Source organism: Streptomyces sp. NBC_00005 (assembly GCF_045160215.1).
Classification (GTDB): domain Bacteria; phylum Actinomycetota; class Actinomycetes; order Streptomycetales; family Streptomycetaceae; genus Streptomyces.
The window spans coordinates 7,182,160-7,239,830 of sequence record NZ_CP108316.1; the positions used below are offsets into that span (position 1 = coordinate 7,182,160).

A 57,671-nucleotide genomic window follows, 5' to 3' on the forward strand; every position below is an offset into this window, starting at 1 on the left:
CCCCGCAATCATGGCGAACCGCCAGCAGCCCAGCACCATGCCGATCCACAAGTACGGCCAGTACGAGCAGGTCGACATCCCGGACCGCACCTGGCCGGAGCAGCGGATCACCGCCGCTCCCCGCTGGCTCTCCACCGACCTGCGTGACGGCAACCAGGCCCTGATCGACCCGATGTCGCCCGAGCGCAAGCGCCGGATGTTCGACCAGCTGGTCAAGATGGGCTACAAGGAGATCGAGGTCGGCTTCCCGGCATCGGGACAGACGGACTTCGACTTCGTACGGTCGATCGTCGAAGAGCCCGGCGCCATCCCCGACGACGTCACCATCTCCGTACTGACCCAGGCCCGCGAGGACCTGATCGAGCGCACCGTGGAGTCCGTGAAGGGCGCCAAGCGCGCCACCGTCCACCTCTACAACGCCACGGCCCCGGTCTTCCGCCGGGTCGTCTTCCGCGGCTCCAAGGACGACATCAAGCAGATCGCCGTCGACGGTACGCGGCTGGTCATGGAGTACGCCGAGAAACTGCTGGGCCCCGAGACGGAGTTCGGCTACCAGTACAGCCCCGAGATCTTCACCGACACCGAGCTGGACTTCGCGCTGGAGGTCTGCGAGGCGGTCATGGACGTCTGGCAGCCCGGCCCGGGCCGCGAGATCATCCTCAACCTGCCTGCCACGGTGGAGCGTTCGACCCCGTCGACCCACGCGGACCGCTTCGAGTGGATGGGCCGCAACCTGACCCGCCGCGAGCACGTCTGCATCTCCATCCACCCGCACAACGACCGGGGTACGGCCGTCGCCGCCGCCGAGCTGGCCCTGATGGCCGGCGCCGACCGCGTCGAGGGCTGTCTGTTCGGACAGGGCGAGCGCACCGGCAACGTCGACCTGGTCACCCTGGGCATGAACCTCTTCTCCCAGGGCGTCGACCCGCAGATCGACTTCTCCGACATCGACGAGATCCGTCGTACGTGGGAGTACTGCAACCAGATGGAGGTCCACCCGCGCCACCCGTACGTGGGCGACCTGGTCTACACGTCCTTCTCCGGCTCCCACCAGGACGCCATCAAGAAGGGCTTCGACGCCATGGAGGCCGACGCGGCCGCGAAGGGCGTCACCGTCGACGACATCGAGTGGGCGGTCCCGTACCTGCCGATCGACCCGAAGGACGTCGGCCGTTCCTACGAGGCCGTCATCCGCGTCAACTCGCAGTCCGGCAAGGGCGGTATCGCGTACGTCCTGAAGAACGACCACAAGCTGGACCTGCCCCGCCGGATGCAGATCGAGTTCTCGAAGCTGATCCAGGCCAAGACGGACGCCGAGGGCGGCGAGGTCACCGGCTCCGACATCTGGGCCGTCTTCCAGGACGAGTACCTGCCGAACCCCGAGAACCCGTGGGGCCGTATCCAGGTCCGCAACGGCCAGTCGACGACCGACACCGACGGCGTGGACACGCTGAAGGTGGAGGCCACGGTCGACGGCGTCGACACCGTCCTGACCGGCTCCGGCAACGGTCCGATCTCGGCCTTCTTCGACGCCCTGCAGTCCGTCGGCATCGACGTACGCCTGCTGGACTACCAGGAGCACACGATGAGCGAGGGCGCCTCCGCGCAGGCCGCCTCGTACATCGAATGCGCGATCGACGACAAGGTTCTGTGGGGGATCGGCATCGACGCGAACACGACGCGTGCGTCGCTGAAGGCGGTCGTCTCCGCGGTGAACCGCGCGACCCGCTGACCTCTCTGACCGGGCTTTTCGGCGCCCCGACCGCTGTGTACGGCGGTCGGGGCGCCGTCGTTTTTCGGCCACCCGTCCGTGGAGGTCACGGAAAGGTCTCGTCCAGGGTGCTGACTACGCCTCACCGATGTGGCTAACATCACGGACACCGCAGCGATGTTGCCGCGGTGTTACGGAGGTGCGACGTGCTGCCAGTAAGGGGACGAAACGGCCGAGCCGCCAGGCCTGCGCGCCTCCTGGGCACCCGCACCGCGTGGACGCCCGTAGGAGACGGCGAGTTCTTCTGCCCCGGCTGCGGAGGCGACCGCAACTACCAGCGCCTGACCGGCCACCGTCGCTTCATCCTCCTCGGCGTGCCCGTGCTGCCGCGCGGCGAGACCGCGCCGGTCGTCGAATGCGCCGCCTGCCGCCGCCACTTCGGCACCGACGCCCTCGACCACCCCACCACCACCCGCTTCTCCGCGATGCTCCGCGACGCCGTCCACACCGTCGCCCTGGCGGTGCTGGCAGCGGGCGGCACCTGCTCCCGTACGTCCCTGGAAGCCGCCGCCGGCACGGTCCGCGCGGCCGGCTTCGACGACTGCACCGAGGACCAGCTGAACGCGCTCGTCGAGGCGCTGGCCGCGGACACCGGCCGGGTCTACGAGCAGTCCTGCGGGGCCGGACTCGCCATAGAGCTGCACGAGGCGCTGGACCCGCTGGCCCCGCACCTGGCCCCCGTCGGCCGCGAGTCGATCCTGCTCCAGGGTGCCCGCATCGCCCTCGCCGACGGCCCCTACACGCCCGCCGAGCGCGACGTCCTGAGCACCGTGGGCGCCGCCCTCACCATCTGCGCGGACGACGTGACCCGGCTGCTGGCCGCGGCGCGCACACCGTCCTGACGCTCCCGCTGCCCTCCCGCTTACTCCCACGGGAGTAACGCCGCCGCCGGACCACCCCCGGCAGTACCCCCCAACTCGCTCTCACGCCCGACGAAGCGGCCCCCGCGCGACGGAAGTCTGGAACCGACCCAGACATCCCGACCGGAGGGAGGCCCGTCCATGGGGGCCGCAAGGACACGAACACGGGGACGGCGCGCCGTGCCCTGGGTGGTGCTCGGCCTGTGGCTGGCAGCGCTCGTGCTCGCCGGACCGTTCGCCGGCAAGTTCGGCGACGCACAGCAGAACCGGTCCGTCGACTACCTCCCCGACAGCGCCGACTCCACCCAAGTGGCCCGTATCCAGGACCGGTTGCCCGGCGGCGAGGCCACCGACCTGGTGCTCGTCTACCACCGCGACGGCGGCCTCACCGCGGCCGACAAGGAGAAGGCGGGTGCGCAGGTCGCCGAGATCGGGGCGAAGTACGAGCTCACCGGTACTCCGAAGGCGGTCCCGTCCCGTGACGGCTCCACCGTCATGTACCCGGTCTCCAGCACCCGGCCCGGCCAGGACGACAAGGCACGCGACGCCTTCGTCGACGGCGTGCGCGACCTCGCGAACGGCGGGGCCGGGCTCAAGTCCGAGGTCGGCGGGCCCGGTGCCCTCAACACCGACATGAGCAAGGTGTTCGGCACGATCGACGGCACCCTCCTCTACGCCACCCTCGGCGTCGTCACCGCCCTGCTGATCCTCATCTACCGCAGCCCGTTCCTGTGGCTGGTGCCGCTCGCCACCGCCGGGGTCGCGGCCGGCATGGCGATGGCCGCCGCGTACGGCCTGCACGAGGCCTTCGACGTCACCATCACCGGCCAGAGCGGCGGAGTGATGACGGTCCTCGTGCTGGGCGCCGGCACCGACTACGCGCTGCTGCTCATCTCCCGCTACCGCGAGGAGCTACGGCGCCATGAGCGGCCGTACGACGCCATGCGTGCGGCCCTGCGCGGCTGCGGACCGGCGATCCTCGCCTCCTCCGGCACCGTGGCCGCCGGGCTGCTGTGCCTGCTGGCCGCCGACCTCAACAGCAGCAGCGGCATGGGACCGGTCGGCATGGTGGGCGTGCTCGCCGCGCTCGCCGCGATGATCACGCTGCTGCCCGCCCTGCTGGTCCTCCTCGGCCGCCGTGTCTTCTGGCCGCTGATCCCGGCGCTCGGCAGCGAACCCAAGGTGCGCCGTTCGCTGTTCGCGGCGATGGGCAGCTCGGCCACACGCCGGCCGGTCACCGTGCTCGTCGGCGGGGCGGTGCTGCTCGGTGGCCTCGCCCTCGGCGCGCTCAACCTGCCCGGCACGCTCAAGCAGGAGGACTCCTTCACCGAGAAGCCCGAGTCGATCGCCGCCACGCAGACGCTGGCCCGTGCCTTCCCCGGGCGCAGCAGCCAGCCCATCACGGTCATCGCGCCCACCGGCAAGGCCGACGCCGTCCTGGCCAAGGCCCGTACTACTGACGGCGTCGCCCAGGCGGCGACCGGCCGCACCGGCTCGGGCTGGACGGAGATCTCCGTCTACGCCACCGCGGCCCCCGAATCACCGGCGGAGACGAAGACCATCGAGGCCCTGCGCGCCGGGCTCGACGACACCTACGGCACCTATGTGGGCGGCCCCAGCGCCCAGCAGCTCGACCTGGCCGACAGCCAGGCCCGGGACCGCGGGGTCGTCGTGCCGCTCGTCCTCGCCGCCGTGTTCGTGATCCTCGTAGGCCTGCTACGGAGCCTCGTGGCGCCGCTGATGCTGCTCGTCGCGGTGGTCGCGGTGTGGGGAGCGGCGCTCGGGATCGGCGGGTTGGTGTTCGGGCCGGTGCTCGGCTTCGGGGGCACGGACTCCGGGCTCGGCCTGCTGTCCTTCGTCTTCCTGGTGGCACTCGGCGTCGACTACGGCATCTTTCTCATGCACCGCATGCGCGAGGAATCGGTCGCCGGCGCCGAACCCCAGGCGGCGGCGCTCACCGCGCTGCGCACCACGGGCGGGGTCATCGCGTCCGCGGGCGTCGTACTCGCCGCGACCTTCGCCGTGCTGACCACGCTGCCGCTGGTGGGGCTGGTCGAGTTGGGGTTCGTCATCGCGGTCGGCGTCCTGCTGGACACCTTCCTCGTGCGGACATACCTGGTGACGACGGCCAGCGTGCTGCTGAAACGCCGGGTGTGGTGGCCGGGGCGGCTGTCGCGGGCGCCGGAACCGGTACGGCCCGAACGCCAGCCGGAACCCGTGTGAAGCACGGAAGATGAACCCTGTGCAGGCGACGACGACAGTGACACGACCCCGCCGCGGCGAGCGGATCATGGCGGTGATCAACCGCGATCCGCGGACCGCCCCGCACGGCACCCGCAACGACGCGGTGCTGGCCGCCGTGCTCGCCGTGGTGGCGGTCTGCCTCGCGATGATCACCGACGAGTCCCGCCGACCGGACGCGCTGGGCTGGACGCTGCTGCTCGCCGCCCACGTGCCGATCGTGTGGCGACGGCGCCGTCCGCTGCTCGTGCTGGCCGCGATGGTGGCGCTGGTCGCGCCGTACCACGCCCTCGACAACAACCACCTCGCGCCCCTCCCGGCCTCGTACGTCGCGCTCTACACGGTCGCCGTGACCAGCCGCCCCCTGCGCACGATCCTCACAGGCGTCGCCGTCCTCGGCATCGCCACCGGCGTGATGCTCACCGTCAGCACCCATCAGGCCGTCGAGCTGCTGCGTGTCTCCGGCTGGGTGATCGCCGTGCTCTTCTTCGGCGTCGACGTCCGCTTCTACCGCCAGTACGTCGCCGCGATCGTCGAACGCGCCGAGCGCGCCGAACGCACCCGCGAGGAGGAGGCCCGCCGCCGGGTCGCCGAGGAACGCCTGCGCATCGCCCGCGACCTGCACGACCTGCTCGCCCACACCATCACCCTCATCGGCGTCCAGACGTCCGTCGCCGCGCACGTCCTCGCCGCCGACCCCGAACGCCTCGACCGCGAGACGGTCGCCAAGGCGCTGGACGACATCGCCGGCACCTGCCGCACCGCACGCGGCGAACTCCGCACCACCCTGGAGGTGCTGCGCGCCTCCGAACTCGGCGGAGGCCGCGGCCCGCTCCCCGGCCTCGACGGCCTGCCCGACCTGGTGGAGACGGCCCGGCTCGCGGGCGCACGCGTCGAGCAGACCGTACGGATACGGCAGGCCCCGCCAGCCGTGGGCGCCGCCGCGTACCGGATCGTGCAGGAGGCGCTGACCAACGTGGTACGGCACGCGGGCCCCGAACCGGCCGTGAGCGTCGACCTGTACGAGAGGGAGGGCGCCCTGCGCCTGTCCGTCACCGACGACGGCACCGGCCCCGACCCCGGCGGCACACCCGGCTTCGGGCTCGTCGGCATGCGGGAGAGGGCCCGCAGCGTGGGTGGCACACTCGACGCCGGGCCGCGCGCGGAGGGCGGTTTCGAGGTGACGGCCGTACTGCCGCTGACGACCGCTCTGGAGGGGACCGGATGACGATCCGCGTGCTGCTCGCCGACGACCAGACCCTCGTACGGGCCGCGTTCGCCATGCTCGTCGAGTCGGCGCGGGACATGGAGGTCGTCGGACAGGCGGGCACCGGCCGGGAGGCCGTGGAGCTGACCCGCGGCGAACGCCCCGACCTGGTGGTGATGGACATCCGCATGCCCGATCTCGACGGCATCGAGGCGACCCGCCTGATCGCCGCGGACGAGGCCCTGAAGGCGGTGAAGGTCCTGGTCCTCACCACCTACGACACCGACGAGAACATCGCGGAGGCACTGCGGGCGGGCGCCTCCGGCTTCCTCGTGAAGGACACCCGGCCGGCCGAACTCCTCGACGCCATCCGCACGGTGTCCGCGGGGGAGTCGCTGCTGTCGCCGGGCCCGACGGCACGGCTGATCGAGCGTTTCTTGCGCAGCCCGTCGATGCCCGCGACGGGCGGCCCGGAATGCCTCTCGGACCGTGAGCGGGAGGTACTGACCCTGCTCGCGCGCGGGCTCAACAACACCGAGATCGGCGATGCGTTGGGGCTGAGCCCGCTGACGGCGAAGACCCACGTCAGCCGGATCATGGGGAAGCTGGGGGCGCGGGACCGGGCGCAGTTGGTCATCGTGGCGTATGAATCGGGGCTGGTGACTCCGGGAACCGTCTGACGGTGACCCTCCTGAGCCGCACCCTCCTCGCCGTCACCGTGCTCCTCACCCCGCTCACCGCGCTCACCGCGCTGACCCCGGCGGCAGCCTCCACGGGCTGCACGTCCTCCGTCCCGTACGTCTCGGGCGAGGGCGGCTACGACACCTACCGCATCCCGGCGACGGTCACGACCCCGCGGGGCACGGTCCTCGCCTTCGCCGAGGGCCGCCACAACGGCGCCGGCGACACCGGCCACATCGACGTCGTCCTCAGACGCTCCGACGACGGGGGCTGCAGCTGGGGGCCGCTGCAGGTGGTGGCCGCGGGGGACGGGAACACCCGGGGCAACCCGGCACCGGTGGTGGATCCGCGCACCGGCGCGGTGGTCCTGCTGACCTCCTGCAACAGCGGTGCCGTCACCGAGGCGCAGATCATGCGGGGCGAGGTCACGCCGGAGGAGAGCCGGCGGGTGTTCGTGCAGCGCAGCCAGGACGACGGGCGGCACTTCACGCCGCCGCGGGACGTCACGGCCGAGGTGAAGCCGGAGGGCTGGCGCTGGTACGCGACGGGGCCGGGCCACGCGGTCGCGCTGACGCGTGGCCCGCACGCCGGCCGCCTGGTCGTCCCGGCCAACCACTCGGCGGCCCCGCCCGCCGGGTCGCCCGACACCGGGCAGGAGGCCAAGTACTACGGCGCCCACGCCCTCTACAGCGACGACGGGGGCCGCAACTGGCGGCTGGGGTTCGTCGACGACTCCTACGACGGCGTGAACAACGCCAACGAGTCCGCTGCCGCCCAACTCCCCGACGGGAGGCTGTACTTCAGCTCTCGCGACCAGAACGGGACGAGTGCCGGCAACCGGCTCGACACGTACTCCGGCGACGGTGCCGAGTCCCTCGACCGGCCGTACGCCGTGCAGGCCACGCTGAACGACGTTCCGGTGGTGCAGGGCGGCGTCCTGCAACTCCGGGGGCTCGACGCGCCGTTGCTCTTCTCCGGGCCGTCCGTGCCGACGGCTCGGCGGGTGATGGCGATCTGGCGCAGTGGGGACGGTGGGGGCGGCTTCACCAAGGCGGTGACGCTTTCGCAGCAGCCGGCTGCGTACTCCGACCTTGTCCAGGTGGGGCGGCGGGTGGTGGGGGTGCTGTACGAGACGGGGGTGTCGGGGCCGTACGAGACGATCGAGTTCCGGCGGGTGCCGGTGGGGGACCTGGGTTAGTTTTCGCCGGGCTGAAGGAAACCGTCAGAGCAGGCCCGCCGCCGCGAGGAACTTGCCCACCTGCTCCACCTCGTCCCCCGACAACGGCACTTGAGGCTCCGCCGTAGCCGGACAGTCGATCACCCCCCGCAGATGCAACGCCGCCTTGAACGCCCCGAGCGCCGACGAGCTACCCCCCATCCGCCCCGGATCCCCGACCCCCACCAGACCGAACAGCGCACACAACCGCTCCTGTTCCGCCCGGGCCCGCTCGAAGTCCCCACCCCGGCACAGCCGATCGAGCCGCACGTACCCGTGCGGATCGACGTTGGCGAGTCCCGGCACCGCCCCGTCGGCCCCCAACGCCAGCGCCGAGTCGACGACCAGTTCCGACCCGGTCAGTACGCTGAAACCGGTGATGTCGGACCGGGTACGCGCACCGGTCACGACCTCGCGGAAGGCGCCCAGATCACCGCTGGAGTCCTTCAGGCCGGCGAGCACGCCGTCCGCGGCCAGCCCCAGCACCACGTCCACGGGCAGCTTCGTGTGCACGGCGACCGGAATGTCGTACGCGACCACCGGCACCGGCGACGCGGCGGCGATCAGCCGGAAGTGGCGGGCGATCTCTGCAGGGTGCGTGCGCGTGTAGAAAGGGGCTGTCACGACGACCGCGTCCGCGCCCGCCGCCGTCACGGCCGCCACATGGTCCAGCACCCTCGGCGTCGTCATGTCGATCGCCCCGGCCAGGACCGGGAGTTGACCTCCCACATGGGCGGCCACCGACTCCACCACCAGCTTCCGCTGCGCGTCCCGCAGATGCGCCGCCTCCGACGAGGAGCCCAGCACGAACAGCCCGTGCACCCCGCCCGCCATCAGATGGTCGACCAGCCTGAGCAGGGAGGGGACGTCCACCTCGCGGTCCGGTGTCAGGGGCGTGCAGACGGGTGGGACGACACCGGTCAGCGGGGCGGGAAGGATCATCAAGGCTCCCTGGGATGACTGGGGTGGTTCTGTCGTACGAGGTCGCGGGTCGACTCGTCCTCCTCCACAGGATGGTGGCAGCGGAAACGGTGCCCGGCACTCGACGCGGCCGATGCGGCCGAGAAGTCGGGCATTCGGGCCGCGCACACCTCGTCCGCCTTCCAGCAGCGCGTACGGAACGGGCAGCCGCTCGGCGGGTGCGTCGCCGAGGGGACGGGACCGGTGAGCGGGATGGGGTCGATCGGGTCCAGCAGGCCGGGGGTCGCCGAGAACAGGGCGCGGGTGTACGGGTGCCGGGCGCGGTCCGTGACGTCCGCGGCCGGTGACTCCTCGACGATGCGGCCGAGGTACATGGTGATCACGCGGTCGCTCATCCGCCGGACCGTCTGGATGTCGTGCGAGACGAAGACCAGCGCCAGACCGAGGCGTTCCTTCAGATCCAGCAGGAGGTTGAGGATCTGGGCGCGGACCGACACGTCCAGCGCGCTCGTCGGCTCGTCCGCCACCACCAGGTCGGGGTCGAGCGCCAACGCCCGTGCGATCGCGACCCGTTGGCGTTGGCCGCCCGACAGCTGGCCGGGCAGCGCGTCGGCCAGGGCTCGGGGCAGGCCCACCAGGGACATCAACTCCCGTACCCGGTCCTCGCGTTGCGTCCTCGTCCCCCGGTCGTGCACGTCCAGCGGATCCCGCAGGATCTGGCGTACCGGCAGCCTTCGGTTCAGGGCCGTCGACGGGTCCTGGAAGATCATGCCGGTGCTGCCGCCGACGGCCGCCCTGCGTTCGCCGGGCGGCATCGACCACAGGTCGCGGCCCTGGAACGACACCGTGCCGGACGTCGGGCGCACCACGCCCACCAGCACCTTCGCCAGCGTCGACTTGCCGCACCCGGACTCGCCGACGACGCCGACCGTCTCGCCGGGTGCCACCGTGAGATCGGCGCCGGTCAGGGCGTACACCTTGTCGCGGGTGAACAGGCCGCCGCTGCGGGCCTTGTGCACGACGTGGGTGCCCGACAGCTCGACGATCGCGTTCACTTCACGGCCTCCGACTCCGACGTCACGAGTTCGACCGCCGGATGGTGACAGGCCGCCGTGTGCGTCGGCGTGCCCAGCAGGTCGGGGGGTGTGGTGCGGCAGATGTCGGTCGCCAGCGGACAGCGGTCGGCGAAGCGGCAGCCCGCCGGGAAGTCCGCGGGGGAGGGCACAACGCCCTTGATCTGCGTCATCCGCTCGGCCGCCGACTCCAGGGACAGCACGCTGCCGAGCAGGCCGCGGGTGTAGTGGTGGGCCGGCGCCTCCACCAGGTCGGCGGTCACGCCCGTCTCCACGATCTGTCCGCCGTACATCACCACCACCCGGTCGGTGACGTCCGCGACGAGCGCCAGGTCGTGCGAGACGAGGATCAGGGCGAAGCCCAACTCCTCGCGCAGACGCAGGAGTAGCTCTATGACCTGCGCCTGCACCGTCACGTCCAGTGCCGTCGTCGGCTCGTCGGCGACGATCAGCTTCGGGTCGCGGGACAGGGCCATGGCGATCAGCACACGCTGGCGCTGGCCGCCGGACAGCTCGTGCGGATAGCTGCGCAGGGTGCGGTCGGGGTCCAGGCCGACCATGGTGAGGAGTTCGGTGGGGGTGCGACGGCCACCTCGCCGTACGACCTGTTTGAGCTGGGCGCGGATCGTCATCGCGGGGTTGAGGGACGACAGCGCGTCCTGGTAGATCATCGCCATCTCGTGGCCGAGCAGCCGACGTCGTACGCGCATCGGTTCGGCCAGCAACTCCCGCTGGTTGAAGCGGACTTGGCCGCGGATCCGGGCGCCCTTCGGTTCCAGGCCCATGATCGCCAGCGCGGTCAGCGACTTGCCGCAGCCCGACTCGCCGACCAGGCCCAGGACTTCACCGGGGTGCACCTCGAAGCTGATGCCGTCGACGATGTCCACTCCGCCGTGCCGGGCCTCGAAGCCGATGGCGAGGTTCTCGACGGCGAGCACCGGTTGCCCGCCATGAGGGAGGGGGCGGGCCCGGGAGCGCAGTCGTGCGGCCGCCGCCGTCAGGCCGGGCAGCTGCAGCACCTCGCCGCTGCCGGGCTCCGGGGCCTCCAGCCGGTCGTCGTCCTCGCGTACGTCGACGTCCCGTGCCGGCGGGGCCGCCCACGCGTCCGACACCCCCTCCGACAGGATGTTCAGCGCCAGGACGGTCACCAGGATCAGCAGGCCCGGGAAGAGCGTCGCCCACCAACCCCCGGTCAGCACCATGTCCTTGCCGTCCGCGATGACACTGCCCCAGGACGGGTCGGGCGGCCGTACGCCCGCGCCGATGAACGACAGCGACGCCTCGAAGACGATGGCCTCGGCGACCTGCACCGTGCAGAACACCAGCACCGGAGCAGCACAGTTGACGGCGACGTGCCGCAGCACGATGTGCGGTGTCCGGGCGCCGATCACCCGTTCCGCGGTCACATAGTCCTCGCCGTACTGGTCGAGGACGTTCGCCCGTACGACCCTTGCCACCGGCGGCATGAACAGGAACGCGATCGCGCAGATCAGCACCGTGATCCCGCCGCCGAAGACCGCGACCAGGACGGCCGCGAGCGCGATGCCGGGGAACGCCATCACCACGTCCAGGCAGCGCATCAGCGTCTCGTCGACGCCCTTGCGTGAGGTGGCCGCGACCGCGCCGATCAGCGCTCCCACGACCAGCGCGAGAGCCGTCGCGCCGAGGCCGATGGCCAGCGACCAACGGGCGCCGTACATCAGCCGGCTGAGGATGTCCCGGCCGAGACTGTCCTGGCCCATCCAGTGCCCCCCGGACGGGTGCCCGGTGCCGTCGACCGGCGTCTGCTGGTCGAGGGGATCGTGCGGCGCGAGCAGGGGTGCCAGCAGGGCCATCAGGACCACGAAGGCCAGGAAGCAGACGGCGGCCTTCGACGGCAGCGGCAGCCGGCGCCAGCCGCGCAGGCGGACGCCGGGCCGGGACAGCGCCTCGCCGAGGCCCTTGCGCGTGAACTGCGTGAACCGGCTGTTCATGCGGTCGCATCCCTCAGTCGCGGGTTGACCAGCAGGTAGAGGAGGTCGATGACCAGGTTCACCACGACGAAGCCGGTCGCGGTCGTCAGGACGACGCCCTGGACGACGGCCGGGTCGCCGTTCTTCACCGCGTCGATCATCAGCTTGCCCATGCCGGGGAGCGAGAAGATCGTCTCGATGACGACCGCACCGCCGAGGAGGTAGCCGACGCGCAGGCCCAGCACGGTCAGTGGGTTGATCAGGGCGTTGCGCAGCACGTTCCGGCCGACCACCACCCGCGGCGGCAGCCCGCTCCCGATCGCCGTGCGGACGTAGTCCTTGTCCAGCTCCTCGACCACCGACGTCCTGACGATCCGCGTCAGTTGGGCCGCGACGGGCAGCGACAGCGCGAGGGCGGGCAGGGTCATGGTCTTCAGCCAGCCGGTGAAGGAGTCGGCCGGGTTGATGTAGCCGCCGGTCGGGAACCAGCCCAGGTCGACCGCCAGGTACTGGATCATCAGCAGCGCCAGCCAGAAGCCGGGCGCGGCCACACCGGTCAGGGAGACCACCCGGATGATCTGGTCGGGCAGCCGGTCGCGGTAGATCGCCGCGGTCACCCCGCCGAGGAGCGACAGCACCACCGCGACGCCGAGGCCCAGGAAGGTGAGTTGGAGGGTGAGGGGCAGCGCGGTGGTGACCTGGTCGATGACGGGTGCGCGGGTCAGCGCGCTGGTGCCCATGTCGCCGTGGAGCAGGTTGCCGACGAAGTGGACGTAGCGGACGGGCAGCGGGTCCAACAGGCCGTTCTGCGCGCGGAAGTCGTGCAGTTGCTGCGGTGTCGGGTTGGCGCCCTGGAAGAACGCGGACGCCGGGTCGACGTCCGAGAACCGCATCACCAGGAACACGAACAGCACGATGCCGAGCATCAGCGGCACGAGCAGGGCGACCCGGCGGAGCAGGATCCTGACGACGGCGATCACTGAGCGAACTCCCTTGCCCTTGAGCCCACTTGCCCTGGATCCATCTGCCCCGGATCCATCTGCCCCGGATCCCTCTGCTCCGGACCCACCTGACCTGGACCCATTCGACCCAGACCCATTCGACCTAGACCCACTTGGCCTGGAGGACGTTGATGCCGGGGTACGGCTGTGCTCTTATGCCGCTGAGCCGGCCCGGGTCCCAGGCCGTCATCAGCTCGTTGTGGACGACCGGGTACAGGACGGCCTGCTCGGCGACGACGTCGATGTAGTCCTGGACCATCGCCTTCTTCTTCGCCGTGTCGGACTCCTGGGTGGCCCGGTCCATGTCCTTGAAGAGCTGCTTGGCGACGGAGTTGTCCGCCCAACGCGTGTACTGCATCCACAGGTTGGTGGGCCCGTAGTTGTAGTGCATGATCAGGTCGGCGTCGAGGCCGAACTGGTTGGGGTTCGAGGCCGCGGCGACCACCTGGTAGTCCTGCTTCTGGTCCATCTTGGTGAACACGGCCGTGGTCTCCTGCGGGGACAGGGTCGTCTGCACACCGATCGCGTCCCAGGACGCCTTGATGGTCGGCAGGCAGTCGACGATCCAACTCACGTTCACCGCAAGGATGTTGATCTTCAGTCCGCCGACCCCGGCGGCCTTCAGCAGCGCCTTCGCCTTCTCGGGGTCGTAGTCGTAGACGGTCTTCGCCCGCCGGTAGCTGGGGTTGCCCTCGTTCAGGAACGAGGACGACGGCTTCCCGTGCCCCTTGAGCGCGACCTGCACCATCTTCTCGGTGTCGATGGCGTAGTGCAGCGCCTGCCGCACGCGTACGTCGTCGAAGGGCTTGTGCTTGGTGTTGAACATCAGGAACAGGTTGTTCATGCCGGCCCCGCCCGCGACCGTCAGCCCACCGCTCTGAAGCTGCTTGATGTTGGCGTACGGGATGTTGTCGGCGATCTGCGCGCCCGCGCTGGAGCCGGAGATCTTGGCGACGCGCGGGGCGGCGTCCACGATCGTCAGCCAGTTCATCTTCTTGAAGGTGGCCGGGCGCGGGCCGTTGTAGTCGGCGAACGCCGCGAAGGTGGTGTTCGACTTCGGGTGGTGCGCGGTCTGCCGGTACGGCCCCGAGCCGATCGCGAGACCCGTGATGGCCTTGTCCCAGGCGCCCGGCTTCGAGAACACGTGCTTCGGCATGATCTTCGCGAGGGTGAGCCGCGAAAGTCCGTCCGGGAAGGGGAACTTGAGCACCAGCTCGACGTTCTGCGCGTCGATCTTCCGGACCTCCTTCAGCCAGCTCGCGAAGAAGCCCTTGGCGAGCGTCTGCGTCTTCGGGTCGAGGATCCGGTCGAAGACGAACACCACGTCGTCGGCGGTGACGGGCTTCCCGTCGTGGAACGTGGCGCCCGCCCGCAGCGTGAACTTCCAGGACGTGGCGTTCGGATCCTTCGGCACCTCGGTCGCGAGCGCGGCGTACGGCTTGCGGGAGATCGGGTCGGTGTCGAGCAGACCCTCGTAGATGTGGTTGTTGGCCGCCATGCAGAAGGCGGACGCGGTCTGCGTGGGGTCCCAGGTGCCGTCGTTGCCGTAGCCGATGACCGCCGTCAGCGTGCGGTCCTTGCCGCCCCCGCCGCCGGTGTCGTTCGTCGACTGGGGCCCGGACGAACAGGCCGACAGCGACGCGGAGACGGCGGTGGCCGCACCCAGCGCGCCGGTGTACTTCAGGAAGGTCCGGCGATGCACGGTTCCTCCAGCGGAGAGTGAGGAGAAGCGAGGAGATACGACGTCCTACGTCCTGCGTCAGCCGCGACCATAGGAGGGCCCCGGGGGGCGGTCAAGGGGTCGCACACGAATGGCGTAGCTGCCACAGGTCGAGCCAATGGCAGAAGGAAATGGCGGGAGTTGGCGCACGTCGGTGCCGGACATGGGACGTGGGACGTCCGGTGCGCGTACGATGCGGCGCATGTCCGCGGAGCCGAGGAACCGGGAGCACAGGAACCCCAGGAGCACGGAGTCCGGGAACAGCCGGATACGGCGCGAGGTCGTGCAGCTGATCCTCGACCGCAGACTCCGGCCCGGCGCGCCGCTGCCCACCGAGGCCGAGCTGATGGAGGACCTCGGCGTCAGCCGCAACTCCGTGCGCGAGGCCCTCAAAGCCCTCCAGGCGCTCGACATCGTGGAGATCAGACACGGCTACGGCACCTATGTCGGCCAGGCGTCACTGACCCCGCTCGTCGACGGTCTCACCTTCCGCACCCTCGCCCGGCACGACGACGACACCGGTGCCCTCGCCGAGATCCTCCAGGTGCGCGAGGTACTGGAGGAGGGGCTGGTCAGCCGGATCGCGGGGACGGTCACCGAGGCGGAACTGGACGCGCTGGAAGCGGTCGTGGCCCGGATGGAGGCGGCGGTCCGGGCGGGCCGCCCGTTCCCCGAACTCGACCGGGAATTCCACGAGTTGCTCTACGCCTCCCTGGGCAACGCGCTGGTGCCGCAGCTGCTGGGCGCCTTCTGGACGGTGTTCCGCAGGGTCGCCGGCGCCCGCGGCTGGACGGACGACCCGGCGCCGGAGGTGACGGTCCGCCGCCACCGGGACATCGTGACCGCCCTGCGGGCGCGGGACGCCGAGAGCGCCCAGCGCGCGATGGCACACCACTTCCGGGGGATCGAGGCACGTACGCTGACCCGGTGACGGACACCCCGCATCCCACGGACCCCCGGCGCCCCCAGGACCCTTGGCATCCCACGGATCCCGGTGTGCTGCGACTGCCCTCGGGGCGGCTGGTCCGGGGCCGCGGCCTGCGGCACCCCCTCCCGCCCGGAGCGCCCACCCCCTCGTACGCCCTCTACCTCCTCGGCCGCCAACCCCCGCCCGTCGCCTGGGAGTTCCGGTGGATCCGCTGGCCTGACTTCCGGCTCCCCGCCGACCGCGCGGACGCGCGTGTGGCGCTGACCGAGGCCTGGGAGCGGGCCGCCCGGGAGCGGGTCGAGATCGCCTGCGGTGGCGGACGAGGACGGACCGGGACGGCGCTGGCGTGTCTGGCGGTCCTGGACGGCGTACCGGCCGAGGAGGCGGTGGCGTATGTGCGCGCGCACTACGACCGACGGGCTGTGGAGACGCCGTGGCAGAGGCGGTATGTGCGGGGCTTCTGAGCGCCGTTACGCCAAGGCGTCCGCGACGACCGCCGCCGCCCCGGCGATCAAGGCGTCGTCCCAGGCGGCGTCCTGCTCCGGCTTCGTCGAGAGGACCGCCAGCACGACCGGTGCGCCGGCCGCGGTCCATGCGACGCCCACGTCGTTGGTGGTGCCGTACGAACCGGAGCCCGTCTTGTCGCCGACCGTCCACGTTCTGGGCACTCCGGCGCGGATGCGCTTGTCGCCGGTCGTGTTGTTGAGCAGCCAGTGTGTGAGCAGTTCGCGGTCCGGGCGGTTCAGGGCCTGCCCGACGACCAGACGGGCGTAGGTGCGGCCGATCGCGCGGGGACTCGTCGTGTCTGTGACGCGCCCCGGTTCGGCCGAGTTGAGGTCCGGCTCCCAGCGGTCCAGCCGGGTCACCGGGTCGCCGAGCGAGCGGGCGAAGCGGGTGATCGCGGTGGGGCCGCCCAGCTCGCGCAGCAGGAAGTTGGCCGCCGAGTTGTCGCTGTAACGGATGGCCGCGTCGCAGAGCTCGGCGACCGTCATGCCGTTGGCCAGATGCTCCTCCGTGCCCGTGATCGGCGCGCCGTCCACCAGGTCCTCGCGCGTGTAGTGGATACGGCGGGCGAGGACCTCGCCGTGCCGGTCCAGGTCGCGCAGGACGGCTCCGGCGGTCAGGGTCTTGAAGACCGAGCAGATGGGAAACCGCTCGTCGGCCCGGTGGGCCACGGTCTGCTTCGTACGGACGTTGTGTGCCAACACGCCCAGGCGGGCGCCGTGTTGCTGCTCCAGTTCGCGAAGGCGGTCGCTGGTGACGGCATGGGCCTGGGCGCCGGTGAGGAGCGCGGCGGCGGTGGCGGTGCCTGCGGTGAGCAGGGTACGTCGGCCTAAGATCTTGCTCTCCTTCGTTCGATGCGGGGCGTCGATCTGTGATCACCCTTCCAGTGATCGACGCCGGATGTCATTCCTTGGTTGCGCGGCCGTAGACCATCGGAGGACGGCGGGGCCGGAGCGCGGGCGCCACAGTGAGCGGCATGGAGAAGACGAAGGGCACGGAGAAGGCCGAGGGGATCAATCGGGCGCAGTTCCTGGCGGGGGCGGCGGCCTTCGGGGTCGCGGCGGCGGTGCTGCCGTCCCGCCCGGCCGCAGCCGCCGGTCGTGGCCTGCGGCACCGGGGCGTCGTCTACACCGTCGGCGAGGGCGAGACGCCCGGGACCGCGTGGAGCGCCGCCCGGATGCGCAAGGACATCCGCGCCATCCGCGACGAGTTGCACGCGGACACCGTCGACGTCACCGGCGACGGCGTCGAACGCCTCACCGCCACCGCCGCCGAGGCGGCCGAGCGCGGACTGCACGTGTGGCTCCAGCCGACCCTCGCGGACGCCCCGCAGCGGGACATCCTCGAGCACATGGCCGAGTGCGGCCGGTTCGCGGAGCGGCTGCGCCGGCAGGGCGCGAGCGTCGACTTCAGCTTGGGCTGCGAGTTCTGGCTGTTCGTACCCGGGATCGTTCCGGGAGCCACGGTCATGGAGCGCGTACAGAACATGCTGAACGGCGACTTCGACCCCGTGCAGATGCAGCGCCGCCTCGACCGCTTCACCGCGAAGGCGGCGGCGGTCGGCCGTTCCGTCTCCCACGGCAGCCTCAGCTATGCCGCCGCCCAGGACGACGAGGTCGACTGGCGGCTCTTCGACGTCGTAGGCATCGACTACTACTCGTACTTCCGCCACCACGGCGACTACGTACGGGAGTTGAAGAAGTACCAGCGCTGGGGCAAGCCCGTCGCGATCACCGAGTTCGGGACGTGCACCTACAAGGGCGCCCCCGAGGCGGGCGGCATGGGCTGGAACGTCGTCGACTACGACAAGGGCGAGATCAAGGGTGACCTGGTGCGCAGCGAGCGCACCCAGGCCGCCTACCTCGTGGACCTGCTGTCGGTCTTCGAGTCGATGGGCCTGTACGCGGCGATGGCTTTCGAGTTCGTCACCCCGGACGCCCCGCACCGGGCCGACAACCCGCGCTACGACCTCGACATGGCGAGCTACAGCATCACCAAGACCGTCAAGGACCGCCCCGACGACCCCCGTTCGGGCTGGCACTGGGAGCCGAAGGAGGCGTTCCACGCGCTGGCGCGGCAGTACGGCAGGTGTGCTCACCCGCAGTAGAGATCCGCCTCGGGCCGGGTGCCGTTGGCCAGGAACCGGGAGACGGTGGTGTCACCGCAGGCGTTGCCGTTGTCGAGGTAGGCGTCGTGGCCGGTGGAGTTCACGGTCACCATGACGGCACGGCGGCCGAGGGCCTCGCGGAGCTCGAGGGCGCCGCTCAGCGGGGTGGCCACGTCACGCTCGTTCTGGACGAGCAGGACGTTGGACGGGCCGCGGTCGGTGATCCGCACCGGCGCCTGCTTCGGCTGCCACGGCCAGGCGGCGCACACCATCGCGTTGCGCGGCATGCCGGCGGTCAGCGGGTACTTGGCCCGGCTCTCCGCAACTCCCTTCCGGTACACGGCGGCCGACCTGGGCCAGGCGGCGTCGTTGCAGATGGTGGCGGCGCCGACCGCGGTGACGTTCTGCAGCACCGCGTCCGGGGGATCCTGCGGCGCGGGCGGCACCGTGCCCTTCTGCGCGGCCAGGATCAGCTGGGCCAGACCGGCGTAGTCGTCGGGGTCGTAGAAGCTGTTCAGCATGGTCTGGCGCAGCACGTTGCCGTTCAGCTCCGCCGGGTTGGCGCCGGGCCAGGGGATCGGCTCGCGGTCGAGCCGGGCGGCGAGCCGCAGGAACAGCGGGCGCACCTCGGCCGCGGTGTCGGCCAGACGGTACGGATTGCCAGGCGTGGACGCCCACTTGGCGAACTCGGGGAAGTTGTCCTCGACGCCCACCTCGGCCGCTTCGAGCCAGGCGCGCTGCACCCGGACGGGGTCGGGGTTGTCGTTGCTGTCGAGGACGACGCGGTCGGTGCGCTGCGGGAACAGCTGGTTGTAGACGGCGCCGACGTACGTGCCGTACGAGACGCCCCACGCGGACAGCCTGCGCTCGCCGAGGGCGGCGCGGATGCGGTCGATGTCGCGTGCGTTGTCGACCGTACTGATGTGCCGCATCAACTCCCCGCCGTTGCTCGCGCAGGCGTCGGCCATGCGCCGGGCGGTGGTCGTGTTCTGGGCGACGGATCCGTCGGGGGCGGGCCAGGGGCGCAGCGCCGTCAGAGCGAGGTCACTGTGGTCGAGCCCGCAACTGACGGCGGTGGAGGGCGCGTTGCCGCGCGGCGCGAACCCGATGAGGTCGTAGGCGTCCCGCACGTCCTGCGGCAGCTTCTGCCCCTTGCCGGACGGGTCGCCCAGGCTGGTCCCGCCGGGCCCGCCGGGAATGAGCAGGAGGGCGCCCCGGCGGGCGGACGGCTTCTCGCTGGGAATGCGGGAGACGGCGAGGTCGATCTTCGGGCCGTCGGGACGGGCGTAGTCCATGGGGACTTCGAGGGTCGCGCACTGCTGACGGGGGTCGAGGCCGCTGCCCTCGCACTTGGTCCACTCGAGTGGCCCCTCGGCGGCGGACGCGGAGAGCGGTGTGACGACACCGAAGACGATGCCGGAGGCGGCTGCGATCAGGGCGACGCTCTTCGTGATCTCCTTCATGGCTACGAGGCTCCCGGATCCGGCCCACACCTCCCATCCGGTCAACAGCCTTGTTGGTAAGGGGGATTACCCCAGTACGGCCGAGGGGTTTCTCATACGTCCCGTCCATCGACGACCACCACCGCCACCACGCGTCCAGCTGGTGATCACGGCTTACGAGGCAGGGTTGGTGTCGGTCAAATAATCGGCGTACCACTGGCCCCGGACCGGCCCCGGACTGGTCTCTGACCGGTTCTTGACGAGTTTCAGTCAAGCCGCTCGAAAATACCGCCGATTTCCGATGTCTTATCTATCCCCATAACCAACACCCTTGAGCTGCCCTGCACTTGAAGTGCACAGACTCCGGCCGAGTGTAGGCGGAGAAGGCTGTCCCGGAGACATAAAGCGTGAAACTCAAAAAGGAGGGGGAGCACCGTTTGAGGTGCAACGGACTCGGCACCGGAATTCCGGGTCGTTTTCGTTACGGTCGTTAAGGAGAGGAAATGAAACCCCCCGTCGGCACTCACGTCGTGGACACCCGAACCGGAAAGGTGGGAATCGTCATGGGACACGAAGGACCGTACGTTCAGCTGAGACCGTACGGCGGTGGCAGGGAGTGGGACGCCGAGCCCGGGGTCGTGCGCGGGGCCACCCAGGCGGAGCGGCTCAGTGCGGCGACGGCGTACGCCAATGCACGCAGCCGGGGTGAAGTCCCTTGACGTAGGGTGCGGGCGCATGAGTCTGTCCAGCATTTGGAGATGGAGGAGGCCGCGGGCGGAGCGGCGGTACCCCACCCCCCTCACCACGCACCAGCTCTGGATGGTGTCCCTGAGCGCACCGGTGAGCCGGAACCGGAACGCCTCGCGGACCACCCTGTACCCGTACACGCGGATCGACGACGGCAGCGCCCGCGGCTGGCTGGCCGGCCAGTGGGAGATCACCTCGCGGGAGCAGTTGGTCGGCCGGCTCGACGAACTGTCCCGCGGCGGCTACCGGGCGCGGGCCCAGCAGCTCCTCGGCGTCGCGCCGCTCGCCTGGGACGCCGCCCTGTACGTCGACATAGCCCGGCTCGGCTTCGGCTGCGGGATGGTCACCGAGGCCGAGGCCTGGACGGCGCTGAAGAACATCGTGCCGTCGGTCGTGCGGACGTACTCCTCCTGGCAGGAGTACGCCGATCACTACCTGCTGGGGCGGAAGGTGTGGCGGGACGGCCTGAGCGGCACCCCGGACGAGGCTTTCCCCGCCCCGCAGTCCGCCGCCGACGCGCACCTGAGCGCACTGCTGGACCCGGCGAACCGGGCCAGCCCCTGGAACCTGGCCCCCTGGGACACCATCAGTCACCCCGACCATGCCCGCTGACTCCGGCCGTACGCGAGAATGGACCTCATGAACCTGTTCCGCGGGAGCACGCGATGAGTCTCTTCCGGGATGACGGCGTCGTCTTGCGGACCCAGAAGCTGGGTGAAGCCGACCGCATCATGCTGTGCTCGCCCGGGGGACGACCCCCGGACCCCCGGCCGGAAGCGTGCGGGGGTGTGCGATGAGTCTTTTCCGGGATGACGGGGTGGTTCTGCGGACCCAGAAGCTGGGTGAAGCCGACCGCATCATCACGTTGCTCACTCGTGGGCACGGGCGGGTGCGGGCCGTGGCTCGTGGGGTGCGGCGTACCAAGTCCAAGTTCGGGGCCCGCCTGGAACCCTTCTCCCACGTCGACGTGCAGTTCTTCGCGCGCGGGAGCGAGTTGGTCGGGCGCGGGCTGCCGCTGTGCACGCAGAGCGAGACCATCGCGCCGTACGGCGGCGGGATCGTCACCGACTACGCCCGCTACACCGCGGGGACCGTCATGCTCGAGACCGCCGAGCGGTTCACCGACCACGAGGGCGAGCCGGCCGTGCAGCAGTACCTGCTGCTCGTCGGCGCCCTGCGCACCCTCGCCCGCGGCGAGCACGCCCCGCACCTCGTCCTCGACGCCTTCCTGCTGCGCTCCCTCGCCGTGAACGGCTACGCCCCCACCTTCACCGACTGCGCGAAGTGCGGGATGCCCGGCCCGAACCGGTTCTTCTCCGTCGCCTCCGGCGGCTCCGTCTGCGTCGACTGCCGGGTGCCCGGCAGCGTCGTACCCTCGCCGCAGACCCTGGAACTCCTGGGCGCCCTGCTTACGGGAGACTGGGAGACCGCGGACGCGAGCGAACCGCGGCACGTCAGGGAGGGGAGCGGGCTGGTGTCCGCCTATCTGCACTGGCACATGGAACGCGGGCTGCGCTCGCTGCGTTACGTAGAGAAGTAAGCCGTAGAGGAGACGAGAAGCACATGGTGGTACGCGGGATCCTGGGACGCCGGCAGCGCGAGTACAAGGCGCCTCAGCCGCACCCGTCCGGTGCCCGCGCGCCCAAGCTTCCGGGCGAGCTGGTCCCCAAGCACGTGGCGATCGTCATGGACGGGAACGGCCGGTGGGCCAAGGAGCGCGGGCTGCCGCGCACCGAGGGCCACAAGGTCGGCGCCGAGCGCGTCCTCGACGTGCTGCAGGGCGCGATCGAGGCGGGCGTCGGCAGCATCTCCCTCTACGCCTTCTCCACCGAGAACTGGAAGCGCTCGCCCGACGAGGTCCGCTTCCTCATGAACTTCAACCGTGACTTCATCCGCAAGACCCGCGACCAGCTCGACGAGCTGGGCATCCGGGTGCGCTGGGTGGGCCGGATGCCCAAGCTGTGGAAGTCGGTCGCCAAGGAGCTCCAGGTCGCCCAGGAGCAGACCAAGGACAACGACCTCCTCACGCTGTACTTCTGCATGAACTACGGCGGACGTGCGGAGATCGCGGATGCCGCGCAGGCCCTCGCGGAGGACGTGAGGGCGGGGCGCCTCGACCCGTCCAAGGTCAACGAGAAGACCCTCGCGAAGTACCTGTACTACCCGGACATGCCGGACGTGGACCTGTTCCTGCGCCCGAGCGGCGAGCAGCGGACCTCCAACTACCTGCTCTGGCAGAGCGCGTACGCCGAGATGGTCTTCCAGGACGTCCTGTGGCCGGATTTCGACCGTCGTGACCTGTGGCGGGCCTGCGTCGAATTCGCCTCGCGCGACCGGCGTTTCGGCGGTGCCGTCCCGAATGAGGACCTGCTGGCCATGGAAGCCGCCATGAAGGGCAGGCCGGAAGGCGAGTAGTGGCCATCTCCCGGCCACCGGGGATTCACGGGGATCGTTGACGATCCGGCCATGAAACGCGTCACCCCCGTGCTCGCCCTGTGCACCCTGCTGGCCGCGGCCATGCCCTCCCAGGCCGCGGACCGGCTCGCACACCGCGACAGCTATGGCACCAAAGCCACGTACGAAGCCGAGCAGAGCGCCCGCAGCTACCAGCGCGTGCCCGCCGGCTTCACTCCCGTGTTCACGGAGAACGTCTCCCGCCACGGCTCCCGCTCCGCCACCGACAGCGAGGACGGCGACCTGATCCTCGCCCTCTGGAACAAGGCGGAGGCGGCAGGCCGACTCACCGGCAAGGGCAAGGAGTTCGGCCCCAAGGTGCAGGCCCTGCAGGCCGAGATGGCGAAGATCGGGTACGGCAACCTCAGTGCCCGCGGCAAGCAGGAGATCCAGGACACGGCCGTCCGCATGGCCGACCGCCTGCCGTCCCTCTTCACGTCCATCGCCGCGAAGGGCGAGAAGATCGACGTCGTCAGCTCCGGCCAGGGCCGGGCGGTCGACAGCGCCAACCTGTACGCGGGCGCCCTCGCGGACACCGACCCGGACCTCAAGTCCCTCATCGGCGCGACCCGCACCGACAAGGACCTGCTGTACTTCCACAAGGCGGACGGCGGCGCGGCCTACCGCGACTACATCGCGAACGACAAGCGCCTGGCCGCCACCCTGGAGTCGATCACCGACCAGCCGAAGACCCACAAGGCCGCCCACAGCGTCCTGCTCCGGCTCTTCAGGGCCGACTTCGTGAACCAGCTCAGCACCGCCGACCAGGTCGCCGCCGCTCAGGCCGTCTACAACCTCTACGCCATCGCCCCCGCGATGAGCGAGGAGAGCCCGGGCGGGAAGGGCTGGGGGATGCAGCGGTACATCTCCACCTCCGACGCGGCCTGGTTCGGCTATCTCTCCGACGCCGAGGACTTCTACGAGAAGGGCCCCGGCTTCTCGGACAGTGACATCACCTACAAGATGGCCGACGTCCTGCTCGACGACTTCTTCAAGCAGGTCGAGGCGAAGAAGGCCGGCACCAGCACCCTCGGTGCCGAACTCCGCTTCACCCACGCCGAGGAGATCATCCCGCTGGCGGCCCTGATGGGCCTGCCGGGCAGCACGAAGGCGGCGACGCCGGGAGTGCCGTATACCTACGGCAACAACCCGTGGCGCGGCGCGGACGTGGCCTCCCTTGCCTCCAACATCCAGTGGGACGTCTACCGGAAGGGCGACCACTACCTGGTCCGCATGCTCTACAACGAGAAGGAAACGGCCTTCAAGGCCGGCTGCCACCCCATCTCGAAGGGCAGCAAGTTCTACGACCTGGACGAGCTGGAGCGCTGCTTCGGGCGTGGCTAGGCAACGGCTGTACGATCCCGCCTCATGGTCATGAACATGGGGCGGGACGCCACCGAGCAGGGCGGCGTCGTCGAGCTGGAGTACCAGCCGGTCGTGGGGGACTTCGCGGCGGCGCTGCGGGAGCGCAGGCGGTTGATCCGGGCGGGGCGGCTGCGGAATATGGCCGTGGTCCTGTTGGCCGTCGGCTTCGTGCTGAACGCCGGGATCGGTCTGGTCGGCGGAGACGTCGACTGGTTCCTGCTGATCTGGCTGCCGATGCTCGGGGCCCTGCTGTTCTTCGCACCCCAGCTCCAGGCCCGCCAGTTCATCAAGCTCGCCGCCCGCAACGGCACATTCCGCGCGACGGTCACCGACACCGGGCTGACGATGGTCAACGACAACAGCACGACGTCGGTCAAGTGGGCGGCGCAGCCCCGCTATCGGGAGACCGGGGACGCCTTCATCACCTACAGCGACGACAAGAACGCCTCCTGCTTCACCGTGCTGCCCAAGCGCGGCCTGAAGGACCCCGCCGACGCGGACCGGCTGCGGGAGATCCTCGACCGCAACCTGACCCGCGCCTGAGCGTTCAGTTCCCGCCCGAGGCGCAGTCCGCGCAGGTGCCGAAGATCTCCACCGTGTGCGCAACGTTCACGTACCCGTGCTCGGCGGCGATCGCCTCCGCCCACTTCTCCACCGCGGGCCCCTCCACCTCGACGGCCTTGCCGCAGACGCGGCAGACCAGGTGGTGGTGGTGTTCGCCGGTGGAGCAGCGGCGGTAGACCGACTCGCCGTCGGAGGTGCGCAGGACGTCGACCTCGCCGGCGTCGGCGAGGTTCTGGAGGGTGCGGTAGACCGTGGTCAGGCCGACCGAGTCGCCCTTGTGCTTGAGCATGTCGTGGAGTTCCTGCGCGCTGCGGAACTCGTCGACCTCGTCGAGGGCCGCCGCCACGGCTGCCCGCTGCCGGGTCGAGCGGCCCTTCACGGGCGGTCCAGCGGTCGTCACCGGTTCCTCCTCCATCTGCGTCTGCACATCTGCGTCTGCCCGGACATTGTGCCAGTCCGGGCTGTGCGCAGTCAGACGCCGACCTTGCCGGTGGGCTCCCGGGCGGCCGGAATCGTGCACTCGGCCGGATCCCCGGCGGGCTGCCCGGCGGCCGCGGCGCGGGCCCGGCGGCGGGACAGCGGGGCCGCGAGCGCGGTCAGCACCATGAAGGCCGCGATGGTCAGCAGCACGATCGTCGCGCCGGGCGGCACGTCCTGGTAGTAGGAGGTGACCGCGCCGCCGATCGTCACGGTCACACCGATCGCCACCGCGATCGCGAAGGTGGCCGCGAAACTGCGGGTCAACTGCTGTGCCGCCGCCACGGGTACGACCATCAGGGCCGACACCAGCAGCAGACCGACCACCCGCATGGCGACCGTCACCGTCACCGCCGCCGTGACGGCGGTGAGGAGGTTCAGGGCGCGGACCGGCAGTCCGGTCACCCGGGCGAACTCCTCGTCCTGGCTGACCGCGAAGAGCTGGCGGCGCAGGCCGAGCGTGACCAGCACCACGAAGCCCGCGAGCAGGCAGATCGCCGTGACGTCCGAGGGTGAGACCGTGGAGAGCGATCCGAAAAGGTACGAGGTCAGGTTGGCGTTCGAGCCGCCGGGCGCGAGGTTGATGAACATCACGCCGCCGGCCATACCGCCGTAGAAGAGCATCGCGAGGGCGATGTCGCCGCGGGTGTGGCCGTACCAGCGGATCAGTTCCATGAGGACCGCGCCGAGGACGGAGACCAGGGTCGCCATCCACACCGGGGACGCGGAGAGCAGGAAGCCGAGGCCGACGCCCGTCATCGCCACGTGGCCGATGCCGTCGCCCATCAGGGCCTGGCGGCGCTGCACGAGGTAGATGCCGATCGCCGGGGCGGTGATGCCGACCAGGACGGCGGCGAGCAGGGCCCGCTGCATGAAGGCGTAGTCGAGGAGGTCCATCAGCTCAGCAGTCCCGTGCGGATCGGTTCGGCGCCCGCCGGAGCGTGCGGGTGGACGTGGTCGTGGCCGGGCAGCGCGTGCTGGCCGACCGCCTGCGGGGGCGGGCCGTCGTGCAGCACACAGCCGTCGCGGAGCACCACCGCGCGGTCGATCAGGGGCTCCAGCGGGCCGAGTTCATGGAGGACGAGCAGCACGGTCGCACCGGCGGCGACCTGCTTCCGCAGCGTCTGCGCGAGCACCTCCTGGCTGGCCAGGTCCACGCCCGCCATCGGCTCGTCCATGATCAGCAGTTCGGGTTCGGCGGCGAGCGCGCGGGCGATCAGCACGCGCTGGTGCTGGCCGCCGGACAGGGCGTCGACCGAGTCCTTGGCCCGGTCCGCCATGCCGACCAGCTCGAGAGCCCGTCGTACGGCCGCGTGGTCCGCCTTGCGCAGCACGCCGAAACGGGCCCGGGACAGTCGGCCCGACGACACGATCTCGGTGACGGTGGCCGGGACGCCGCCGGCGGCGGTCGTGCGCTGCGGGACGTACCCGACCCGTGCCCAGTCCCGGAACCGCCTGCGCTCGGTACCGAACAGCTCGATCTCACCGGCGCTCGCCGGCACCTGGCCGATGACGGTGCGGATCGCGGTCGACTTGCCGGAGCCGTTGGCGCCGAGCAGCGCGACGACCTCACCGCGGTGCACGGTGAGGTCGATGCCGCGCAGGACGGGGCGCGAGCCCAGCTCGGCGCTCACGCCGCGCAGCGATATGACGGGCTCGGTCGCGGCCCCGGTCGCGGGCTCACCCATGGCGCCCATGTCGTCCTCCGTAAAGGTCATGTGGATCCCAGGGCCGATCGCAGCGCCTTGAGGTTGGCCTCCTGGACCGAGAAGTAGTCCTTGCCGCGCGACTTGGACGTGATGCCCTCGATCGGGTCGAGGACGTCCGTCTTCAGCCCGGCGTCACCGGCGATGGTCTTCGCGGTCTTGTCGCTGACGAGCGTCTCGTAGAACACCGTGGTGACGCCGTCGGCCTTCGCCATCGTCTCAAGGTCCTTCACCCGGGCCGCACTCGGCTCGGACTCGGGGTCGAGGCCGTTGATGGCCTCCTCGGTCAGGCCGTAGCGCTCGGCGAGGTAGCCGAAGGCGGCGTGCGTGGTGATGAAGACCTTGGAGCCGGTGTCCGCCAGGCCTTCCTTGAACTGTGTGTTGAGGGCGTCCAGCCTCTTCACCAGGGCCGCGGTGTTCTTCTTGTAGTCGGCGGCGTGGTCCGGATCCGCCTTCTGGAAGGCCTTGCCGACGCCCTCGGCGACCTGGGCGTACTTCACCGGGTCGAGCCAGATGTGGGGGTCCTTGCCGCCGGCTTCCTCGCCGTGCGAGTCGTCGTGTTCGGCCGAGTGACCGCCGACCTCGTTGCCGTGCTTCTCCAGCGAGGTGAGGGAGGCGGCGTCGATCTTCGTCTTGATCTCGGACTGGGCGACCGCGTCGTCGACGGAGGGCTGGAGGTTCTTGAGGTACAGCACCGCGTCCGACTCCTGGAGCTGCGCGGTCTGCCGGGCGCTGATCTCCAGGTCGTGCGGCTCCTGGCCGGGCTGGGTCAGGCTCGTGACGTGCACATGGTTCCCGCCGATCTGCTCGGCGAGGTAGGCCATCGGGTAGAACGACGCGACGACGTCGAACTTGTCCGTGTTCCCGGCGGCCGCGCTCGCGCCGGAGCAGGCGGAGAGGGTGGCCAGGCCGAGGGCGGTGACCGCGGCCGTGGCCACCGAGGGTATGAGGCGTCGTCGTACGTTCATGACACTCATTTTCAACAAATATGGAAACCGTTGTCAACAAAGCTCTTGAAAAGGGGGTGCAAGGCCCCTGCCGGGCCCGTAAGCCGAACCGATTTGATTGAGGGGGAGCCCCCGCCGGTACCCTGAAGCATTCGCTCTGAAGCGTCTCGCTTCGTCGCCCGTCGTCGTAATGAAGAGAGCACCGTGGCCGCCGACAAGATCGACACCATCGTCAGCCTGAGCAAGCGCCGTGGCTTCGTATTCCCCTGTAGTGAGATCTACGGCGGCCAGCGTGCCGCCTGGGACTACGGACCGCTGGGTGTCGAGCTCAAGGAGAACCTGAAGCGCCAGTGGTGGCGCTACATGGTGACGTCCCGCGAGGACGTGGTCGGCATCGACTCGTCCGTGATCCTGGCCCCCGAGGTGTGGGTCGCCTCCGGCCACGTCGCCACCTTCACGGACCCGCTCACCGAGTGCACCTCCTGCCACAAGCGGTTCCGCGCGGACCACCTCGAAGAGGCCTACGAGGCCAAGCACAACCGCCCGCCGGAGAACGGCCTGGCGGACGTGAACTGCCCCAACTGCGGCAACAAGGGCCAGTTCACCGAGCCCAAGCAGTTCTCGGGCCTCCTCTCCACCCACCTGGGCCCGACCCAGGACAGCGGCTCCATCGCGTACCTCCGCCCGGAGACGGCCCAGGGCATCTTCACCAACTTCGCCCAGGTGCAGACCACTTCGCGCCGCAAGCCGCCGTTCGGCATCGCGCAGATGGGCAAGTCCTTCCGCAACGAGATCACGCCCGGCAACTTCATCTTCCGCACCCGCGAGTTCGAGCAGATGGAGATGGAGTTCTTCGTCAAGCCGGGCGAGGACGAGAAGTGGCAGGAGTACTGGATGGAGCAGCGCTGGAACTGGTACACCGGCCTGGGCCTGCGTGAAGAGAACATGCGGTGGTACGACCACCCCAAGGAGAAGCTCTCCCACTACTCCAAGCGCACCGCCGACATCGAGTACCGCTTCCAGTTCGGCGGTAACGAGTGGGGCGAGCTGGAGGGCGTCGCCAACCGCACCGACTACGACCTCGGCGCGCACTCCAAGGCCTCGGGCCAGGACCTCTCCTACTTCGACCAGGAGGCCGGCGAGCGCTGGACTCCCTACGTCATCGAGCCGGCGGCCGGTGTCGGCCGCGCGATGCTCGCCTTCCTGCTCGACGCCTACGTCGAGGACGAGGCGCCGAACGCCAAGGGCAAGCTGGAGAAGCGCACGGTGCTGCGCCTCGACCACCGCCTGGCTCCCGTGAAGGTCGCGGTGCTGCCGCTGTCCCGCAACCCGGAGCTGTCCCCGAAGGCCAAGGGCCTGGCCCAGGCGCTGCGCCAGAACTGGAACATCGAGTTCGACGACGCGGGTGCCATCGGTCGCCGCTACCGGCGCCAGGACGAGATCGGTACGCCGTACTGCGTGACGGTCGACTTCGACACCCTCGAGGACAACGCGGTGACGGTGCGCGAGCGGGACTCGATGAAGCAGGAGCGCGTGTCGCTGGACCAGATCGAGGGGTACCTGGCCGGGCGTCTGGTCGGCGCCTGATCGCTCCGCCGGGAGTGCGGTCGTGAAGCTGCGGGCTGGTCGCGCAGTTTCCCGCGCCCCCTTCGGGGCGCGTCACACCGCGCAATCCCCTGAGCGCCGGACGGGCTGGAAGTGCCCGTCCGGCGTTTTGCATTGGCCCCCGATGCGCGCGTCGGATTGGACCTGTTGTCCGGGCCACCGGGCTCGGCAGGCTGGCCCCATGAGTCTCGCCTTCCTCCTGACCACCCTCGTGGTCGTCGCCACCCCCGGCACCGGCGTCGTCTACACCCTCGCCGCCGGGCTGTCCCGCGGCCGCCGCGCGAGCGTCGTGGCGGCCTTCGCCTGCACCCTCGGGATCGTGCCGCACGTGCTGGCCACCGTCACCGGTCTCGCCGCCCTGCTGAACACCAGCGCGGCGGCCTTCCAGATCCTCAAGTACGCCGGTGTCGCCTACCTCCTGTACATGGCCTGGGCGACGGTGCGGGACAAGACGGTGATCGACGTCGAGCAAGACGCCACGCCCAGGTCCGCGGGCCGTGTGATCCTGCGGGGCGTGCTCATCAACCTCCTCAACCCGAAGCTGACGATCTTCTTCTTCGCGTTCCTGCCGCAGTTCGTGGACCCGGGCCAACCGCACGCGCTGCCAAGGATGTTGGGCCTGAGCGGCATCTTCATGCTGGCGACCTTCGTCGTCTTCGCCGCGTACGGGATCCTCGCCGCCTCGGTCCGCAGTCGCGTCACCTCACGGCCGCGGGTGATGGCATGGCTGCGGCGGAGCTTCGCGGGGTCGTTCGTGGCGCTCGGCGCGAAGCTCGCCCTCACCGCGCGGTGAGCCTCAACGGCCCTGCAGCGCCTTCACGTTGTCGCCGAACGTCCAGTTCTTCGAGCCGTCCCAGTTGATCGACCAGGTCATCAGGCCCTTGAGTGCGCTGCCGTAGTGCTGCCACGCCTGGGAGACCAGCGACGGCGACATGTAGCCGCCGCCCGCTCCCGACTGGGCGGGCAGGCCCGGGACCTGCTTGTCGTACGGCACCTTGATCGTCGTGCCCTGTACGACCAGGCCCTTGTCGAGGCAGTCGGTCTGGGCGGTGAAGCCGGCCACGGTGCCGGCCGAGTAGGAGTCGCCCGAGCAGCCGTACATGCTGCCGTTGTAGTACTGCATGTTCAGCCACCACAGACGGCCGTTGTCCGCGTACTTCTTGATGATCGGCAGGTATGCGCCCCAGATCGAGCCGTACGTGACGCTGCCGCCGGTGACGTAGGCCGTCTCCGGGGCCATGGTGAGGCCGAAGTTCGACGGCATCTGCGCCAGGATCCCGTCGATGATGCGGATCAAGTTGGCCTGGGACGTGGAGAGTTGGGAGATGTTTCCGCTGCCCGTCAGGCCGGTCTCGATGTCGATGTCGATGCCGTCGAAGTTGTACTTCTTCAGGATCGGGACGATCGTCGAGACGAACTTGTCCGCCACGGCGGTCGAGTTGAGGTCGATGCCGGCCGTCGCGCCGCCGATCGACAGCAGGATCGTCTGCCCCGACGCCTTCGCCGCGCACATCTCCGCGGGCGTCGCCACCTTCACGCCCGCGTCCATGCCGTCCTCCCAGAGGGCCGTGCCGTCGGAGCGGATGACCGGGAAGGCGGCGTTGATCACGTTGTAACCGTGCGCTGCCATACGGGAGTCGGTGATCGGGGTCCAGCCGAAGGGCGGGTGGACCCCGTTCGCGGAACCGTCCCAGTTCTCCCAGTAGCCCTGGAGGACCTTGCCGGCGGGCCGCGACTTCACGGCGCAGGTGTCGGCGGCAGAGGCGGCGGGTGCGGTGGCGATCGTGAGCGGGGCGAGGACGGTTCCGGCGAGTGCGGCGGCGAGCAGGCCGAGGTTGCGGCGGATCATGCGAGGCCTCCCGGTGGGGGTCGGGGTGGGTGCGCACAGGTGTCGCAGGGGTCGTAGGTGTCGTAGGCATGACAGTGCTCGTGGTCCAGACCTCTCGTCAATAGGTCTGGACCAGAAAAGGAGGCCAGCGTTCCGGAGGTGACAAATAACAGCTGACAGATATTGAAATCTGTCAGCTGTTACGGCAAGGTGGAGCCCATGACGATGCAGACACGAACCCTTGGAACCACCGGTCCCCAGGTCTCCGCCCTCGGCCTCGGCTGTATGGGCATGTCCCCGGTGTACGGCGACGCGGACCGCGCGGAGTCGATCGCGACCCTGCACGCCGCCCTCGACGCGGGGATGACCCTGCTCGACACCGGCGACTTCTACGGCATGGGCCACAACGAGATGCTGATCGCCGAGGCCCTGCGCACCGCGCCCGCGGCACAGCGTGAACGGGCGCTGCTCAGCGTGAAGTTCGGTGGCCTGCGTGACCCCGACGGCGGTTGGGGCGGCACCGACGGCCGCCCGGTCGCGGTCAAGAACTTTGTCGCCTACTCCCTCCAGCGCCTCGGCGTCGACCACATCGACGTCTACCGGATCGCGCGCGTCGACCCGGACGTGCCGATCGAGGAGACCGTCGGCGCCATCGCCGAGCTGGTCGAGAAGGGGCACGTACGCCACATCGGCCTGAGCGAGGCCAGTGCCGAGAACATCCGGCGGGCCGCCGCCACCGCGCCCATCGTCGACGTACAGCTGGAGTACGCGATCATCACCCGCGACATCGAGCGCAAGATCCTGCCGACCACCCGTGAGCTGGGCATCGGCGTCACGGCGTACGGCGTGCTGTCCCGCGGTCTGATCTCCGGCCACTTCACCCAGGACCAGCAGCTCGCCCCGAACGACTTCCGGTCCTTCTCGCCCCGCTTCCAGGGCGAGAACCTCCAGCACAACCTGAACCTGGTCGAGGCGCTGCGGAAGATCGCCGAGCAGAAGGGCGTCAGCGTCGCCCAGATCGCCTTCGCCTGGGTGCTCTCGCGCGGCGAGGACATCGTGCCGCTGGTCGGAGCCCGTACCCGGGCGCGGCTCACCGAGGCGCTGGGCGCGCTGGACGTGACGCTGGACGCGGCCGACATCACGGCGATCGAGGAGGCCGTACCGGCGGACTCGGCGGCGGGCACCCGCTACCCGGCCGCCCAGATGGCACACCTCGGCACCGAGCACTGACCACCGTGTCCGCCGTGCCGGGTACGGTCTAGGCCATGGCACCGACCCCCCAGACGCTGACCGCCGAGCGCATCCTCGAAGCGACCGAGGAGGTGCTGCGCCGCCACGGACCGGCCAAGGCAACCGTGGTGGACGTGGCCCGCGCGCTCGGCGTCAGCCATGGCAGCGTCTACCGCCACTTCCGTACGAAGGCGGCGCTGCGGGAGGCGGTGACGAAGCGGTGGCTGGACCGGACGACCGAGGTGCTGGCCGGTGTCGTCGCGGACTCGGAGCGGGATCCGGCGGCCCGGGTGCGGGAGTGGTTCGCGGTCCTGTTCGCCGCCAAGCGTCGCAAGGCGGGCCTGGACCCCGAGCTCTTCGCCACGTACTCGGTGCTGGCCGGTGAGGCCGGCGAACTGGTCGGCGCCCATGTCACCGAGCTGACCGACCAGTTGACGGAGATCGTCCGGGCCGGGGTCGACCAGGGCGTCTTCGCCGCCGAGGACCCCGTGACCGCGGCCCGCGCCCTGTTCCAGGCCACCGGCCGCTTCCACGACCCGTGCTACGCCAAGGAGTGGGAACTGCCGGGCGTGGAGGCGGAGTTCGACGTCGTCGTGGATCTGCTGCTGCGCGGGATGCGGGCCTGAGCGCTCCGCTGGAAGTGCGGTGATGAGGCTGCGGGCCGGTGGGGGCTGGTCGCGCAGTTCCCCGCGCCCCTTGCGGGGCGCCGGTACCGCACCGGAATTCGGCAAGGCCGCCTAGGGCCAATGCCGTTGCGTTACGGGTTTGCCGGTTGGGGTCGTTGAATGGTGATTGCTCGGGTGCCGGTTCGGGTGGGTTGGGGCCAGGTGTGGTGTTCGGCCCGTTTGAGCCGGTAGTTGGACATCTTGCGTTTGATGACGCGGGGCTGGCTGCGCAGGCGTCTGGCCGGCAGGAGTCGTTCGAGTAGGTCGTGCTGGAGCAGGACGAGCGTTCTGACCAGGAGGTCAGGGGGAAAAACTGCCCGGCGTGACGGTCACACTGCGTCGGGCGGAGCGCAGAGTTTCGGTGAAGGAAATTCGGTCGGGGTCCAGGCCCCGGGTCGCGGCCGTTCTCACCATCAGTTCGCGCAGGGCGTGGTGGACCAGCAGGTGTGCCCAGATCTGCTGCAGGGCGCCGTCGGGGGTTTTGCTGCTGAGGACGACGTGGGCTCCGCGTTGATGGGTCTTGATCTCGGCGAAGACGCTCTCTACTTCCCAGCGCTCCTGGTAGAGCGCGGCCAGCTGGCGGGCGGGATAGCGGCGGGCGTCGAGCAGGCTGGTCACCAGCCGGTAGCCCTCGGCAGCATGGCCGGTGCCGTTCAGCCGGTAGGCCATTACCCGCACGGTGACCGGGTCGGTGTGGGCCGGATCGGTGTGGGCGTGGATGCGCGAAAGCCAGGACCCGTCCCGCAACTGCCGCTCGACAGGCAGGACCCGGTTGGCGGGCACCCGCCACAGCAGCTGAGCGCCGGTGGCGGTGAAGGACCGCCACAACGGCACACCGAGGAACTCGCGGTCGGCCAGGACCAGTTGCCCGGGGCCGCAGGAACGGGGCAGACGGCTCACCAAGGTCACTTCCCCGGTGCGGCAGCCGGCGAGTTCGGCGTCCAGTACGAGGTGCGTGCCGACCTCCACCAGGCAGGCCATCCGCACCTGGGGAAAGGCGCTTTTGTCGTGGCCGCGGGTGTTTCCGGGGCGTGCGAAGGCAGCCTCATTGGCCGGGCTGTCGGCGACGTCCCAGCAGGTCCCGTCCACCGCCAGCAGCCGCAGTCCGCGCCAGAAGGCGCCCGGGGTGGCTTCGGTGCCCATCGGTTTCGCGGTCGTGGTGAACAGCACCCGCAGTGGTTCCGGGCCCAGCCGCTGCCGGGCCCGAAACAGCGACGACTTCGCCGGGACATGCCAGGTGCCCAGCAGGCGCAGGCCGCGCAGTCCCTCGACCAGATGCCGCATCACGTCCAGATACGGAGCGGGCGAGAACAGGGCCAGCCCCAGCACGAAATACACCACCAGCCGGGCCGGGAGCAGGCGCTTGCGTTGCTCCACACGACCACAGGCAGCCACCACCCGATCCACCAGACCTGGCGGATAGACCCAGGTCAGCAGGCCTAAACCCGATAACTCAGAGACGCTTGCAGCCACCCGAACCACCCCCGGGACCACTGAACTTCAGCGTACGCCCGCAAGCTAACGCAACGGCATTGCGCCTAGGGCCCTTCTGATGGATCTCCGCGGCGTCGCGACGCCCGGCACGCACTCCCCCACTGCCTCAAGGGCAATGCCGTTGCTTTTGCGAGGGTCGAGTGGTTGAAGTCGTGTGCTGATATCGCGACTTGAGCGACTGGGGTTGGGAGTCCTGACCCGGTCGTGTCCGCCTGAGCTGGTGGACCGGGTGGTGGGTGAGGCAGGGCGTTCGGAGAAGCGTCGGCGTCTGTTGTCCGCCCGGTTCACGGTGTACTTCGTGCTGGCGATGTGCTTGTTCCCGCAGGCCGACTACCTGGAGGTCCTGCGGCTGGTGAAGACCGGCGACAAAGGGCTGCGGTCCTGGTCGGGGGTGAACAAGTCGTCGCTGAGCAGGGCCCGGCAGCGGCTCGGCTGGCCGGTGATGCGGGAACTGTTCCGGTCCGTGGCCCGGCCGCTCGGCGCTGACGGTGAGCTGTTCCGAGGGCTACGGGTGCTGGCCCTGGACGGGATACTTCTGGCCGTGCCCGACTCCGCGGGCAACAACGATGCCTTTGGCAAGTCCGGCTCCCAGCGCAGTCCCATGGGTTATCCGCAGGCCAGAGTGGTCGCGGTGGCCGAGTGTTCTTCTCACGCCGTCCTGGACGCCGCGATCGGCGGTTTCAAGGATTCCGAGCGCATCGTCTCCGACGCTCTGGACGCCCATATCGGGACGGGCACGCTGTTACTGGCCGACCGGGGACTGTGGGGTCTGGCCCGCTGGCACCGGCTCCGGGACCAGGGAACACACCTGCTGTGGCGCATCGAACGACGCAAAGCCCGCCGAGTCCAGGACGTTCTGCCCGACGGCAGCTACCTTGCCCGGATCGAGGCGAACAAACACAGCAAGGCGGCCGGAACCGTCAAGGCGCCGCCGGCGCTGGTCCGGGTAATCGAGTACCGCGTCGACGGGCAGGCCGACATCGTCCGGCTCATCACCAGCCTGACCGACCACGAGAAGTACCCCGCCGAAGAACTCGCCGTCCTCTACGCCCGGCGCTGGGAGATCGAGCTCGTCTTCGATGAGATCAAGACCCACCAACGCGGGCGGCCGGTGCTCAGGTCGCAGACACCGGACGGCGTGCGGCAGGAGATCTATGCGCACTTGATCGTGCACCATGCCACCCGGGATCTGCTGGAGGAGGCCGCCCGCCTGCACTGCAGCATCGCTGAGCGGACCTCGTTCACCCGGGCTCTGCACGTCGTCCGCCGCTCTGTGATCTCACCGAGCGGCTTTTCCCCCCTCAGCCCGTAAGAGGGACCGACGCCTGGGACTCTCTGAAATCGGTCGCAGTCTGCTGCCCCGCCGAAGATCCCGTGACTGCCCTCGCAAGATTCGTTCCTGCGTCACCGGCTACGTCAGCAAAGCTCCTGACGAACCCTCCAGCAGCCGTCGCCCACCGGTCGCCGTGACCTTGAACAACCGGTGGCACGACCACTGAAGCAACGGCATTGGCCTCAAGGGCGTGGGGGGACCCCCAGCCGCACGGCGCGAAGGGCCAGGTGGCTCCGCCACATGACCCTCCACGCCGCACGCCGATCGCACGCACCGAACGCCGCTCCTACTTCCACGGAGATCCATCAGAAGGGCCCTGGTGCCACGGCGCTAGTTGCCGGCCACGCAGCCCCAGAAGTCCCGCATCACCTTCGTCGGCGTCGGGCTCACCATCGCCGTCTGGGTCAGCAGGATCGAGACCGTTCCCGTGGGCGGGACGACGTGGGCCGTCGTGCCGGTGCCGCCGACCCAGCCGTAGCGGCCGGGGACGTTCCAGGGGTCGGCCGGGGTGACGTCGACCTGGCCGCCGTAGCCCCAGCCCTGGCCCTCCAGGAAGAGGGTCGCGCTGTCGCGCTGCTGGGCCGTGAGGTGGTTGGTGGTCATGCGGCTGACCGACGTGGGGGTGAGGAGGCGGTGGCCGTCCGGGGCGGTGCCGGCGTTCAGCAGCATGCGGGCGAAGGCGAGCCAGTCGTCGGCCGTGGCGGCGAGGCCGCCGCCGCCCGAGTGGAAGCGCGGGACGCGGCTCCACTCGCCGTCCGGGGCGTCCGTCAGTTCCAGGGCGCCGTCCGGGGTCGGGGCGTAGGACGAGGTGAAGCGGTGCCGTTTCGACGCCGGGACCTCGAACGCCGTGTCCCTCATGCTCAGCGGCTCGAAGATCCGCTCCGCCAGGAAGTCGGGCAACGTACGGCCCGACGCCCGGGCGACCAGGATGCCCTGCAGGTCGGACGAGGTGCCGTAGAGCCAGGCCTCGCCGGGCTGGTGCAGCATCGGCACCTGCGCGAGCAGGCCGAGCCAGGTGTCCGGGTCCGGCCAGTCCTGCAAGGCGCGGCCGTCCTTCTGCACCGCGAACAGCGACTGCACCGCGGGGAGCGAGAAGTCGGAGGGGAAGCCCCAGCCGGTGCGGGAGCTGAGCAGGTCCTCGACCGTGATCGGGCGGGACAGCGGCACCACGTCGTCCACGGGACCGGACGGCGTCCGCACCACGGAGGGCTTCGCCAGCTCCGGCAGCCACTCCTCGACCGGCGAGTCCAGCCCGAACCGCCCCTCCTCGACCAGCATCAGCACGGCGGCCGCCGTGATCGGCTTGGTGATCGAGGCGATCCGGAAGATCGAGTCACGGGCCATCGGTGCGGTGCCCTCGGTGTCCAGCGAGCCGACGGTCACCACCTCCACGTCGTCGCCACGGGCCACGAGGGCGACGGCGCCCGGGATGGTTCCCCGGTCGACGTGCTGGTGCAGGATGTCGTGCAGAGCGGTCATCGGTCGGCCTTCCGGTCCGGGCGGTCGCGTCGCAGGGACGATCGGTCTGGGCGGTCGTCCTGTTGTACGACTCCCACGGCAGCGGAAAGTCATCGCGCACGGCGCGCGAAAGTCAGGCCTCCGACGGATCCACGGTCGCCTGGTGCGCCTCGGCCAGATGCTCCTCCGCCTTCAGCCAGGGCAGGAACTGCGCGCCCTTGCGCCAGCCGCACGTGTCACATCTGATCGTGCGCTGCACGCCCGCGCGCTGCACCCGGACGACGTGCTCGCGTCCGTGCTGGTCCCAGCGGCTCACCTTGCTCGTGTTGATCTCCAGCATGATGTCTCGCCTCCGGCTAAGGAGTGTGCAGCAAGACCAACATCAACGGGGGATTCTCCACGGCGAGTTGACAAGCCGTGGCCGATCCCTCACACCGCATTCAGCCGATGGTTCGCGGCAGCCGCAGGCTCAGCAGCCCGGTCAGGGCGATGCAGCCCAGCTGGGTCAGCAGCGTGATGACCAGGGCTTCCCGCATGCCCATGCCCGGCACCAGGGAGAGGAACAGCGTGCCGAGGGCGGCCACCCCGAGGGCGAGGGCCGACTGCTGGGTGGTCATCATCACACCGCTGCCGACGCCCGCCCGGACGGGCTCCACCTCGGAGAGAACGACCCGGTAGATGATGGGGAGTTGGAGCGCCTGGCCACCGCCGGCGAACACCGCTCCGGGGAGCAGTTCGACCAGGCCGAGGTCCGGCCAGGACCGCCACGCCGCCAGCACCATCAGGCCGATGCCGAGCCCCTGGAGGATCGCACCGGCGGTCACGACCCGGGTGCCGTAACGGGCGACCAGCCGCGGACCGGCGAGCGAGACGAGGAAGAAGACGACGGCCATGGGCGCGAGCGCCAGCCCCGCCTGGACCGGCCCGAGACCCGCGCCCCGCTGCAGCGCCACCGCGATCACGAACATGAACCCGCTGAAGCCGACGGAGAAGGGGACGATCATCACCAGGCCACGCCTGAGCGACGTGAGCGCGAACAGGCTCGGCGGCACCAGCGGCGTACGGCCCTGCCGGTCGGCCCTGCGCTCCACCGCGTAGAACGCCGCCGTCACGAACGGGAACGCCGCCAGCGACAGCCACGTCCACAGCGGCCAGCCCGCCGAGCGGCCCTCGGTGAGCGGGGCCAGCAGCGCGAGCAGGGACGCGGCGAGCAGGACGGTGCCGGGGCCGTCCACCGGCTCCGGGTGCTGGGAGCGGGTCTCGGGCACGGCGCGGGCCGCCAGGACCAGGCCCACGACGACCACCGGGACGTTCACCAGGAACACCGAGCGCCAGCCGGTGCCCCAGATGTCGGCGGCCACGAGGACCCCGCCGAGGATCTGCCCCGCCACCATGGAGAGGCCGGCCGTGGCGCCGTACAGACCCATGGCCTTCGCCCGCCGCTGCCCCGCCGTGGCCGACTGGATGGTGGCCAGGATCTGCGGGAGCATCGCGGCCGCCGCGGCACCCTGCGCGACCCGCGCCGCGACCAGCGTCCAGGCGCTGGGGGCGAGCCCGCACGCCAGCGAGGTCAGGCCGAAGGCCGCCATGCCGCCCAGGAAGAAACGGCGCCGTCCGAACAGGTCGCCGAGCCGCCCGCCGAGGACGAGCAGGACGGCGTAGGCGAGACCGTATCCGGCGACGACGAGTTCGAGGACGGACTCGCTCGCGTGCAGGTCCTTGCCGATGGTCGGCAGGGCGACGTTGACGATGAAGAAGTCGATCAGAGGAAGTGCCGCTGCCAGCAGCACGGTGAAGAGCCCGAGGCCGCCGAGCGAGGGTGTCGCGGCCGGCGATCGGACGGTGCGTGTAGCGATTGTTTCGGTCACGCCCTCGAGCGTGCGCCCGTCCCCAGAGTGGTACCAGAGTGTCCTTATCCTGGTAGAAGCACTACCTGGCAACAGGCTCCGCGAGGCGGCAGGCTGGAGGCATGACGACGATGGCCCAGGAGACGGTGACCGAGCGGTCGCGCGGCGCGGGTGCGGCGGTGCGGCGGCACGAACTGGCGGCCTTCCTGCGCAGTCGGCGCGAACGCGTCACCCCCGAGCAGGTGGGGCTGCCGCGCGGGCGGCGCCGCCGTACGCCCGGGCTGCGGCGCGAGGAGGTCGCCCAGCTCTCCGCGGTCGGCGTCACCTGGTACACCTGGCTCGAACAGGCCCGGGACATCCAGGTCTCCGTCCAGGTCCTGGACGCCCTGGCCCGGACCCTGTTCCTCGACCCGGGCGAGCGCGTCCACCTCTTCCAGCTGGCCGGTGCGGTGGATCCGACGCCGGCCACGAGCTGCCCGTCGATCACGCCCGCGCTGCAGGCCATGCTGGAACAGCTGGAGCCGTACCCCGCGAGCATCCAGAACAGCAGGTACGACATCCTCGCCCACAACCGCACCCTCGGGCTGCTGCTGGGCGACCTGGAAGCGGTGCCGCCCGCGGACCGCAACTGCATCCTGCTGTCCTACACGAACGAGGACTGGCGTTCCTCGATCGTTCACCTGGAGGAGACCCGGCGGCTGATGGCCGCCCGGCTGCGTGCCTCCATGGCCGGTCATCTCGGCGAGCCCGCCTGGAAGATGCTGCTGAAGCGGCTGCGCGAGTATCCGGAGTTCTGCGAGGCCTGGGAGCGGCACGAGGTGATCGTCGCGCACAGCAGGCGCAAGGAGTTCCTCAACCGCCTGGTCGGCCGGGTCGTCGTCGACCAGTCCGAACTGTGGCTGAGCCCCGAGGCGGGCTCGCGCATGGTGACGTACGTCCCTGCGGACGAGGAGTCCCGGGAGCGGCTGGAGAAGCTGCACGCGCTCGCGCTGGAGAGGTGAGTCGCCCCCCTCCAGGGGCTTGGGTTCAGGGACTTGGGTTCGTCCAAGGGCTTGGGTTCACGGGCGTGGTGGGCGCGGCCGGCGCCCACCACGGCGCCACCCGACTACGCGACGACTCCCGCGGCCTCGCGCACTTCCACCGCCTCCAACTGGTCAGCCGTCCGCTCAGCGGTCCGCCTGGCCCACTGCCCACTCGTCAACGCGCCGAGGACGAGCACCGCGAGCCCGCACCCGACGAGAATCCACCAGCCGGGCACGGAAGCGGACACGAACGTGTTCTTGTACGCGGACGCGCTCACGCCCGACGCCAGCACCGCCCCCACGACCGCGACGCCGAGCGTCTGGCCCAGCTGCCGGCTCGTGGACGCGACGGCGGCCGCGACCCCCGCCTGCGCCCGCGGCATCCCGGACACCGCCGTGTTGGTGATCGGCGCGTTCACGAAGCCGAACCCGATGCCGAACAGCATGTAGCCGAGGAACAGCGTGACGTTCGACGTCTCCGCCTCGAAGGCCGCGAAGAGCAGCGCACTCGCCGTGATCGCCGTGCCGGCGACGATCAGGGACAGCCGCGGTCCGCGACTTCCCACCAGACGCCCGGACAGCGGCGCGCACAGCAACATCGGCAAGGCCATCGGCAGCATCCACAGACCGGCGTGCAGGGCGTCGTACCCGCGCACGTTCTGCAGATACAGCGTCGACAGGAACAGGAATCCGCCGAGGGCCGCGAACGAGCTGATGGCTATCACCGTGGCCCCGCTGAACGGCGCCGAGCGGAAGAACCGCAGGTCGATCAGGGGTTCGGCGCGACGAGGTTCGTAGAAGAGCAGGCCCGCCAGCGCGGCCAGCGCGATGGCGGCGAAGGGCAGCACGGTGGCCGTGTCCGAGGTCGGGGCCTCGATGATCGCGTACGTCAGGGAGCCGAACAGGGCGATGACCAGGAACTGGCCGACCGGGTCGGGGCGGCGGGCCTTGGGGGCGCGGGAGTCGGGGACGTAGCGCAGGGTCAGCAGGAGGGCGGCGAGGCCGATCGGCAGGTTGACCCAGAAGATCGAGCGCCAGCCGACCGACTCCACCAACAGCCCGCCGGCCAGCGGTCCCGCGGCCATGGAGATGCCGACGACGCCTCCCCAGACGCCGATCGCGCGGGCGCGCTCGCGCGGGTCCGTGAAGGTGTTGGTGATGATCGACATGGCGACCGGGTTGAGCATCGAACCGCCGACCGCCTGGATCATGCGGAAGGCGATGAGTGCGTCGAGGTTCGGGGCGAGGGAACACAGCAGCGAGCCTGTCGTGAAGACGATCAGGCCCGCGATGAAGACGCGCTTGCGGCCGATCCGGTCGGCCGTGGAACCGGCCAGCATCAGCAGCGAGGCCAGCACCAGGGTGTACGCGTCGATGGTCCACTGCAGACCGGCCGTACTCGCGTGCAGCTCGCGCTGCATCGACGGCAGGGCGACATTCAGGGCGGTGACGTCGAGGCTCACGATCAGCAGGCTCATGCAGCAGATCGCGAGGACGAGCTGACGTCGGCGATGACTGAGCTCGGGCATGCGCTCCATCGTACGCGCACTTCGATAGTGCGTCTAACTAATTACCGCTACACGATCTGTGCGGCCGGTGGGCCGGGGTACCCGGTGGCGTACTGGACAATGGAGCAATGTCCACGCTCACCTCCACCGCGAACCCGACGCTGCGGATCGGCCCGCACGTCGTCCAGCCGCCTGTCGTCCTGGCCCCGATGGCCGGGATCACCAACGCGCCCTTCCGTACCCTGTGCAGGGAGTTCAGTGGGGGCAAGGGTCTGTTCGTCAGCGAGATGATCACCACCCGGGCGCTGGTCGAGCGCAACGAGAAGACCATGCAGCTGATCCACTTCGACGCGACGGAGAAGCCGCGCTCGATCCAGCTGTACGGCGTCGACCCGGCGACCGTGGGCAAGGCCGTCCGCATGATCGCGGAGGAGGGCCTCGCCGACCACATCGACCTGAACTTCGGCTGCCCGGTGCCGAAGGTGACGCGCAAGGGCGGCGGCTCGGCCCTCCCGTACAAGCGCCCTCTACTGCGCGCGATCCTCCGGGAGGCGGTCAGCGGCGCGGGTGACCTGCCCGTCACCATGAAGATGCGCAAGGGCATCGACGACGACCACATCACCTACCTCGACGCCGGCCGTATCGCCGTCGAGGAGGGCGTGACGGCCATCGCCCTGCACGGCCGCACCGCCGCCCAGCACTACGGCGGCACGGCCGACTGGGAGGCCATCGCCCGCCTCAAGGAGCACGTCCCGGAGATCCCGGTGCTCGGCAACGGCGACATCTGGTCGGCCGAGGACGCGCTGCGGATGGTGCGGGAGACGGGCTGCGACGGGGTGGTCGTCGGGCGTGGGTGCCTCGGCCGACCGTGGCTGTTCGCGGACCTGGTGGCCGCCTTCGAGGGTCGCACGGAGGCCCGTGCCGGAGGCACTGATGGATGGGGTGCGCGGCCTTCCCTCCGCGAGGTCGCCGACATCATGGTCCGGCACGCCACCCTCCTCGGCGAGTGGATCGGCGACGAGTCGCGCGGGGTCATCGACTTCCGCAAGCACGTCGCCTGGTACCTGAAGGGCTTCGCCGTCGGCAGCGAGATGCGCAAGCGGCTCGCCATCACGTCGTCCTTGGAGGAACTCCGCGCCGGGCTGGACGAGTTGGACCTCGCCCAGCCCTGGCCCACCGGCGCCGACGGGCCCCGCGGCCGTACGTCCGGCAACAACCGGGTGGTCCTGCCGGACGGTTGGCTGAAGGACCCGTACGACTGCGCGGGGATCGACGAGGACGCTGAGCTGGACACCTCCGGGGGCTGAGGTGTGATGCCTGCGGCGGCCTGTGCGAGGTCGGTGGGGGCATGTGCAGCGCGTTCGGTGTAGTGGGGTCGGGGCCGCGGCCCAGTCCCCTTCCCGCCGTACGCGGCTGCGGGCCGTCGTGCGGCTGAGGAGGCGCCCCCTCGGTGTGAGTGTCTCTGTCAGCCCTTCTTCGGGTGCGGTGTCGAGCCGTATGCCGTCAGGAACTTGTCGCGGAACGCGCTCATCTTCCAGACCGGGGCGTTGTGGGCGGGGCGCAGGCCGTCCGTCCAGTTCCAGTCGGCGATCTTGTCGAGGACCTTGGGGTCCTTGGCGACGATCGAGATCGGGACGTCGCGGCTGGCGTGGTTGCCGCTGACGCGGGCGATGGGCTGATGGTCGCCGAGGAAGACCAGGACGGTGTTGTCGTTGCCGTAGCGCTCCAGCCACTGGGTGAGGGCCGTCACCGAGTACTGGACCGACTTGCCGTACTCCGCCTGGGACTTGGGCGAGCTGGTGATGATGTCCGAGGGCTTCTTGCCGGCCTTCTGGATGCCCTTGAAGATCGAGCCGTCACCGAGCTGCTTCCAGGGGACCATCTTCGGTATCGGGGCCCACGGCTGGTGGCTGGAGGTCAGGATGACGAGTGACATCAGCGGCTTGGCGCGCTTCTTGCTGTGCTCCAGCTTCTGGAACTGCTCCAGCGCGTACTGGTCCGGCATCGTCGACCAGCTGAACTTCGGTCCCTTGTAGCCCATTTGGAAGGCGTTGCGGTACGTGTCCAGGCCGTAGAACTTCGACTCCGGCCAGCTCTTCTGCACACCCGGCATGATGCCGACCGTGTCCCAGTCGCCCGTCTTCTTGAACGCCTCGGTGAGGCTGAGGTGGTCGCTCGCCATGAGCGTGCGGTAGCGCTGCTGGTTGCTGATCCACAGGCCGGACATGGTGGTCGAGTGCCCGAGCCAGCTGCTGCCGCCGTAGGTCGCCGACGTCAGCCAGCCGCTCTTCGCGTGGAAGCCCGCCTTCGCGAGGGCCTTGGTGCGCACGTCGAGCGTCTTGTCGACGCCGGGCGCCTCGACCGGGTCCTCGATCGCGCTGCGGCCGTAGCTCTCGATGAACGTGAAGATCATGTCCTTGCCGCGCAGGTCCGGCAGCAGCTGGCTGGGTGGTGTGTTGCCGAACTTGTCCACCTTGGCGATCTTCTGGAACGCCGCCTCGTCCCGCAGCGTGTCGTGCACCCGGCGCGCCTGGATCGCCACCGCCCCGGCCGTCCGGTCGGAGGCGATCGGCACGCCCGCGATCTGCAGGCTCAGCGCGGAGCACAGCACCCAGACCGTCGTGGCGACCAGCGTCGCCCTGGTCGCCACCTGTTTGTTCCGGGCCAGCAGATTGCTGAGCCGGACCATCGCGAGCGCCATGAGGGTGAGCACGAGGACGACCAGGACGACGGCACCGACGCTCGCGCCGATCGCCACCGCCCTGCCCATCGAGTCCTCGACGTACGACTGCGCGTCGGGCAGCAGTTCCCAGTCGAGGACGAGGTTGAAGGCCCGCCCGAGGTACTGCCAGAAGCCCATGTCCAGGACGTTCAGGATCGTCATCGCGCCGAGGGCGACTCCGGACAGCACGGCCACCACCAGCCGCGGCCGACGCGGCAGCGCGAGCGCGACGGCGGCCCCGATGATGGCCTCCACCGGTATGCGCGTGAACCGGTCGGTCTGGAGCGCGCCGATCCGGTTCGGCATGACGAGTGCGCCGAGGACGAGGACCGCCGCGAGGACCGTGATCGTCCAGCGGGTGTTGCGTACGGCGGTGGGGTGCCGGTCGCGCCAGGCGGCGAGGCGGCCGCGCAGCCCGGCCCGCTCGGCCGTGCTCTCCGGCTCGCCCTCGGGTGACGTGCCCTCTGCGATGGTGTCGGCGGTGTCCGGCTGTTGACGAAGGCGCGTGAAGACAGGCACCCGAAGGTCCTTCCGTGCGAGGCCCGTGGCAAGGCGGCGGGCCACGCTGGGGAGGCTTGGACCCGCCGACATTCCGTACGTCCTGCTTCACGCGCTGGTTCAGAGAACAGGGCAAACACCGGGCAAACGCCCGGTCAACGTCGCCAATAGCGCTTTTGGGGGCCCGGGGCTGTGTGCCGATGTGTGACCGCCACACAACCATCCCCACCGAGCTTTTACGCGCCGCCAACCGCCGTCAGCAGAGCAAGAGGCGCCGCCGCGGACCGGGACTCCCGCACACACGCGTGCGGATACGGCACCGGCTCGGCATGGGTGTCCCGCCCATAGCCCGCGATGACCTCCGGCAGCCGATGCCCGGCTGTCGTCGCCGCGTCGACCAGGGCATGGGCGACCGTACGAGCCTCGTCGTGCAGCCCGTACCGCGCCAGCCCCAACGTGATCAGCGCGTTGTCGTGCGGCCACACCGAACCCCGGTGGTACGAGAGAGGGTGGTACGCCGCCTGGTCCGCGGCCAGCGTCCGTACGCCCCATCCGGAGAAGAAGTCCGGCTCCAGCAGCCGCCGGCCCACGACCTCCCCGTACTCCTTGTCCAGCAGCCCCGACCACAGCAGATGCCCGGCGTCGGAGGCCAGCGCGTCCACCTGGTTGCCATCACCGTCGAGCGCCAGCGCGGGGAACGAACGCTCCCGCATCCAGAAGTCCCGCTGGAAACGGTCCCGCAGATCAGCGGCCGCCTGTTCCAGCAGCGCCGCGTACGTCTCGTCCTCCCACACGGTGCGCGCGATCCACGCCGTGCGGCGCAACGCGTCGTACGCGTACCCCTGCGCCCCCGCCGCCATCACCGCGCCGCTCGGCCGCGTCCCGTCGGCGGAGCAGATCGCGCCGGGGGAGTCCTTCCAGTTCTGGTTGGCGAGGCCGCCCTGGTCGGCGCGGTAGACCAGATAGCCGCGCGAGGTGAGGCCGCCGTGGTCCAGCATCCAGCCGACCGCCGCACGGGCGTTGGGCTCCAGCCGGCGGGCGAGGGCCGCGTCGCGGGTCTGCTCGACGTACGCGCCCAGCAGGACGAGGAACAGCGGCGTGGCGTCGACCGAGCCGTAGTACCGCCCGAACGGAACCTGCCCGAAGTGCGCCAGCTCCCCGTGCCGCACCTCGTGCACGATCTTGCCGGGCTGCGACACCGAGTCCGCGCCGATCTCGGTCGCCTGTGCGGCGGCGAGGGCGGGCAGCGTGGCGGCGGCGAGCTGCGGGCGGTAGGGGAGGGCGAACAGCGAGGTGAGCAGTGCGTCGCGGCCCAGCAGGGTCAGGAACCAGGGCGCTCCGGCGGCCGGGACGCGCAGTTCCTCGCCGTCGGGGCCGGTCGCGGTGACCTGGAGCGAGGCGAGGTCGGCGAGCCCCCGCGCACAGGCCGCCGCCAGCTCGGGCCAGCCCGTCGGGAAGGACACGCCCTCCACGAACTCGCCCTCCAGTGCGCGGAGTTGATCGTTGGCGGCGCTCGGAGAGGCCGGGACCCGCGGCTGGCTCGTCGCCCCGTGCGGGCGGGCCGCGACCCGCAGGGCCAGCTCCGCCGTACCGTGCGGCGGCAGCTCCAGGGTCCATACGAGGCGACGGGCGCCCGTGCCCGTCTCCTCGACGCCGTCCGGAGCGGGCTCGGCCGTCACCGTCGTACTGGAACGCCACTCACCGCGCTGGTAGCTGAACTCGACGCCGTCGTCGAGGACCTGGCGGGAGCGGGTGGCGCCGATCTTGGTGTAGGTGCGGTGGTCGGAGCGCAGTTCGAACTGGTCGGTGAAGTCGGCGTCCGCGGTGACCGCGAGGCGGACCGTGGTCGGCACCGGACGGTTGCTGGTCACCCGCAGGGACTCGACGAACGCGCTGTCGCCGACGGCCTGTTCGCGGAAGATCGTGTACGCGGGCGGCTCCTGGCGTCCGCCGCGCGGGACGAGGACACAGCGCGCCGTGTCCCCGTCCGCGACCGGCGTGAGCGACTCCGGCACCGCGCCGTCGACCGTCAGTTGCCAACGGCTCAGATGCCGCGCGTCGCGCACGAACAACCCGTCCGGGGAGCTGGATCCCCGCACCCCGCTGATGTCCCCACCGTCGCCCACGGCCGCGAACGTCCCGCCGTGCACGAGCAGATGATGCCGGTCCGTCATGCCCGGTCGCCTCCCCTGAAAGCCCTGTCACTCATCTCGAACGTGCCGACGCCCGTGGGGGACACGCCGTGTCCGGGGCGCATGTGGAGCAGATCCAGCGCGAGCGCGGCGGTCCAGCCGAACCCGGTCGCGCCGCACGCCTCGCCGGTGAACGGGTCCACGTACTCCGCGAACCCGGAGGTGCCGGCGATGTCCAGGACGTCCTCCCGCAGCGCGTCGGCGCGCGCCTCCTCGCCGTGTGTGCGCAGCCCGCGCTCCAGCAGCCAGTTGGTGTTGAACCAGGCCGGCCCCCGCCAGTAGCGGTGCGGGTCGAAGGCCTCGCCGAGAAGGTCGTACGACGGGGCGAGGCGGGTCGTGGTGCCGAGGCCGAAGTGCGGTCCGCAGACCGTGCGGACGAGCGCCGCGGCGGTCTCGCGCGGGAGCGTGGGCAGCAGGAGGGGGATGAGGCCCGACACGCTCCGCTCCGGGATCAGCTCGCCGCTGTGCACGTCCCGGCAGAAGAACATCCCCTCCGCCGGGTCCCAGAGCCTGTCGAGCATCGCGCCCGTCAGCCGCTCCGCACGCGCGCGGCGGGCCGTGCCCGACGCCCCCAGCTCGTGCGCGATCCGGGCGAGTGCGTGCTCGGAGGCGATGAGCAGGGCGTTGAAGGACGGGTCCTCGACGGCGAACCCGGACGCCCCGTCGTCGTATCCGCGATCCCGGTAGTCGGTCGCCAGCCGCACGTACCGCCCGTAGTCCAGATCCGTCGGCCGGTCCTCGGCGGCCCCGTGGTCGAGGTCGGCGCGGCGGAAGGAGCGGGCCGGAGCGGGCGTGATCCGGCTCAACGGGGCGTCCCAGCAAGGGCTGTTGTCCATCCCCTGCTCCCAGGGGTGCACGACGGACGCGAGCCCGCCCCCGCCCAGGTCCCGCCGGTGCAGCAGATAGCGGTGCCAGGCGGCCAGCCGGGGATACGCCCGGGCCAGGAAGCCGCGCGCGCGTGACAGCCCCGGATCGGCGCGGTGCACCAGCCAGACCGCCAGCGCGTGCACCGGTGGCTGCACGATGCCGGAGGTCTGTACGGTGCGCGGGGCGCCCGCAGCGCGCCCCGCGGTCGAGGAGCGCCAGAAGTCGGGGCTCGGGAAGTACGCGTCGAGCGGTACGGAGGGGTTGAAGACGATGTGCGGGATGCGCCCGTCCTCCCACTGGGCGGACAGCAGCGTCTCCAGCTCCGTCTGCGCCCGTAACGGCGACAGGTGCCGCAGGCCGATCGCGATGAACGTGGAGTCCCAGGACCACTGGTGCGGATACAGGCTGCGCGAGGGGACGGTGGAGGCCCCGGTCCAGTTGTCCTCCAGGACGCGTGCGGCCCTGAGATGCAGCGAACCCGGCACGGGGGGTGGATCGTATACAACAGGGTGCTTCGCAGCACGACTGGCGAGTTGGGCAGTGCGATCCACGCGGGGCTCCCCGAGAGACGTCCGTCCGACCGGTTCGGTCTTGGCTACCGTAGGGTTACGTCTATTTAACACGCAAAACTCAATATGTAATGCAGTCTTGGGAAACACAAGGGGGTGCGCATGACTGGACGCGGCCAGGCTCGCGCCGGCGATCTGCTCGAACTGGTGCGAAGCGGGCGGGCCACCACGCGCGGCGCACTCCAGCAGGCCACCGGGCTCTCCCGCGCCACTGTCGGCCAGCGCCTCGACCGGCTCTTCCGCGCGGGCTGGCTGCGCGAGGGCGCCGGCGGTCCCGTCGACTCGCCCCTCGGCGGCCGTCCCTCCATCACCCTCGAGTTCGACGACGAGCACGCCGTCGTCCTCGCCGCCGACCTCGACACCCGCCACGCCCGCGCCGCCGTCCTCACGCTGACCGGCGAGCTCCTCGCGGAACACGGCGGCACGCTGGTCCTCGAGGGCGGCCCGGACGCCGTACTCGGCGAACTCGGCCGCTGGTTCGCCGAGTTGCTGGAGAAGGCCGGACAGCGGGCGGAGACGGTCTGCGGCATCGGGCTCGCGGTGCCGGGCCCCGTCGACCGCGACAGCGGCCGGGTCGTGCAGCCGCCGATCATGCCGGGCTGGGACGGCTACGACATACGAGGCCGCCTGGCCAGAGCCTTCACCGAGCACACGGGCGCCGGGCCGGTGCCGGTGCTCGTGGACAACGACGCGAACCTCATGGCGTACGGCGAACAGTGCACCGGATACGGCGACTGCTCGGCGTTCGTGCTGGTCAAGGTGTCGACGGGGATCGGCGCGGGCGTCGTGGTCGACGGCTCCATCTACCGCGGCATCGACGGCGGCGCCGGCGACCTCGGGCACATCCGGGTGGGCGCGGAGGCGCTGTGCCGGTGTGGCTCCTACGGCTGTCTGGCCGCCGTCGCGAGCGGTGGCGCCGTGGCGCGGCGGCTCGCGGAGGCCGGGGTGCCGGCGACCTCGGGCTCAGATGTGCGGGACCTGCTGGCGGCCGGGCATCCGGAGGCGGTCGGGCTCGCGCGGGAGGCCGGGCGGCAGGTCGGGGACGTACTGGCGACCGTCGTCACGCTGCTCAACCCCGGGGTCCTGATGATCGCGGGGGATTTGGCCGGAACCGCCTTCCTCACGGGCGTGCGGGAGTTGCTGTACCAGCGGGCGCTGCCCCGCTCCACGGCCCACCTGGAGGTCGTCACCTCACGGCTCGGGGAGCGGGCCGGGCTGGTGGGGGCCGGTGCGCTGGTCGTGGAGTACCTGTACGCACCGGAGCGGGTGGAGGAGCGCCTGCTCGCCATGGGCGTGTGAGGGTGGTTGATCGCTCCGGGCTGTGACGTTCGCATTTCGGTCCGGATACCCGTCCGCATGGTGAAATCGGGCCGTCCATGACAGCGTGATTCTTGCCACCCTTGATAAGGGTTGCGCTCAGATGAGCGGATCTTGAGCGGCTGCACTTCTCCAAGGGGTGGCACTGGGTGCCACCCCTTGATCGTTCATCGATCGAAATCAAACGCGCTCAGGGCCGCTCACATGAGCGAAAAACCGCACCTGCGGGCATGGGTGCGTTCAAGAAGTGAAAACATCGGCGCGTCACCGCTTGCCAAGCTTTGACTTTCGATCCGCTGGCGGACGACTGGTTACGGGCGCATGACGCGCGAGTGGACGTACCCAGACGCCTTTGATCTGGGTATGTTCCTGGCCGTCAGGGCAGCCACCGCGTCCTCGAGGAGTCGAGACCCGTGTCGGAAAACAAAGAACCCCACGTAGCGAAGTTCGTTTACGACTTCACCGAGGGAAACAAGGACCTCAAGGACCTCCTCGGCGGCAAGGGCGCGAACCTCGCCGAGATGACCAACCTCGGTCTTCCGGTCCCTCCCGGCTTCACGATCACCACTGAGGCCTGCAAGGTCTACCTCGACAGTGGCGACGAGCCGGCGGCACTGCGTGACGAGGTGAGTGCGCACCTCGTGGCTCTCGAAGAGAAGATGGGCAAGAAGCTCGGCCAGGCCGACAACCCTCTGCTCGTCTCCGTTCGTTCCGGGGCGAAGTTCTCCATGCCGGGCATGATGGACACCGTCCTGAACATCGGCCTCTCCGACAGGTCCGTGAAGGGCCTCGCCGACCAGGCGGGCGACGAGCGGTTCGCCTGGGACTCGTACCGCCGCCTCATCCAGATGTTCGGCAAGACCGTCCTCGGCGTCGAGGGCGACCTCTTCGAGGACGCGCTCGAGGCGGCGAAGGCGGTCAAGAAGGTCACCGTCGACACCGAGCTGGAGGCGGCCGACCTCAAGAAGCTGGTCACCAAGTTCAAGAAGATCGTCAAGACCGAGGCCGGCCGGGACTTCCCGCAGGACCCGCGCGAGCAGATGGACCTCGCCATCCACGCGGTCTTCGACTCCTGGAACACCGACCGCGCCAAGCTGTACCGCCGCCAGGAGCGCATCCCGGGCGACCTCGGCACGGCCGTCAACGTCTGCTCGATGGTGTTCGGCAACCTGGGCCCCGACTCCGGCACGGGCGTCGCCTTCACACGCGACCCGGCCTCCGGCCACCAGGGCGTCTACGGCGACTACCTGCAGAACGCGCAGGGCGAGGACGTGGTGGCGGGTATCCGCAACACGGTCCCGCTCGCGGAGCTGGAGCAGATCGACAAGAAGTCGTACGACCAGCTGATGCAGATCATGGGGACCCTGGAGAACCACTACAAGGATCTCTGCGACATCGAGTTCACCATCGAGCGCGGTCAGCTGTGGATGCTGCAGACGCGCGTGGGCAAGCGCACGGCGGGTGCGGCCTTCCGGATCGCGACCCAGCTCGTCGACCAGGGGCTGATCGACGAGACCGAGGCTCTCCAGCGGGTCAACGGCGCCCAGCTCGCGCAGCTGATGTTCCCGCGCTTCGACGAGGACGCGAAGGTCGAGAAGGTCGGCCGGGGCATCGCGGCGTCGCCCGGTGCGGCGGTCGGCAAGGCGGTCTTCGACTCGTACACCGCGGTGAAGTGGTCGCGTTCCGGCGAGAAGGTCATCCTGGTCCGCCGTGAGACCAACCCCGACGACCTCGACGGCATGATCGCGGCCGAGGGCATCCTGACGTCGCGCGGCGGCAAGACCTCCCACGCGGCCGTGGTCGCGCGCGGTATGGGCAAGACCTGTGTGTGCGGTGCCGAGGAGCTCGAGGTCGACACCAAGCGCCGGCGGATGACGGTGCCCGGCGGCCATGTGGTCGAGGAGGGCGACGTCATCTCCATCGACGGGTCGAGCGGCAAGGTGTACCTCGGCGAGGTGCCCGTCGTCCCCTCCCCGGTCGTGGAGTACTTCGAGGGCCGGATGCACGCCGGTGCCAACGACGCCGACGAACTCGTCGAGGCCGTGCACCGGATCATGGCGTTCGCCGACCGCAAGCGCCGGCTGCGGGTGCGGGCCAACGCGGACAACGCCGAGGACGCGCTGCGGGCCCGTCGCTTCGGGGCGCAGGGCATCGGTCTGTGCCGTACCGAGCACATGTTCCTCGGCGACCGGCGTGAGCTGGTGGAGCGCCTGATCCTGGCCGACACGGACGAGGAGCGCGAGGAGTCCCTCAAGCAGCTGCTCCCGCTGCAGAAGCAGGACTTCGTCGACCTGTTCTCGGCGATGGACGGCCTGCCCGTCACCGTCCGTCTGCTGGACCCGCCGCTGCACGAGTTCCTGCCCGACATCACCGAGCTGTCGGTGCGTGTCGCTCTCGCAGAGTCCCGCAAGGACCCGCACGAGAACGAGCTGCGCCTGCTGCAGGCGGTGCACCGGCTGCACGAGCAGAACCCGATGCTGGGCCTGCGCGGTGTGCGTCTGGGCCTTGTCATCCCGGGTCTGTTCACCATGCAGGTACGGGCGATCGCGGAAGCGGCGGCGGAACGCAAGAACGCCAAGGGCGATCCGCGGGCGGAGATCATGATCCCGCTCGTCGGCACGGTCCAGGAGCTGGAGATCGTCCGCGAGGAGGCCGACCAGGTCATCGCGGAGGTCGAGGCGGCGACGGGTACGCAGCTGAAGCTCTCCATCGGCACGATGATCGAGCTCCCGCGCGCGGCCCTCACGGCCGGCCAGATCGCGGAGGCGGCGGAGTTCTTCTCCTTCGGCACGAACGACCTCACCCAGACGGTGTGGGGCTTCAGCCGCGACGACGTGGAGGCCTCGTTCTTCACGGCGTACCTGGAGAAGGGCATCTTCGGGGTCTCGCCGTTCGAGACGATCGACAGGGACGGCGTCGGCGCGCTGGTGAAGTCCGCGGTGAAGGCCGGCCGCGAGACCCGCCCCGACCTGAAGCTCGGCGTCTGCGGCGAGCACGGCGGTGACCCGGAGTCGGTCCACTTCTTCCACGAGGTGGGTCTCGACTACGTCTCCTGCTCCCCGTTCCGGATCCCCGTGGCCCGCCTGGAGGCAGGCCGCGCGGCCACCGAGTCGACGGGCAGCGACCACCGGTAGGCCCCTGCTGGGCCATACGGCCACTGAACCCCGGAGCCGCCGCCCGTCCCCGACCCTCAACACCGATGGGCGGCGGCTCCGGATCACGAAAGAGGGCGGCATCCTGTGCGGGGGTGCCGCCCTTCTCCGCATTATCTGCCGGGACTGTCAAGCTAAGTCGCTGACCAGGGGAAACGGCGTTTGCTGGCGTTGGTTGCCGTTGAACCCGAGCGAGGCCGTTGTGCCCTCGTTGTGCCCTCCAGAGGTGCGGTTGGGTCCCGTTACGCGCTGGCCCCCAGACGGCCCCGATCATACGGATCGGCAGATTTACAGACTGCGCCGCGCCTCCGGTCCTGACTGCAGATTTCGTCCGAGGCGCAGCATCTGTCCCATGCGTGCCCCACAGTCCACAGTAAGCAGTCGCCAGCCCGGGGCTGATGACGGCTGGTCAGATAGGCATGACCAGATCCCTTCGGAGTTACCTAGTTCCGGCTCGACGCCGGGGGCGAGCCGCGCGCTCCCGAGCGGACTTCACTCAGCCAGTTCCTCCCGCTTCTGAACACTTGGAGCCTTCGGCCCCATACGCCCGGTAGCGTAAGTACGTGCCGGGCATTCTCAGACAGCCCAGCCGGATGCTAGCGGCGCCCTTCGTTCAGAGGGACTGCTGAGCTCGTTGCGAGTCGGGGGTGCGACATGACACGGGGCTGGAAGATCACAGTGGTGGTGCTCGCTGTGGTGGGCATTATCTCCACACCGCTCGTTTGGCTACTAAACGGCCCGGATGGCGGCCAGTTCGTCGGTGCCTCAGTCCAAGCTGCGGCAGGCGTGGGCGCGTTGGTGTGGGCTGTGCGGCAGCCTACGCCCGTCAGCGGGCCGCGCGATGAGGTCAGCGACAGCGGGAAGTCGGAAGCAAGTGACAGCGGCACAGCACACACCGGGATTCGACGGCCTGGTGGCCGGGGGCGCGGTTGGGCCCGTGTGAAGCGCTCAGGGAAGGCCACAGCCAAAGGGCCAGGCTCCAAGGCCGGAACCGGGATCGACTACACCCCCTGAACAACCGAGCAAGCGCAGAGGTAAGCGCGCCATGAAATGGCGACCATGGAAAGCCCGGGCAGCTAAGCGGCTACCGTCTGAAGCTCACGACGTGACCGTGAGCGCGACCGGTTCCGCCGACGCCCGTAGCGGGGCTACTGCGCACAGCGGCTACCACGGACCACTACCGCCTCAGCCAGTGCAGATCGGCAATACTGGTCCCGCAACCGCCAATGCCCCATTTTCCGTTGCCGTCAGCGGGAGCTACTACGACAACCGTGCGCCTATACCGCTACGCTGGCCGCGAGTTTTCGGCTCGATTCCAGAGTTGGCCTCGGCGTTCCAGCCCCGGGCCGCACTGCGGGAGAAGATCGGACAGGCTCGTGTCAATAGTGCCACTGTCGTGTTGCCCCAAGTCCTGCTAGGGGGCGGCGGCGTCGGTAAGACCCAATTGGCCGCCGCTTACGCCAAAGAGGCCCAAAAAAACGGGGTTGACCTAATAATCTGGGCCAACGCCGCGGAAACCGACCAGGTGATTACTCTCTATGCTCGGGTCGCCCTGGAACTTCAAGTTCCTGGCGCCTCTGGTCTCAATGCACAGTTCGACGCCGAACGCTTCATTGAGTGGTTGGAAACCACACCCCGGTCCTGGCTAATCATCCTTGATGACATAGATCCCGAGCGAATCACCCAATGGTGGCCACCATCCGCTCACAGAGGCCGAGGTCAGGTACTGGCCACGACCCGCCGCCAAGATGCCCTCTTGTACGGCGGCGGTCGAACCCTCATTGAGATCAGCGAATTCAACCTGCCGGAAGCGCAATCCTACCTCAACGACTCCTTTAAGCGCATTCACAAAAATCATCTTTTGGATGCGGCGGTAGATGCTGTGTGCGAGACATTGGGGCTGCTGCCCTTGGCGCTTTCGCACGCCGCAGCGTACATGGTCCAAGAAGACACGTCCTGCACTGAATATCTCGCCCTTTTCAACCGCAGACGCCTCCAGCTCGGTCAACTGCTGCCACGCTGGGCCGACACCGAGAGATACGGGCGTGAGGTCGCAACAAGCCTGCTAATCAACCTCGATGCTGCTCAGCATTGCGAACCGGTTGGCCTCGCGCTGCCCGCCCTGCGCCTTGCCGCGTGTTTGCACCCGGCAGGCCAACCTCACGTCCTCTGGACCACCCGCGCTATCGCAACGTTTCTGGCAAGCCAACTCGCCCCACATGAACGTAGAGAAGACGCGTCCCACGACAGCTCACAGACTGCCCGAAGTGTCTTACGTCTGCTCCACCGCTATGGACTGGTCGCAGACGACGCGCACCTTGAACCACGTGCCGTTCGCATCCATGCACTTACCGCTCGTGCCGCCCGTGAAGCCGCACCTACACCCGCGCTCGATAGAGCCAAGATCGCCGCCGCGGATGCTCTGTTGGAGATATGGCCCACGGCTCACCGTACTCAGCCAGACCTCAGCGCGGTTCTCCGGGCCAACACTGACAGCCTGGCCAGCGTCGCACACGAAGTCCTTTGGTCCACTGGCCGCCATTCCGTGATTCAGCAAGCTGGCTACGCATTGCTTGACGCCCATCTCCCTTCCATTGGGATCTCCTACGGCGAAACCCTTGTAGTGGATGCAAAGCGCACCCTAGGCCCCGACCATCCCGATACCCTCAGCGCCCTCAACAATCTCGCCGCCAGCTACGGGCAGGCGGGTCGGATTGACCATGCCATCAGTCTCATCCGTCAGGTTGTGGCCGACCGCGAACGCGTCCTGGGCTCTGACCATCCCGACACGCTCAATTCACGCGCAAACCTCGCTGCCTACTACTTGGAGACAGGGCGGACTGGCGAAGCCATCAACACCGCGGAGCAGGTTGCTACGGAAAGCGAACGCGTCCTAGGCCCTGACCATCCTGACACGATCAGGGCCCGCAACACCCTCGCCGCCAGCTACGGGCAGGCTGGTCGCATTGACGACGCCATCAACATCGCGGAGCAGGTCGTGGCCGACCACGAACGCGTCCAGGGCCCTGACCATCCCGACACGCTCACCGCACGAGCCAACCTCGCCGCCTCCTACGGGCAGGCTGGTCGCATTGACGACGCCATCAACATCGCGGAGCAGGTCGTGGCCGACCACGAACGCGTCCAGGGCCCTGACCATCCCGACACTCTCACCGCACGAGCCAACCTCGCCGCCTCCTACGGGCAGGCTGGTCGCATTGACGACGCCATCGACCTCACCCAACAGGTCGTGGCCGACCGCGAGCGCATCTTGGGCCCCGACCATCCCCATACACTCAACGCTCGCACTAACCTCGCCACGGGTTACTGGCAAGCAGGCCGCACTGACGTGGCTATAGCCTTGTTGGAAAATATAGCTGCTGGTTACGAGCGTGCCCTGGGCTTCAATCATCCGTACACCATCAGGGCGAAGGCAGACCTCTCTGCAGCCCAGCGCGCCCAGGCACCGATGGACGTCCAAAACCTGTGTGAGGCATTGCGACGATGGATGAATGAGCAGTCACGCACCTGGGATTGGCGCCGGCCAACATAATCCATATTGCTCCGAAGCAGCATCTGAGGACGTCACACATCTAACGGGCCGGAAAGAACGGTCCGAGTGCCGCCCTCGGGACAGTGGGCAGATTTACAGCGGGCTGGCTTCGACCCTCCTGAGCAGCCCATTTGATTGCTCAAGGTGCCTCTGGGGGCCACCTGGGGGAAGTCTCGCTGCGGCGCGCCCGTCTGATCCCGGTGCTACTGACTGGCGCCTCCACACCTATTGTTCTTGGCAACAGCAATAACGAAGGCGTGCAGTCCGTCCCACGCGCCACCGACCGTCAGGCTTTCACCACGACGGTACGCACGACGTAGACGCCGGACATCCTAGGCAGCAGATCCGAAGCTCGTTTGATGCGTTCCTTCCAGCCCTCGGGCCATTGGGTCTCCATGTCCCACAGAACACCTTCGAGGGCCACCTTGCTTAGATCTACCTCACGTAGATCGGCGCCTGTAAAGACATCCGCTGACCAGCTAAGGTTTTTGGAGGCTCTATCGAGATCGAGCGCCAGGCTAAAAGCGTCATCGACGGATCCGCCACCGAACTGGCCCTCAGTGGTGGCAGCGCGGTGCCGATTGGCAGTTTGGCTCGTCAGGATTTCTTCGATGGCGTCGGCGAGCACACCATCGACGTCGTGGCGGGCAATACCCTGAGCCTTTACCAACTCGTCTTCCACCGCATCAGCGTGGGCAGCCACGGCGTCGAGGTCCATTTGGTAAGTGCGGACGCCATCAGTGATACGGGCGTGGTTTCCTCGACTGTCGTTGCGGTCGGCCAGGCGATCGGCGCGTGCGCGAAGCGCCACATGGTGGCGAGCAGCGTCGAGGGCGTCGGCCAAGGCATGGGCCTGGTCTCGGGCCTTGCTCAGGTGATCACTGAGACGAAGCACAGCTTCCCGAGCGCTCAGGCGCGCCTCGTCCT

46 protein-coding genes (1 of these 46 running past the window's edge) are annotated in these 57,671 nt (G+C 69.7%); 25 read left to right on the top strand and 21 right to left on the bottom strand.

From position 1 onward, the window contains the following. Positions 1 to 10 precede the first annotated feature (10 nt). The 6 genes from leuA (at position 11) to OG303_RS32935 (ending at position 7,958) form a co-directional block, all read left to right on the top strand. On the top strand, positions 11 to 1,732 hold the full coding sequence (leuA, locus tag OG303_RS32910; protein WP_405872980.1) for a 2-isopropylmalate synthase: 1,722 nt from the start codon (positions 11 to 13) through the stop codon (positions 1,730 to 1,732). 185 nt (positions 1,733 to 1,917) lie between these two features. Continuing rightward, complete coding sequence (locus OG303_RS32915) at positions 1,918 to 2,613, top strand: TerB family tellurite resistance protein (protein ID WP_405872981.1); 696 nt, start codon at positions 1,918 to 1,920, stop codon at positions 2,611 to 2,613. Between the two features lie 159 nt (positions 2,614 to 2,772). Continuing rightward, a complete protein-coding gene (locus OG303_RS32920) occupies positions 2,773 to 4,854 on the top strand; it encodes an MMPL family transporter (RefSeq protein WP_405872983.1) in 2,082 nt (693 codons plus the stop codon). A 10-nt stretch (positions 4,855 to 4,864) separates the two neighbouring features. After that, positions 4,865 to 6,100: a sensor histidine kinase gene (locus OG303_RS32925; protein WP_405872985.1), complete on the top strand. Its 1,236-nt coding sequence runs from the start codon at positions 4,865 to 4,867 to the stop codon at positions 6,098 to 6,100. After that, the gene (locus tag OG303_RS32930; protein ID WP_405872986.1) at positions 6,097 to 6,759 is read left to right on the top strand and encodes a response regulator; all 663 of its coding nucleotides are present in this window, start codon (positions 6,097 to 6,099) and stop codon (positions 6,757 to 6,759) included. Before OG303_RS32925 ends, OG303_RS32930 begins: the two co-directional genes overlap by 4 nt. Before the next feature lie 2 nt (positions 6,760 to 6,761). Then, the gene (locus OG303_RS32935) at positions 6,762 to 7,958 is read left to right on the top strand and encodes an exo-alpha-sialidase (RefSeq protein WP_405872987.1); all 1,197 of its coding nucleotides are present in this window, start codon (positions 6,762 to 6,764) and stop codon (positions 7,956 to 7,958) included. Positions 7,959 to 7,982: 24 nt separating this feature from the next. Here the strand turns inward: OG303_RS32935 and OG303_RS32940 are convergent, their stop codons facing one another. From OG303_RS32940 to OG303_RS32960, 5 genes are all read right to left on the bottom strand, one after another. After that, a complete protein-coding gene (locus tag OG303_RS32940) occupies positions 7,983 to 8,918 on the bottom strand; it encodes a dihydrodipicolinate synthase family protein (protein ID WP_405872989.1) in 936 nt (311 codons plus the stop codon). Then, positions 8,918 to 9,952, bottom strand: a complete 1,035-nt coding sequence (locus OG303_RS32945; RefSeq protein WP_405872990.1) for an oligopeptide/dipeptide ABC transporter ATP-binding protein — start codon at positions 9,950 to 9,952, stop codon at positions 8,918 to 8,920. The genes OG303_RS32940 and OG303_RS32945 overlap by 1 nt, the downstream gene beginning before the upstream one ends. Then, complete coding sequence (locus OG303_RS32950; protein ID WP_405872991.1) at positions 9,949 to 11,943, bottom strand: dipeptide/oligopeptide/nickel ABC transporter permease/ATP-binding protein; 1,995 nt, start codon at positions 11,941 to 11,943, stop codon at positions 9,949 to 9,951. Before OG303_RS32950 ends, OG303_RS32945 begins: the two co-directional genes overlap by 4 nt. Continuing rightward, on the bottom strand, positions 11,940 to 12,902 hold the full coding sequence (locus OG303_RS32955; protein ID WP_405872993.1) for an ABC transporter permease: 963 nt from the start codon (positions 12,900 to 12,902) through the stop codon (positions 11,940 to 11,942). The genes OG303_RS32950 and OG303_RS32955 overlap by 4 nt, the downstream gene beginning before the upstream one ends. A gap of 124 nt (positions 12,903 to 13,026) precedes the next feature. After that, the gene (locus OG303_RS32960; RefSeq protein WP_405872994.1) at positions 13,027 to 14,625 is read right to left on the bottom strand and encodes an ABC transporter substrate-binding protein; all 1,599 of its coding nucleotides are present in this window, start codon (positions 14,623 to 14,625) and stop codon (positions 13,027 to 13,029) included. A gap of 211 nt (positions 14,626 to 14,836) precedes the next feature. Between OG303_RS32960 and OG303_RS32965 the strand changes: the two genes are divergently transcribed. After that, positions 14,837 to 15,574, top strand: a complete 738-nt coding sequence (locus OG303_RS32965; protein ID WP_405877610.1) for a FadR/GntR family transcriptional regulator — start codon at positions 14,837 to 14,839, stop codon at positions 15,572 to 15,574. Then, positions 15,571 to 16,035 carry a protein-tyrosine phosphatase family protein gene (locus OG303_RS32970; protein WP_405872996.1) on the top strand — a complete coding sequence of 155 codons (465 nt, stop codon included), beginning with the start codon at positions 15,571 to 15,573 and terminating at the stop codon, positions 16,033 to 16,035. The genes OG303_RS32965 and OG303_RS32970 overlap by 4 nt, the downstream gene beginning before the upstream one ends. Positions 16,036 to 16,041: 6 nt before the next feature. Here the strand turns inward: OG303_RS32970 and bla are convergent, their stop codons facing one another. Beyond that, a complete protein-coding gene (bla, locus tag OG303_RS32975; RefSeq protein WP_405872997.1) occupies positions 16,042 to 16,779 on the bottom strand; it encodes a class A beta-lactamase in 738 nt (245 codons plus the stop codon). A 272-nt stretch (positions 16,780 to 17,051) separates the two neighbouring features. Between bla and OG303_RS32980 the strand changes: the two genes are divergently transcribed. Then, a complete protein-coding gene (locus OG303_RS32980; RefSeq protein WP_405872999.1) occupies positions 17,052 to 18,182 on the top strand; it encodes an abortive phage infection protein in 1,131 nt (376 codons plus the stop codon). Here OG303_RS32980 and OG303_RS32985 read toward each other — a convergent pair. After that, positions 18,170 to 19,645 (bottom strand): alpha/beta hydrolase, encoded by a 1,476-nt coding sequence (locus OG303_RS32985; protein WP_405873000.1) that lies wholly within the window; start codon positions 19,643 to 19,645, stop codon positions 18,170 to 18,172. The two genes, OG303_RS32980 and OG303_RS32985, sit on opposite strands and share 13 nt — an antisense overlap. 482 nt (positions 19,646 to 20,127) lie before the next feature. Here OG303_RS32985 and OG303_RS32990 point away from each other — a divergent pair, with 482 nt between their 5' ends. From OG303_RS32990 to OG303_RS33015, 6 genes are all read left to right on the top strand, one after another. Continuing rightward, the gene (locus OG303_RS32990; protein ID WP_360833475.1) at positions 20,128 to 20,343 is read left to right on the top strand and encodes a hypothetical protein; all 216 of its coding nucleotides are present in this window, start codon (positions 20,128 to 20,130) and stop codon (positions 20,341 to 20,343) included. 16 nt (positions 20,344 to 20,359) lie between these two features. Then, a complete protein-coding gene (locus tag OG303_RS32995; RefSeq protein ID WP_405873001.1) occupies positions 20,360 to 20,983 on the top strand; it encodes a DUF1266 domain-containing protein in 624 nt (207 codons plus the stop codon). Positions 20,984 to 21,164: 181 nt separating this feature from the next. After that, the gene (gene recO / locus OG303_RS33000) at positions 21,165 to 21,911 is read left to right on the top strand and encodes a DNA repair protein RecO (RefSeq protein ID WP_405873002.1); all 747 of its coding nucleotides are present in this window, start codon (positions 21,165 to 21,167) and stop codon (positions 21,909 to 21,911) included. 23 nt (positions 21,912 to 21,934) lie between these two features. Beyond that, positions 21,935 to 22,786, top strand: coding sequence for an isoprenyl transferase (locus tag OG303_RS33005; protein ID WP_405873004.1), 852 nt, complete (start codon positions 21,935 to 21,937; stop codon positions 22,784 to 22,786). Between the two features lie 51 nt (positions 22,787 to 22,837). Beyond that, complete coding sequence (locus OG303_RS33010; protein ID WP_405873006.1) at positions 22,838 to 24,169, top strand: histidine-type phosphatase; 1,332 nt, start codon at positions 22,838 to 22,840, stop codon at positions 24,167 to 24,169. A gap of 24 nt (positions 24,170 to 24,193) precedes the next feature. Further along, positions 24,194 to 24,733 carry a YcxB family protein gene (locus OG303_RS33015; protein ID WP_405873007.1) on the top strand — a complete coding sequence of 180 codons (540 nt, stop codon included), beginning with the start codon at positions 24,194 to 24,196 and terminating at the stop codon, positions 24,731 to 24,733. A 4-nt stretch (positions 24,734 to 24,737) separates the two neighbouring features. Here OG303_RS33015 and OG303_RS33020 read toward each other — a convergent pair whose 3' ends face one another. The 4 genes from OG303_RS33020 to OG303_RS33035 form a co-directional block, all read right to left on the bottom strand. Further along, a complete protein-coding gene (locus tag OG303_RS33020) occupies positions 24,738 to 25,154 on the bottom strand; it encodes a Fur family transcriptional regulator (protein ID WP_405873008.1) in 417 nt (138 codons plus the stop codon). A gap of 71 nt (positions 25,155 to 25,225) precedes the next feature. Next, on the bottom strand, positions 25,226 to 26,128 hold the full coding sequence (locus tag OG303_RS33025; protein ID WP_405873010.1) for a metal ABC transporter permease: 903 nt from the start codon (positions 26,126 to 26,128) through the stop codon (positions 25,226 to 25,228). Then, complete coding sequence (locus OG303_RS33030) at positions 26,128 to 26,928, bottom strand: metal ABC transporter ATP-binding protein (protein ID WP_405877612.1); 801 nt, start codon at positions 26,926 to 26,928, stop codon at positions 26,128 to 26,130. Before OG303_RS33030 ends, OG303_RS33025 begins: the two co-directional genes overlap by 1 nt. Before the next feature lie 17 nt (positions 26,929 to 26,945). Further along, on the bottom strand, positions 26,946 to 27,905 hold the full coding sequence (locus tag OG303_RS33035) for a metal ABC transporter substrate-binding protein (RefSeq protein WP_405873011.1): 960 nt from the start codon (positions 27,903 to 27,905) through the stop codon (positions 26,946 to 26,948). Positions 27,906 to 28,088: 183 nt separating this feature from the next. Between OG303_RS33035 and OG303_RS33040 the strand changes: the two genes are divergently transcribed. Together OG303_RS33040 and OG303_RS33045 are read left to right on the top strand one after the other, a co-directional pair. Beyond that, a complete protein-coding gene (locus OG303_RS33040; protein WP_405873012.1) occupies positions 28,089 to 29,471 on the top strand; it encodes a glycine--tRNA ligase in 1,383 nt (460 codons plus the stop codon). 199 nt (positions 29,472 to 29,670) lie between these two features. Then, positions 29,671 to 30,282 carry a LysE family translocator gene (locus OG303_RS33045; RefSeq protein WP_405873014.1) on the top strand — a complete coding sequence of 204 codons (612 nt, stop codon included), beginning with the start codon at positions 29,671 to 29,673 and terminating at the stop codon, positions 30,280 to 30,282. 3 nt (positions 30,283 to 30,285) lie between these two features. Here the strand turns inward: OG303_RS33045 and OG303_RS33050 are convergent, their stop codons facing one another. Further along, positions 30,286 to 31,338, bottom strand: coding sequence for a chitinase (locus OG303_RS33050; RefSeq protein ID WP_405873016.1), 1,053 nt, complete (start codon positions 31,336 to 31,338; stop codon positions 30,286 to 30,288). A 204-nt stretch (positions 31,339 to 31,542) separates the two neighbouring features. Between OG303_RS33050 and OG303_RS33055 the strand changes: the two genes are divergently transcribed. Both OG303_RS33055 and OG303_RS33060 read left to right on the top strand, forming a co-directional pair. Then, positions 31,543 to 32,547: an aldo/keto reductase gene (locus OG303_RS33055; protein ID WP_405877614.1), complete on the top strand. Its 1,005-nt coding sequence runs from the start codon at positions 31,543 to 31,545 to the stop codon at positions 32,545 to 32,547. Positions 32,548 to 32,582: 35 nt separating this feature from the next. Next, a complete protein-coding gene (locus OG303_RS33060; RefSeq protein WP_405873017.1) occupies positions 32,583 to 33,173 on the top strand; it encodes a TetR family transcriptional regulator in 591 nt (196 codons plus the stop codon). Between the two features lie 339 nt (positions 33,174 to 33,512). Here OG303_RS33060 and OG303_RS33065 read toward each other — a convergent pair whose 3' ends face one another. Further along, a complete protein-coding gene (locus tag OG303_RS33065; protein ID WP_405873019.1) occupies positions 33,513 to 34,706 on the bottom strand; it encodes an IS4 family transposase in 1,194 nt (397 codons plus the stop codon). Between the two features lie 232 nt (positions 34,707 to 34,938). Here OG303_RS33065 and OG303_RS33070 point away from each other — a divergent pair, with 232 nt between their 5' ends. Continuing rightward, positions 34,939 to 36,018, top strand: coding sequence for an IS4 family transposase (locus tag OG303_RS33070; protein ID WP_405877143.1), 1,080 nt, complete (start codon positions 34,939 to 34,941; stop codon positions 36,016 to 36,018). A 351-nt stretch (positions 36,019 to 36,369) separates the two neighbouring features. Here OG303_RS33070 and OG303_RS33075 read toward each other — a convergent pair whose 3' ends face one another. The 3 genes from OG303_RS33075 to OG303_RS33085 form a co-directional block, all read right to left on the bottom strand. Beyond that, on the bottom strand, positions 36,370 to 37,518 hold the full coding sequence (locus tag OG303_RS33075; RefSeq protein WP_405873020.1) for a serine hydrolase domain-containing protein: 1,149 nt from the start codon (positions 37,516 to 37,518) through the stop codon (positions 36,370 to 36,372). A 112-nt stretch (positions 37,519 to 37,630) separates the two neighbouring features. Continuing rightward, complete coding sequence (locus OG303_RS33080; RefSeq protein WP_266513961.1) at positions 37,631 to 37,837, bottom strand: hypothetical protein; 207 nt, start codon at positions 37,835 to 37,837, stop codon at positions 37,631 to 37,633. Positions 37,838 to 37,937: 100 nt separating this feature from the next. After that, positions 37,938 to 39,365, bottom strand: coding sequence for an MFS transporter (locus OG303_RS33085; protein ID WP_405873022.1), 1,428 nt, complete (start codon positions 39,363 to 39,365; stop codon positions 37,938 to 37,940). A 101-nt stretch (positions 39,366 to 39,466) separates the two neighbouring features. Here OG303_RS33085 and OG303_RS33090 point away from each other — a divergent pair, with 101 nt between their 5' ends. Next, positions 39,467 to 40,345, top strand: coding sequence for a helix-turn-helix transcriptional regulator (locus OG303_RS33090; protein ID WP_405873023.1), 879 nt, complete (start codon positions 39,467 to 39,469; stop codon positions 40,343 to 40,345). 104 nt (positions 40,346 to 40,449) lie between these two features. On the opposite strand, the gene OG303_RS33095 is transcribed toward OG303_RS33090, so the two are convergent. Next, a complete protein-coding gene (locus OG303_RS33095; RefSeq protein WP_405873024.1) occupies positions 40,450 to 41,895 on the bottom strand; it encodes an MFS transporter in 1,446 nt (481 codons plus the stop codon). Between the two features lie 107 nt (positions 41,896 to 42,002). On the opposite strand from OG303_RS33095, the gene dusB reads away from it, so the two are divergent. Beyond that, complete coding sequence (gene dusB / locus OG303_RS33100; protein WP_405873025.1) at positions 42,003 to 43,181, top strand: tRNA dihydrouridine synthase DusB; 1,179 nt, start codon at positions 42,003 to 42,005, stop codon at positions 43,179 to 43,181. A gap of 158 nt (positions 43,182 to 43,339) precedes the next feature. Here the strand turns inward: dusB and OG303_RS33105 are convergent, their stop codons facing one another. The 3 genes from OG303_RS33105 to OG303_RS33115 all read right to left on the bottom strand — a co-directional run bounded on the left by OG303_RS33105 (position 43,340) and on the right by OG303_RS33115 (position 48,704). Beyond that, on the bottom strand, positions 43,340 to 44,902 hold the full coding sequence (locus OG303_RS33105; RefSeq protein ID WP_405877616.1) for a CDP-alcohol phosphatidyltransferase: 1,563 nt from the start codon (positions 44,900 to 44,902) through the stop codon (positions 43,340 to 43,342). A gap of 428 nt (positions 44,903 to 45,330) precedes the next feature. Next, positions 45,331 to 47,268 carry a glycogen debranching N-terminal domain-containing protein gene (locus tag OG303_RS33110; RefSeq protein ID WP_405873026.1) on the bottom strand — a complete coding sequence of 646 codons (1,938 nt, stop codon included), beginning with the start codon at positions 47,266 to 47,268 and terminating at the stop codon, positions 45,331 to 45,333. Continuing rightward, positions 47,265 to 48,704, bottom strand: a complete 1,440-nt coding sequence (locus tag OG303_RS33115) for an amylo-alpha-1,6-glucosidase (RefSeq protein ID WP_405873027.1) — start codon at positions 48,702 to 48,704, stop codon at positions 47,265 to 47,267. The genes OG303_RS33110 and OG303_RS33115 overlap by 4 nt, the downstream gene beginning before the upstream one ends. A gap of 120 nt (positions 48,705 to 48,824) precedes the next feature. Here OG303_RS33115 and OG303_RS33120 point away from each other — a divergent pair, with 120 nt between their 5' ends. The 3 genes from OG303_RS33120 (at position 48,825) to OG303_RS33130 (ending at position 56,744) form a co-directional block, all read left to right on the top strand. Beyond that, a complete protein-coding gene (locus tag OG303_RS33120) occupies positions 48,825 to 50,021 on the top strand; it encodes an ROK family protein (protein ID WP_405873029.1) in 1,197 nt (398 codons plus the stop codon). A 431-nt stretch (positions 50,022 to 50,452) separates the two neighbouring features. Then, positions 50,453 to 53,173, top strand: a complete 2,721-nt coding sequence (gene ppdK / locus OG303_RS33125; protein ID WP_405873030.1) for a pyruvate, phosphate dikinase — start codon at positions 50,453 to 50,455, stop codon at positions 53,171 to 53,173. Positions 53,174 to 54,383: 1,210 nt separating this feature from the next. Next, positions 54,384 to 56,744 carry a tetratricopeptide repeat protein gene (locus OG303_RS33130; RefSeq protein ID WP_405873031.1) on the top strand — a complete coding sequence of 787 codons (2,361 nt, stop codon included), beginning with the start codon at positions 54,384 to 54,386 and terminating at the stop codon, positions 56,742 to 56,744. 286 nt (positions 56,745 to 57,030) lie between these two features. Here the strand turns inward: OG303_RS33130 and OG303_RS33135 are convergent, their stop codons facing one another. Continuing rightward, positions 57,031 to 57,671: the 3' portion of a hypothetical protein gene (locus OG303_RS33135; protein WP_405873032.1), read on the bottom strand. 274 nt of this gene lie beyond the right edge of the window; the window shows 641 of its 915 coding nt (coding positions 275–915); its start codon lies off the right edge, out of view — the gene reads right to left on this strand; it ends in the stop codon at positions 57,031 to 57,033.

Coding starts and splice junctions, on each gene's coding strand:
- leuA (WP_405872980.1), top strand. CDS start 11: ATGGCGAACCGCCAGCAGCCCAGCACCATGCCGATCCACAAGTACGGC.
- OG303_RS32920 (WP_405872983.1), top strand. CDS start 2,773: ATGGGGGCCGCAAGGACACGAACACGGGGACGGCGCGCCGTGCCCTGG.
- OG303_RS32925 (WP_405872985.1), top strand. CDS start 4,865: ATGAACCCTGTGCAGGCGACGACGACAGTGACACGACCCCGCCGCGGC.
- OG303_RS32930 (WP_405872986.1), top strand. CDS start 6,097: ATGACGATCCGCGTGCTGCTCGCCGACGACCAGACCCTCGTACGGGCC.
- OG303_RS32940 (WP_405872989.1), bottom strand. CDS start 8,918: ATGATCCTTCCCGCCCCGCTGACCGGTGTCGTCCCACCCGTCTGCACG.
- OG303_RS32950 (WP_405872991.1), bottom strand. CDS start 11,943: ATGAACAGCCGGTTCACGCAGTTCACGCGCAAGGGCCTCGGCGAGGCG.
- OG303_RS32965 (WP_405877610.1), top strand. CDS start 14,837: ATGCGGCGCATGTCCGCGGAGCCGAGGAACCGGGAGCACAGGAACCCC.
- OG303_RS32980 (WP_405872999.1), top strand. CDS start 17,052: ATGGAGAAGACGAAGGGCACGGAGAAGGCCGAGGGGATCAATCGGGCG.
- OG303_RS32985 (WP_405873000.1), bottom strand. CDS start 19,645: ATGAAGGAGATCACGAAGAGCGTCGCCCTGATCGCAGCCGCCTCCGGC.
- OG303_RS32990 (WP_360833475.1), top strand. CDS start 20,128: ATGAAACCCCCCGTCGGCACTCACGTCGTGGACACCCGAACCGGAAAG.
- OG303_RS32995 (WP_405873001.1), top strand. CDS start 20,360: ATGAGTCTGTCCAGCATTTGGAGATGGAGGAGGCCGCGGGCGGAGCGG.
- recO (WP_405873002.1), top strand. CDS start 21,165: ATGAGTCTTTTCCGGGATGACGGGGTGGTTCTGCGGACCCAGAAGCTG.
- OG303_RS33005 (WP_405873004.1), top strand. CDS start 21,935: ATGGTGGTACGCGGGATCCTGGGACGCCGGCAGCGCGAGTACAAGGCG.
- OG303_RS33010 (WP_405873006.1), top strand. CDS start 22,838: ATGAAACGCGTCACCCCCGTGCTCGCCCTGTGCACCCTGCTGGCCGCG.
- OG303_RS33015 (WP_405873007.1), top strand. CDS start 24,194: ATGGTCATGAACATGGGGCGGGACGCCACCGAGCAGGGCGGCGTCGTC.
- OG303_RS33025 (WP_405873010.1), bottom strand. CDS start 26,128: ATGGACCTCCTCGACTACGCCTTCATGCAGCGGGCCCTGCTCGCCGCC.
- OG303_RS33030 (WP_405877612.1), bottom strand. CDS start 26,928: ATGGGCGCCATGGGTGAGCCCGCGACCGGGGCCGCGACCGAGCCCGTC.
- OG303_RS33035 (WP_405873011.1), bottom strand. CDS start 27,905: ATGAACGTACGACGACGCCTCATACCCTCGGTGGCCACGGCCGCGGTC.
- OG303_RS33045 (WP_405873014.1), top strand. CDS start 29,671: ATGAGTCTCGCCTTCCTCCTGACCACCCTCGTGGTCGTCGCCACCCCC.
- OG303_RS33050 (WP_405873016.1), bottom strand. CDS start 31,338: ATGATCCGCCGCAACCTCGGCCTGCTCGCCGCCGCACTCGCCGGAACC.
- OG303_RS33055 (WP_405877614.1), top strand. CDS start 31,543: ATGCAGACACGAACCCTTGGAACCACCGGTCCCCAGGTCTCCGCCCTC.
- OG303_RS33060 (WP_405873017.1), top strand. CDS start 32,583: ATGGCACCGACCCCCCAGACGCTGACCGCCGAGCGCATCCTCGAAGCG.
- OG303_RS33075 (WP_405873020.1), bottom strand. CDS start 37,518: ATGACCGCTCTGCACGACATCCTGCACCAGCACGTCGACCGGGGAACC.
- OG303_RS33080 (WP_266513961.1), bottom strand. CDS start 37,837: ATGCTGGAGATCAACACGAGCAAGGTGAGCCGCTGGGACCAGCACGGA.
- OG303_RS33090 (WP_405873023.1), top strand. CDS start 39,467: ATGACGACGATGGCCCAGGAGACGGTGACCGAGCGGTCGCGCGGCGCG.
- OG303_RS33095 (WP_405873024.1), bottom strand. CDS start 41,895: ATGCCCGAGCTCAGTCATCGCCGACGTCAGCTCGTCCTCGCGATCTGC.
- dusB (WP_405873025.1), top strand. CDS start 42,003: ATGTCCACGCTCACCTCCACCGCGAACCCGACGCTGCGGATCGGCCCG.
- OG303_RS33105 (WP_405877616.1), bottom strand. CDS start 44,902: ATGCCGAACCGGATCGGCGCGCTCCAGACCGACCGGTTCACGCGCATA.
- OG303_RS33110 (WP_405873026.1), bottom strand. CDS start 47,268: ATGACGGACCGGCATCATCTGCTCGTGCACGGCGGGACGTTCGCGGCC.
- OG303_RS33120 (WP_405873029.1), top strand. CDS start 48,825: ATGACTGGACGCGGCCAGGCTCGCGCCGGCGATCTGCTCGAACTGGTG.